This window comes from Nocardiopsis tropica (assembly GCF_042660575.1).
Taxonomy (GTDB): Bacteria; Actinomycetota; Actinomycetes; order Streptosporangiales; family Streptosporangiaceae; genus Nocardiopsis; species Nocardiopsis tropica.
Map to the genome: position 1 here is coordinate 1 of NZ_JBHSUF010000023.1, position 57,671 is coordinate 57,671.

Annotated in this window: 44 protein-coding genes and 2 tRNA genes (1 of these 46 running past the window's edge); 12 read left to right on the forward strand and 34 right to left on the reverse strand. The window is 73.2% G+C overall.

Annotated elements, in window-relative coordinates; all coding sequences use genetic code 11:
• From ACFQBR_RS28265 to ACFQBR_RS28285, 5 genes are all read right to left on the reverse strand, one after another.
• Positions 1-266: ClpX C4-type zinc finger protein (locus ACFQBR_RS28265; protein ID WP_378554894.1), on the reverse strand; the 266-nt coding region annotated here is incomplete at its 3' end.
• Positions 267-545: 279 nt separating this feature from the next.
• On the reverse strand, positions 546-1,202 hold the full coding sequence (locus ACFQBR_RS28270) for an ATP-dependent Clp protease proteolytic subunit (protein WP_267948591.1): 657 nt from the start codon (positions 1,200-1,202) through the stop codon (positions 546-548).
• A gap of 64 nt (positions 1,203-1,266) precedes the next feature.
• Positions 1,267-1,791, reverse strand: coding sequence for a ClpP family protease (locus tag ACFQBR_RS28275; protein ID WP_267948590.1), 525 nt, complete (start codon positions 1,789-1,791; stop codon positions 1,267-1,269).
• A gap of 298 nt (positions 1,792-2,089) precedes the next feature.
• Positions 2,090-3,535 carry a trigger factor gene (tig, locus tag ACFQBR_RS28280; RefSeq protein ID WP_344184639.1) on the reverse strand — a complete coding sequence of 482 codons (1,446 nt, stop codon included), beginning with the start codon at positions 3,533-3,535 and terminating at the stop codon, positions 2,090-2,092.
• Positions 3,536-3,762: 227 nt separating this feature from the next.
• Positions 3,763-3,837 (reverse strand) — tRNA-Pro (locus ACFQBR_RS28285).
• 117 nt (positions 3,838-3,954) lie between these two features.
• On the opposite strand from ACFQBR_RS28285, the gene ACFQBR_RS28290 reads away from it, so the two are divergent.
• The 3 genes from ACFQBR_RS28290 (at position 3,955) to ACFQBR_RS28300 (ending at position 6,798) form a co-directional block, all read left to right on the forward strand.
• Positions 3,955-4,028, forward strand: a tRNA-Gly gene (locus ACFQBR_RS28290).
• A 242-nt stretch (positions 4,029-4,270) separates the two neighbouring features.
• Positions 4,271-4,774 (forward strand): adenylyltransferase/cytidyltransferase family protein, encoded by a 504-nt coding sequence (locus ACFQBR_RS28295; protein ID WP_267948588.1) that lies wholly within the window; start codon positions 4,271-4,273, stop codon positions 4,772-4,774.
• 158 nt (positions 4,775-4,932) lie between these two features.
• Entirely contained in the window at positions 4,933-6,798 is a 1,866-nt protein-coding gene (locus ACFQBR_RS28300; protein ID WP_267950276.1) for an ABC transporter ATP-binding protein, read from the forward strand.
• A gap of 89 nt (positions 6,799-6,887) precedes the next feature.
• Here ACFQBR_RS28300 and ACFQBR_RS28305 read toward each other — a convergent pair whose 3' ends face one another.
• The 10 genes from ACFQBR_RS28305 to ACFQBR_RS28350 form a co-directional block, all read right to left on the reverse strand.
• Positions 6,888-7,439 (reverse strand): (2Fe-2S) ferredoxin domain-containing protein, encoded by a 552-nt coding sequence (locus tag ACFQBR_RS28305; protein WP_465264170.1) that lies wholly within the window; start codon positions 7,437-7,439, stop codon positions 6,888-6,890.
• A gap of 92 nt (positions 7,440-7,531) precedes the next feature.
• The gene (locus ACFQBR_RS28310) at positions 7,532-8,671 is read right to left on the reverse strand and encodes a M23 family metallopeptidase (protein ID WP_344184637.1); all 1,140 of its coding nucleotides are present in this window, start codon (positions 8,669-8,671) and stop codon (positions 7,532-7,534) included.
• Positions 8,672-8,722: 51 nt separating this feature from the next.
• Positions 8,723-8,920: an antitoxin gene (locus ACFQBR_RS28315; protein WP_267948585.1), complete on the reverse strand. Its 198-nt coding sequence runs from the start codon at positions 8,918-8,920 to the stop codon at positions 8,723-8,725.
• A 95-nt stretch (positions 8,921-9,015) separates the two neighbouring features.
• Positions 9,016-10,359, reverse strand: a complete 1,344-nt coding sequence (mgtE, locus tag ACFQBR_RS28320) for a magnesium transporter (protein WP_267948584.1) — start codon at positions 10,357-10,359, stop codon at positions 9,016-9,018.
• A gap of 289 nt (positions 10,360-10,648) precedes the next feature.
• The gene (locus ACFQBR_RS28325; protein ID WP_267948583.1) at positions 10,649-11,752 is read right to left on the reverse strand and encodes a PP2C family protein-serine/threonine phosphatase; all 1,104 of its coding nucleotides are present in this window, start codon (positions 11,750-11,752) and stop codon (positions 10,649-10,651) included.
• A gap of 590 nt (positions 11,753-12,342) precedes the next feature.
• Positions 12,343-12,810: a ribose-5-phosphate isomerase gene (locus ACFQBR_RS28330; RefSeq protein WP_267948582.1), complete on the reverse strand. Its 468-nt coding sequence runs from the start codon at positions 12,808-12,810 to the stop codon at positions 12,343-12,345.
• Positions 12,811-12,902: 92 nt separating this feature from the next.
• Positions 12,903-13,052, reverse strand: a complete 150-nt coding sequence (locus ACFQBR_RS28335) for a hypothetical protein (RefSeq protein WP_267948581.1) — start codon at positions 13,050-13,052, stop codon at positions 12,903-12,905.
• Between the two features lie 147 nt (positions 13,053-13,199).
• The gene (locus ACFQBR_RS28340) at positions 13,200-14,621 is read right to left on the reverse strand and encodes an aldehyde dehydrogenase family protein (RefSeq protein ID WP_344184636.1); all 1,422 of its coding nucleotides are present in this window, start codon (positions 14,619-14,621) and stop codon (positions 13,200-13,202) included.
• A 94-nt stretch (positions 14,622-14,715) separates the two neighbouring features.
• Positions 14,716-14,874 carry a hypothetical protein gene (locus ACFQBR_RS28345; RefSeq protein ID WP_267948579.1) on the reverse strand — a complete coding sequence of 53 codons (159 nt, stop codon included), beginning with the start codon at positions 14,872-14,874 and terminating at the stop codon, positions 14,716-14,718.
• A 192-nt stretch (positions 14,875-15,066) separates the two neighbouring features.
• Positions 15,067-15,702, reverse strand: coding sequence for a mycothiol-dependent nitroreductase Rv2466c family protein (locus ACFQBR_RS28350; RefSeq protein ID WP_344184635.1), 636 nt, complete (start codon positions 15,700-15,702; stop codon positions 15,067-15,069).
• 210 nt (positions 15,703-15,912) lie between these two features.
• On the opposite strand from ACFQBR_RS28350, the gene pepN reads away from it, so the two are divergent.
• Positions 15,913-18,459, forward strand: coding sequence for an aminopeptidase N (gene pepN, locus ACFQBR_RS28355; RefSeq protein ID WP_378554880.1), 2,547 nt, complete (start codon positions 15,913-15,915; stop codon positions 18,457-18,459).
• Positions 18,460-18,518: 59 nt separating this feature from the next.
• Here the strand turns inward: pepN and malQ are convergent, their stop codons facing one another.
• The gene (malQ, locus tag ACFQBR_RS28360; protein ID WP_344184337.1) at positions 18,519-20,555 is read right to left on the reverse strand and encodes a 4-alpha-glucanotransferase; all 2,037 of its coding nucleotides are present in this window, start codon (positions 20,553-20,555) and stop codon (positions 18,519-18,521) included.
• Positions 20,556-20,741: 186 nt separating this feature from the next.
• Between malQ and ACFQBR_RS28365 the strand changes: the two genes are divergently transcribed.
• Positions 20,742-22,064 carry an MFS transporter gene (locus ACFQBR_RS28365; RefSeq protein ID WP_344184338.1) on the forward strand — a complete coding sequence of 441 codons (1,323 nt, stop codon included), beginning with the start codon at positions 20,742-20,744 and terminating at the stop codon, positions 22,062-22,064.
• A 15-nt stretch (positions 22,065-22,079) separates the two neighbouring features.
• On the opposite strand, the gene ACFQBR_RS28370 is transcribed toward ACFQBR_RS28365, so the two are convergent.
• Entirely contained in the window at positions 22,080-23,513 is a 1,434-nt protein-coding gene (locus tag ACFQBR_RS28370) for an amidase (RefSeq protein WP_344184339.1), read from the reverse strand.
• Positions 23,514-23,705: 192 nt separating this feature from the next.
• On the opposite strand from ACFQBR_RS28370, the gene ACFQBR_RS28375 reads away from it, so the two are divergent.
• Together ACFQBR_RS28375 and ilvD are read left to right on the forward strand one after the other, a co-directional pair.
• Entirely contained in the window at positions 23,706-24,509 is an 804-nt protein-coding gene (locus ACFQBR_RS28375) for a nuclease-related domain-containing protein (RefSeq protein WP_355014119.1), read from the forward strand.
• A gap of 276 nt (positions 24,510-24,785) precedes the next feature.
• Positions 24,786-26,648, forward strand: coding sequence for a dihydroxy-acid dehydratase (ilvD, locus tag ACFQBR_RS28380; protein WP_267948572.1), 1,863 nt, complete (start codon positions 24,786-24,788; stop codon positions 26,646-26,648).
• Positions 26,649-26,788: 140 nt separating this feature from the next.
• Here ilvD and ACFQBR_RS28385 read toward each other — a convergent pair whose 3' ends face one another.
• Both ACFQBR_RS28385 and ACFQBR_RS28390 read right to left on the reverse strand, forming a co-directional pair.
• Positions 26,789-26,995 (reverse strand): FmdB family zinc ribbon protein, encoded by a 207-nt coding sequence (locus ACFQBR_RS28385; protein ID WP_267948571.1) that lies wholly within the window; start codon positions 26,993-26,995, stop codon positions 26,789-26,791.
• A 270-nt stretch (positions 26,996-27,265) separates the two neighbouring features.
• Positions 27,266-27,766 carry an HNH endonuclease gene (locus ACFQBR_RS28390; RefSeq protein WP_267950275.1) on the reverse strand — a complete coding sequence of 167 codons (501 nt, stop codon included), beginning with the start codon at positions 27,764-27,766 and terminating at the stop codon, positions 27,266-27,268.
• Positions 27,767-28,141: 375 nt separating this feature from the next.
• Between ACFQBR_RS28390 and ACFQBR_RS28395 the strand changes: the two genes are divergently transcribed.
• Complete coding sequence (locus ACFQBR_RS28395; protein WP_344184341.1) at positions 28,142-30,235, forward strand: prolyl oligopeptidase family serine peptidase; 2,094 nt, start codon at positions 28,142-28,144, stop codon at positions 30,233-30,235.
• A gap of 136 nt (positions 30,236-30,371) precedes the next feature.
• Positions 30,372-30,812 (forward strand): acyl-CoA thioesterase, encoded by a 441-nt coding sequence (locus tag ACFQBR_RS28400; RefSeq protein ID WP_267948569.1) that lies wholly within the window; start codon positions 30,372-30,374, stop codon positions 30,810-30,812.
• A gap of 182 nt (positions 30,813-30,994) precedes the next feature.
• Here the strand turns inward: ACFQBR_RS28400 and ACFQBR_RS28405 are convergent, their stop codons facing one another.
• From ACFQBR_RS28405 to cobT, 10 genes are all read right to left on the reverse strand, one after another.
• The gene (locus ACFQBR_RS28405) at positions 30,995-31,567 is read right to left on the reverse strand and encodes a GNAT family N-acetyltransferase (protein ID WP_267948568.1); all 573 of its coding nucleotides are present in this window, start codon (positions 31,565-31,567) and stop codon (positions 30,995-30,997) included.
• Positions 31,568-31,706: 139 nt separating this feature from the next.
• Positions 31,707-32,225, reverse strand: a complete 519-nt coding sequence (locus tag ACFQBR_RS28410) for a globin (RefSeq protein ID WP_267948567.1) — start codon at positions 32,223-32,225, stop codon at positions 31,707-31,709.
• A gap of 141 nt (positions 32,226-32,366) precedes the next feature.
• Positions 32,367-34,031: an energy-dependent translational throttle protein EttA gene (gene ettA, locus ACFQBR_RS28415; RefSeq protein WP_344184342.1), complete on the reverse strand. Its 1,665-nt coding sequence runs from the start codon at positions 34,029-34,031 to the stop codon at positions 32,367-32,369.
• 169 nt (positions 34,032-34,200) lie between these two features.
• Positions 34,201-35,442: a DUF4192 domain-containing protein gene (locus tag ACFQBR_RS28420; protein WP_344184343.1), complete on the reverse strand. Its 1,242-nt coding sequence runs from the start codon at positions 35,440-35,442 to the stop codon at positions 34,201-34,203.
• A gap of 85 nt (positions 35,443-35,527) precedes the next feature.
• The gene (locus tag ACFQBR_RS28425) at positions 35,528-36,910 is read right to left on the reverse strand and encodes a GGDEF domain-containing protein (RefSeq protein WP_267948564.1); all 1,383 of its coding nucleotides are present in this window, start codon (positions 36,908-36,910) and stop codon (positions 35,528-35,530) included.
• Between the two features lie 566 nt (positions 36,911-37,476).
• Positions 37,477-40,014: a GTPase gene (locus tag ACFQBR_RS28430; protein ID WP_378554886.1), complete on the reverse strand. Its 2,538-nt coding sequence runs from the start codon at positions 40,012-40,014 to the stop codon at positions 37,477-37,479.
• Positions 40,011-41,909 carry a dynamin family protein gene (locus tag ACFQBR_RS28435; protein ID WP_344181143.1) on the reverse strand — a complete coding sequence of 633 codons (1,899 nt, stop codon included), beginning with the start codon at positions 41,907-41,909 and terminating at the stop codon, positions 40,011-40,013. The genes ACFQBR_RS28430 and ACFQBR_RS28435 overlap by 4 nt, the downstream gene beginning before the upstream one ends.
• Before the next feature lie 72 nt (positions 41,910-41,981).
• The gene (gene cobA, locus ACFQBR_RS28440) at positions 41,982-43,262 is read right to left on the reverse strand and encodes a uroporphyrinogen-III C-methyltransferase (RefSeq protein WP_267948561.1); all 1,281 of its coding nucleotides are present in this window, start codon (positions 43,260-43,262) and stop codon (positions 41,982-41,984) included.
• Between the two features lie 200 nt (positions 43,263-43,462).
• Positions 43,463-44,236 carry an enoyl-ACP reductase FabI gene (fabI, locus tag ACFQBR_RS28445; RefSeq protein WP_267948560.1) on the reverse strand — a complete coding sequence of 258 codons (774 nt, stop codon included), beginning with the start codon at positions 44,234-44,236 and terminating at the stop codon, positions 43,463-43,465.
• Positions 44,237-44,507: 271 nt separating this feature from the next.
• Positions 44,508-46,964 (reverse strand): nicotinate-nucleotide--dimethylbenzimidazole phosphoribosyltransferase, encoded by a 2,457-nt coding sequence (gene cobT / locus ACFQBR_RS28450; RefSeq protein WP_344181139.1) that lies wholly within the window; start codon positions 46,962-46,964, stop codon positions 44,508-44,510.
• A gap of 583 nt (positions 46,965-47,547) precedes the next feature.
• On the opposite strand from cobT, the gene ACFQBR_RS28455 reads away from it, so the two are divergent.
• Positions 47,548-48,639: a peptidoglycan recognition protein family protein gene (locus ACFQBR_RS28455; RefSeq protein WP_344181137.1), complete on the forward strand. Its 1,092-nt coding sequence runs from the start codon at positions 47,548-47,550 to the stop codon at positions 48,637-48,639.
• An 80-nt stretch (positions 48,640-48,719) separates the two neighbouring features.
• On the opposite strand, the gene ACFQBR_RS28460 is transcribed toward ACFQBR_RS28455, so the two are convergent.
• Positions 48,720-49,328 (reverse strand): DinB family protein, encoded by a 609-nt coding sequence (locus tag ACFQBR_RS28460; protein ID WP_344181135.1) that lies wholly within the window; start codon positions 49,326-49,328, stop codon positions 48,720-48,722.
• Positions 49,329-49,519: 191 nt separating this feature from the next.
• Here ACFQBR_RS28460 and ACFQBR_RS28465 point away from each other — a divergent pair, with 191 nt between their 5' ends.
• Positions 49,520-50,110: a GNAT family N-acetyltransferase gene (locus ACFQBR_RS28465; protein WP_344181133.1), complete on the forward strand. Its 591-nt coding sequence runs from the start codon at positions 49,520-49,522 to the stop codon at positions 50,108-50,110.
• Positions 50,111-50,274: 164 nt separating this feature from the next.
• On the opposite strand, the gene ACFQBR_RS28470 is transcribed toward ACFQBR_RS28465, so the two are convergent.
• The gene (locus ACFQBR_RS28470) at positions 50,275-50,565 is read right to left on the reverse strand and encodes a DUF6504 family protein (protein ID WP_378554889.1); all 291 of its coding nucleotides are present in this window, start codon (positions 50,563-50,565) and stop codon (positions 50,275-50,277) included.
• A gap of 384 nt (positions 50,566-50,949) precedes the next feature.
• Here ACFQBR_RS28470 and ACFQBR_RS28475 point away from each other — a divergent pair, with 384 nt between their 5' ends.
• On the forward strand, positions 50,950-53,184 hold the full coding sequence (locus tag ACFQBR_RS28475) for a serine/threonine-protein kinase (protein ID WP_378554890.1): 2,235 nt from the start codon (positions 50,950-50,952) through the stop codon (positions 53,182-53,184).
• A gap of 57 nt (positions 53,185-53,241) precedes the next feature.
• Here the strand turns inward: ACFQBR_RS28475 and ACFQBR_RS28480 are convergent, their stop codons facing one another.
• From ACFQBR_RS28480 to ACFQBR_RS28490, 3 genes are all read right to left on the reverse strand, one after another.
• Positions 53,242-54,324, reverse strand: a complete 1,083-nt coding sequence (locus ACFQBR_RS28480; protein ID WP_267950274.1) for an SPFH domain-containing protein — start codon at positions 54,322-54,324, stop codon at positions 53,242-53,244.
• Between the two features lie 36 nt (positions 54,325-54,360).
• The gene (locus ACFQBR_RS28485; RefSeq protein ID WP_267948553.1) at positions 54,361-54,825 is read right to left on the reverse strand and encodes an NfeD family protein; all 465 of its coding nucleotides are present in this window, start codon (positions 54,823-54,825) and stop codon (positions 54,361-54,363) included.
• A 173-nt stretch (positions 54,826-54,998) separates the two neighbouring features.
• Positions 54,999-57,671, reverse strand: the 3' portion of a protein-coding gene (locus tag ACFQBR_RS28490) for a penicillin acylase family protein (protein ID WP_344181128.1). The gene runs 258 nt beyond the window's last position; only the last 2,673 of its 2,931 coding nucleotides appear in the window; the start codon falls outside the window, past its right edge; its stop codon occupies positions 54,999-55,001.

Consider the following 57,671-nt stretch of genomic DNA (forward strand, 5'->3'; position numbering starts at 1 on the left):
ACCGCCACCGACAAGGCCTTCTTCGCCTGGTCCTGACCGATCACATACGAGTCCAGGAACTCGTAGATCTCCCGCGGCTTCGGCAACGAGTCCCACGACAGCTCGGTGGCGTCGGCGAGTTCCTCTTCGATGATCTCGTTGCACAGATCGATGCACTCATCGCAGATGTACACGCCGGGGCCGGCGATGAGCTTCTTCACCTGCTTCTGGCTCTTACCGCAGAATGAGCACTTCAGCAGGTCCCCGCCGTCGCCGATGCGTGCCACCCAGCCACTCCTCAAAACTAAGGCCGCCCCGCCGGTGCCGCTCTGACGCGAAACCGCACGGAAGTCGAATCTCCCGTACCCGTCCACGAAGGTCACGGACGGGGCGATCTGTGTGTCGCTCTCCGCCAGACTAAGCGAAAAACCGGACCGGCTTCACCACCGGGCTCCCCCAGGCGGGTCAAGGGCCGGTCCGGCCCACGCTTCACCACTGCCGAGAATCCCCGGCGGAACACCCCGTTCCCAGGGGGCCGCGGAAGGACTTTCGGCTCCGTCACACCCCTACTTGAGGGAGGCCTTGCGGTACGGCAGCACGAAGTCGATGATGCCGTACTCCTTGGCCTCCTCCGCCGTGAGGATCTTGTCCCGCTCGATGTCCTTGGAGACCTGCTCCGGCGTACGACCGGTGTGGCGGGCCAGGGTGGTCTCCAGCTGCGTACGGATACGGGTGATCTCGTTCGCCTGGATCTCGATGTCGCTGGCCTGGCCGTGCATGCCCTCGGTCGCGGGCTGGTGGATCAGGATCCGGGCGTTGGGGAGCGCGCCGCGCTTCCCGGCCGTGCCTCCCGCGAGCAGGATCGCGGCTGCCGACGCGGCCTGGCCGATGCACACCGTCTGGATGTCGGGGCGCACGAACTGCATCGTGTCGTAGATCGCCATGAGGGACGTGAAAGACCCTCCGGGCGAGTTGATGTACATCTGGATGTCCCGCTCGGAGTCGAGCTGCTCAAGGGTGATGAGCTGGGCCATCAGGTCGTTGGCCGACGTGTCGTCGATCTGCACGCCGACGAAGATGATCCGCTCCTCGAAGAGCTTGTTGTACGGATTCATCTCCTTGACGCCGTACGACGTCCGCTCCACGTAGGACGGCAGGACGTAGCGGCTCTGGGGAGCCATCGAGGCCGCGCCGCCGATGAGACTGGGGTTGTACTCGGTCATTTCACGCCTTCCACGCACTGCGCCGTTCCTGGGACCAGGTCCGACGGGTCAACTCTGGGTACGGTCACCTGGTCACGTCGAGGGTGCCCTCGAGCACCTCGTCGATGAAGCCGTACTCCTTGGCCGCCTGAGCGGTGAACCAGCGGTCGCGGTCGGCGTCCTTCTCGATCTGCTCGACCGTCTGCCCCGTGTGCTCGGAGATCTTCTCGATGAACATCTTCTTCACGTACAGCAGCTGGTCTGCCAGGATCCGGATGTCGGAGGCGGTGCCCCCGATGCCACCGGACGGCTGGTGCATCATGACGCGGGTGTGCGGCAGCGCGTAGCGCTTGCCGGGGGCGCCGGCGCACAGGAGCATCTGGCCCATGGACGCGGCCATGCCGATGCCGACGGTACGGACATCGTTGGGGATGTACTGCATGACGTCGTAGATCGCCATGCCCGCGGTCACGGACCCACCCGGCGAGTTGATGTACAGGGTGATGTCCCGCTGGCGGTCCTCGGCGGACAGCAGCAGGAGCTCACCAACCAGGCGGTTGGCGATCTCGTCGTCGACCTGCTGGCCGAGGAAAACGATTCGCTGGCGCAACAGGCGCTGAGGCGTCTGCTCAATAAAAGGGGAAATCTGCGACTCGGACGTACGAGCGTCGAATCGCGGGGACTCATCAAAGGTCGGCGGCACTCTCGTCACCTGCTCCGGAATCGAAACGGTTGCGATACAGCGACACTAACGCCGACGGAAGCCGGGCTCGTCCGGATACCGTCCCTGTTCGCTTTGAGCGCAGGGTGGCGCAGGGCCCGTACAGCACTTTCTTCCACCAGCGAACACATCGGGCCCCGACCGGCCCGAGGGGTCGGTCGGGGCCCGTGCACGCCGGGCGCGAAGCCTACTTGGCTTCCTCGGACTTGTCGTCGCCGGCCTCGTCGGCCGCGGCCGCGGGGGCCCCGGTCTCCTCGGCGTCGTCCTCGATGACCTCGAGGGACTCCTCGGCGGCGACCGCGGCGGCCTTGGCCGCGGTCTCCTCGGCGTTCTCCTGCTCGATGACGTTGCCGTCCTCGTCGGTGACCCGGGCGCCGGCCAGGACCAGGTCCATGGCCTTGCCGCGGACGACCTCGGTGAAGGCGACGCGGATCTGGTTGGACTCGACCAGGTGCTGGGCCAGCTGGTCCGGGCTCACGCCCATGCGCTGGGCCTGCTCGAACACGTACTGGCTGAGCTCGCCCTGGTCGGCGCTCAGGTCTTCCTGGATCGCCAGCTGGTCGAGGATGAACCCGGCCTTGACGGCCGAGCGGGCGCCCGTGGTGAGCTCTTCGTCGAACTCCTCCTCGGTCTTCTCCTGCGACTCCAGGTAGGCCTCCTTGGTGAGACCGCCCTGGGCGAGCTGCTGCTCCAGGCTCTGGCGACGGCGGGTGATCTCCTCGTCGACGACCGCGTCGGGCAGCGGCACGTCGACGGACTCGATCAGCTGCTCCAGGGCCTTGTCACGGGCCGCGGAGAGCTGCTGGAGGCGGCGGACCTCCGACATGCGCTTGCGCACGTCGTCACGCAGCTCCTCGATCGTGTCGAACTCGGAGGCCAGCTGGGCGAACTCGTCGTCCAGCTCGGGCAGCTCCTTGACCTTCACACTGTGCACGGTGACGGTGACGTCCGCCTCCTTGCCCTCGTGCTCACCACCGACGAGGGTGGTCTTGAAGGTGGCCTCGCCGCCGGCCTCCATGCCCACGAGGGTCTCGTCGAGGCCCTCCAGCATGGCGTTGGTGCCGACCTCGTAGGAGTAGCCGCTGACCGCCACGTCGTCGAGCTTCTCGCCGTCGATCGCGGCGGAGAGGTCGATGGACAGGTGGTCACCGGTCTCGACGGGGCGGTCGGCCCCCACGAGGGTGGAGAAGCGCTCGCGCAGCGTGCCGATCTGCTCGTCGACCTGCTCGTCGGTGACCTCGGCGCTGTCGACGGTCACCTCGATGCCCTTGTAGTTCTCGACCTCGAACTTGGGGCGGACGTCGACCTCGGCGGTGAACGCGAGCTCCTCGTTGTCCTCCAGCTTGGTGACCTCCACGTCGGGCTGGCCGAGCGCGAAGAGCTCCTCCTTCTGGATGGCTTCGTTGTAGAGCTCCGGGACGGCGTGGTTGACCGCTTCGCTGATCACCGCGCCGCGGCCGACGTAGCGGTCGATCAGCCGCGCCGGCGCCTTGCCCGGGCGGAAGCCCTTGATCCGGACCTGCTTGGCGAGCGACTTGTACGTCACGTCGAAAGCGTGATCGAGCTCCTCGAAGGGCACCTCGATGGTCAGCTTGACCCGGGTGGGGCTCAGCTCCTCGACATCGGTCTTCACGGGGCGGTACTCCTAGGTTTGCCGGCTGGTGTCCGCGTCGGCCCGCAGGCGCACCACACACAACGGCGAAATGCACGAGCGCACCCCGGGGCCATGACGACCACGTTCACACGGGGTGCCCTGCGACGGGCTGGGACTTACAGTTTCCTGCTGATCGCACCAAGTCTAGGGCAGATACACAGGGGGCCACGGCGTACGGCCGGAGGCCGATGCCACGGATGGTTTCGTCGGGGTGGCGGGATTCGAACCCGCGGCCTCATGCTCCCAAAGCATGCGCGCTAACCAAGCTGCGCTACACCCCGTACACCGCACCAAGGATCGCACTCCCGGGATGGGGGTGCGACCACGGCTCGGGAGACTGTACTCTTGTCTCCGTCGGCTCCACGAGTCTAGAGGAAACTCGAAGGCTCCGGCGCCACGCGGGCGTAGTTCAATGGTAGAACCCCAGCCTTCCAAGCTGGTCATGCGAGTTCGATTCTCGTCGCCCGCTCCACCGCTCCACCCCGGGCCCCGGCCCCTCCTGCCGGGCCCTCGCGCGGGGGCGCCCCGTCTCCACGGCACGGCACACCCCCGCGCGAACGCCCCGGCCGTCCCACGGACCCGGCGGACCGGGGAGCCCGGCCCTGCTCCCCGGAGGCGGAATACCCGCCCCGAACGGGTACGTTGACCTTTCGGGCGAACCCGTCGGCTCGGATCGGACACGGGGGCCCTCGCTTCGTTGGGACGGGTGGCTGAATGACGGACACGGACGCGACGCACGGCGCCGACACTCCCCTCGGCGCCCACTGGTTCGAGCGGCCCGAGCTCCTGGAGCGGCCCGCCGTCGTCACCGGAGCCTTCGACGTCCTGCACGTCGGACACGTCCGCTTCCTCCGGTCCATCGCCGAACGCGGCCTGCCCCTCGTCGTCGGCATCGAGTCCGACCGCAGGGTGGGCGCCTGGAAGGGGCCCGGACGCCCCGTGAACCCCGCCGAGGAGCGCGCCGAGACGGTGGCCGCGCTCGCCTGCGTCAGCGGCGCCTTCGTCATCGAGGGCCCGCCCGGGGTCGCCGACTGGTCCGCCTACGCCGAACTCCTGCGCCCGCTCGACCCTGCCGCCCTGGCGTACACCGCCGGGGACCGGTACACGCAGGCCAAGATCCGCGGAGCCGACGCCCTCGGCGCCCAGGCGTGGGAGCTGCCGTTCACCCCCGGCCGCTCCACCACGGCCGCGCTGGGCCGGCTCGCCCACTCCCTCTGACCCCCCGAGCCGCCGGAGAGCCCCCTGGCACGGCGGCTTCGGGCGGCCCCGCACCGGCCGCCGGCCGGGCGGCGCGCTCTCCCCGGGAAGCCGTGCACGGGCGCGGGCGTTGACGCATGCGTGGCGAAGCAGCGAGAAGAACGGGGCCGCCCATGTCCATGATGTCGGGAAGACCTTCCTACAGGTCCCTGGTCAACGACGGGAGCGCGAAGGGCAAGCAACTGCCCCCCGGCCTCACCCGCCGGATCGTCTCCTACGCCCGCCCCCACTGGCGGGCGATCCTGTGGTTCCTCCTGGTGACATCGGTCGGCTCCGCCATCGTGGTCGCCAACCCCCTCCTGCTCAGGGCCATCATCGACGAGGGCATCCTCCCGGGGGACACCTCCCTCGTGGTGTGGCTGGCCGTCGCCGCGGCGGGGCTGGCCGTCCTGGAGGGCGGGCTGACGCTGCTCGGCCGGTGGCTGTCCGCGCGGATCGGCGAGGGCGTCATCTACCTGCTGCGCACCCAGGTCTTCACCCACGTGCAGCGGATGCCGCTGTCGTTCTTCACGCGCACCCAGACGGGTTCGCTGATCAGCAGGCTCAACACGGACGTGGTGGGCGCGCAGCGCGCGATCACCTCCGTGCTCCAGTCGGTGCTGTCCAACCTGATCAGCGTGGTGGCGGTGCTCGTCACGATGCTCGCCCTGTCGTGGCAGGTGACACTGCTCGCCCTCGTCCTGGTCCCGCTGTTCGTGGTCCCCGCGAAGCTCATCGGGCGCAGGCTCGCCCACATCTCCCGCGACGCGATGGACAACAACGCGGACATGAGCTCCCTCATGACCGAGCGGTTCAACGTCGGCGGCGCGATGCTGGTCAAGCTGTACGGCCGCCCGGACGAGGAGTCGGCCGGGTTCGCGGACCGGGCGGGCCGGGTCCGCGACCTGGGCGTCCGCCAGGCCGTCCTCGGCTCCCTGCTCTTCAGCATGCTGGGCCTGATCACGGCCCTGGCGATGGCGATGGTGTACGGGGTCGGCGGGGTGCTGGCGATCGGCGGGGCGTTCGAGGTGGGCACCCTGGTCGCGCTCACCACCCTGCTCACACGGCTCTACGGGCCGGTGACGACGCTGTCCAACGTGCACGTGGAGATCATGACCGCGCTGGTCTCCTTCGACCGGGTCTTCGAGGTGCTGGACCTGGAACCGGGCCTCAAGGAGGACCCGGACGCGCGGGACCTCCCCCCGGGGCCCCTGGGCGTCGAGTTCGACCAGGTGTCCTTCCGCTACCCGGGGGCCCGCGAGTCCTCGGTCGCGTCGCTGGAGCTGGCCCCGCACGCCGAGGTCGACGACGACACCCAGGTGCTGAGCGGGGTGTCGTTCCGGGCCGCGCCGGGCACGATGGTGGCCCTCGTGGGGCCGTCCGGCGCCGGCAAGACGACGCTGACCCACCTGGTCTCCCGCCTGTACGACCCCACCGAGGGCGCGGTGCGCGTCGGCGGGCTGGACCTGCGCGGGGTGACCGGGGACTCGCTGCGCGAGGCGGTGGGCGTGGTCACACAGGACGCCCAGCTGTTCCACGACACGGTGGGCGCGAACCTCCGCTACGCGCGCCCCGGGGCGACCGACGCCGAACTGGAGGAGGCGCTGCGCATGGCCCGCCTCGGGACGCTCCTGGACCAGCTGCCGAACGGCCTGGACACGATGGTGGGCGACCGGGGTTACCGGCTCTCCGGCGGTGAGAAGCAGAGGCTGGCGATCGCCCGCCTGTTGTTGAAGGCTCCGTCGGTGGTGGTGCTGGACGAGGCCACCGCGCACCTGGACTCGGAGTCCGAGGCCGCCGTGCAGGAGGCCCTGGCGGTCGCGCTGGAGGGGCGGACGTCCCTGGTGATCGCGCACCGGCTGGCCACCGTCCGCGAGGCCGACCAGATCCTGGTGCTGGAGGACGGGCGCATCCTGGAGCGCGGCACGCACGACGAGCTGCTGGGGCGCGAGGGGCTCTACACGGCCCTCTACCGGACCCAGTTCGCGCCGCAGTCGAGGGCCTGAGGCCGGGGGCGGGGGCGGGGCCGCGTCCCCGGATCCCCTGCGGGTCCCGGCAGGAGCGCGGGTCCGCGCGACGGCCCGCGGGACACGCCCTAACCGCGTCCGGCCCTCTCCGCCTCCTTCCGGGCCTTCCTCGCCTTCTTCTCGGCCTTCTCGGCCTTGTCCGCCTTCTTCTTGGCCTTCTTGGCCTTCTTCTTCGCCTTGTCGGACTTCTCGGACCCCGTCCGGCCCTCGTCCGACCCCTTCTCCGGCCGGGACGCCCCCTCGGGCCCCTTCCCCCCGGAACCCTTCCCGGCCTTCCTGCGCTCCTTCTTGGCGGCCTTGGAGTGCTTGGGCTTCTTGCCCTTCTTCGGCTTCTTGGCGTCCTTGGAGGTGACGTGGTCGGCCAGGACCGCGGGCAGGGGCGCGAGGCCGGGACCGCCGTCGAAGATCCAGTCGTCGATGGCCTCGAGCAGCTCGTCCTCGGTGACCCGCCCCAGCCAGACGGGCCGGCCCCCGGCGGCGCGCCCCTCCCGGGACGGCTGCACGACCACCACGTCGGCCTCGAAGCAGATGCCCAGGCACTTGCTGGTGCGGACGGGGACGGTACGGCCGGAGTGGTCCTCGATGGCGCCGAGGCGGGCCAGCTGGGCCCTGTGGTCCACGCCGGGGACCTTCTTCCGGGTCCCGCAGCAGCACCCCCGGCAGACCGTCAACTGACAGGGCCGCCCCTCCGCAGCGCTCACACCCACCCCTCTCACAGGTTGCGTGAGGTTCGCCTTACCTCACCAGCGTAATCGTCTCCCCCGGCCTCCTGACCAGCGGGTACCTCCTCGGTCCCGGGGCCCTCGACCACGACGGGCCGCCAGGTCTCCGGCAGCCCCGCCCCGTCGTCCCGGCCGTTCCAGCCCGGGGCCCACACGATCGGCAGGCCCGCCGCGAACAGGGGTCGCCTGTGGTCCATGAGCTGCACCCGCACCTGCGGTTCGGTGCACGCCCCCGAGTTGCCGCACCTGGCCACCACCTGCCCCGCCCGCACCCTGTCCCCGCGGCCGACCGTCAGGGAGCCCCGCGCCAGGTGGCCGAGGAGCAGGTGGTCGCCGCCCCCGACGTCGATCACGAGGTGGTTGCCGAGTATCCCCGAGGGGCCGCGCAGCTCCCGCAGGGCGTTCTCCACCACCGCTCCGAAGAGCCACGGCCAGGAGTTGCGACTGCGGTGGTCGCGCCGCCCGTCGTGCGCGGTGACCACCGTGCCGTCGGCTGGGGCGTACACGGCCCTGCCGAACGCCGGGAAGTCCTCCGGCGGGCGGCTGAGCGGACGCCAGGCGATGTCGGGCCGGGCCCCTCCCCCCGGCTCGGCGACCAGGCCGAGCGCGTAGGTCTGCCCGTAGGCGTGGCTGCCCTGGCTCGGGGTCCCGTCAACGGGGCTCGTGAGCGCCATCCACCTGCCGCGCACCGGCGGCAGCACCGCCCTGGGCTCGCGCCGCACCGTGCCGAGCCGCAGGTACACGGCCAGGGCCGCGACGAGCAGCCCGGTGCCCGCCCACCACGGCACGCCGGCGTAGGCCGCGAGCAGGAGGAGGGTGGCGGCCCACATCAGCGGCATGCGGACCCTGGCGGCCAGGACCGGCAGGCGTCCGCCTCCCCGTCCCGCCCCGGATCCGACCGGGCGCCGGGGGCCGCCGGAAGCCCTCGGGCCCCCTCCGCGCACCGGTGTGTTCGAGGCGTCCGAAACCACGGTGGGCACACGGCTGTCGGCGGGGTCCTGTTCGGTCTCCCGGTCCGTCGCGCCGGGTTCGGCGGAGAGGGCCGCCGGGGGCAGCGGCACGGTCGGCGCCCCCTGCGGGGCGGCCGGCCCGTCCGGGCCGGGGAAGGGGAACGGGGCGGGTGAGGGCATCCTCCATTGTGGACGCACCCCGCCCGCCCCGCTCACGCACGGCGGCCGGCGCTACTTCCTGTCCTCCCGTGCACGCTTGCGCAGGTACTCCGTCGCGGCTCCGGCCCCCTTGTCGATCCTGTCGTCGTGGGCACCTCCCGTAGCCCTCTTCGCGGCGTCGGCTGCCTTGCCGACCAGCCCCTGGGCCTTCTCGGCGTTGTCGTCGACGGCCTTCTTCAGCCGCTTGAACGCATCTCCGGTACCGGACATGGAATCCCCCCTAGATCCGTCCTGCTCCTGACGCGATACCCGGTTCACACCCTCTTCATGCGGATTGTGCAGACCGGGCGGTCGGTCCCGGCGGATCAGATGCCCAGGACGAGACGGGCGATGGAGAAGTAGATGATCAGGCCGGTGGCGTCCACGAGGGTCGCCACCATCGGTGAGGACACCACGGCGGGGTCCACGCCGACCTTGCGCGCGAGCAGCGGCATGGCCGATCCGATGACCGCCGCCCACGTGCACACCGCGACCACCGAGCACGCCACCACCGCGGCGACGGCGAACCCGACGAGCAGGGAGCCGATGGCCAGGGCGAGGCCCGCGAGCATGACGCCCAGGAGCAGCCCGACCCGCGCCTCCTTCCAGATGACCCGGGGGAGGTCGCGCACCCGCACCTCGCCCACGGCCAGGGCGCGCACGATGGCGGTGGCCGACTGGGCGCCGACGTTCCCGCCGGTGCCGATGAGCATCGGCACGAACATCGCCAGGGCCGTGACCTCCTCCAGGGTGGCCTCGAACGCCTGCATGACGTTGACCGTCAGCGTGGCCGCGACGATGAGCAGCATCAGCCAGACCGACCTCGCGCCCACGAGCCGCAGCACGCTGACGGAGACGTAGTGGTCGCCGACGGGGCTGGCGCCGGACTGCCGGGCCATGTCCTCGGAGTCGGCGGCCTCGATGACCTCCAGGGCGTCGTCGAAGGTCAGAAGGCCCACGAACCGGTCCTCGGAGTCCACCACGGCCAGGGAGACCAGGTTGGCCTCCTGCATCAGGCGTGCGGCGTCCTCCGCGGACTCCGAGGCGCCGACGCGGGGGGCGAACACGTCGACGATGTCCTTGAGCAGCCGGTCGTCTTCGCTGACGACCAGGTCCCCCAGGGTCACCGTGCCGACCAGGCGGCGGCCGTCGCTCACCACCGGCAGGGTGTAGATGGTCTCGGCGTCGGCCCCCCGGGCGCGCACGACCTCCAGGGCGCGGTGCACCGTCAGGTCGCGGTGCAGGATGACGGTCTCCGGGGTCATGAACCGGCCGACGGCGTCCTCGGGATACCCCAGGAGGGCGGCGGTCATCTTGCGCTCGGCGGGACTGAGGCCGGCCAGGGCCCGGGTGGCGATCTTCGCCGGCGCCTCCCCGATGAGGCGGGCCCGGTCGTCCGGGTCCATCTCCTCCAGGATCTCGTGGAAGGCGCTGTCGCGGAGGCCGAGCAGGATGGCCTGCTGCTGGCTGGGGTCGAGTTCCTCGAAGACCTCCAGCTCGCGGTCCTTGTCCAGGAGCCGGAACGGGATGATCGCCTCGCCTCCGGCCATGCGTGAGAGTTCGTCGGCGATCTCGTAGGGCCTGTGCTCGGCCAACCAGAGCCGGATGCCGGTCAGGTCGTTGTTCTCGACCAGATCGGTCAGTTCTTCAGCGCGCTCGCCTTCTGACATGCGAAGCACCCCCTCGCGTCTCCTACGCCCTGCGGGAGGACCCGCGGGCGGCACCAGTCTTCGGATAGCGGTGGGCCTGTGGAGGGGCCCCGCTCCGGTCCCGTCGTCACTGGTGTGGTGGGCCGTGGGAGTTGGCGCCCGGGGGCTGCGGGGGCGGGCACGGCGATCCGGGGACGTGTACGGACTGACCGCCGTACGCGGGGACGGGGAGCATTCCGACCCTACCCTCAGGCCGGCTCGGACGCCGCACCGCACACCCCTGCGGCGCGGCACGCGGGGCCCGGGCGGCTCAGTCGCGCCAGAGGACGACGAGGGCGCAGTCGTCGTTCTTGTCCTTGGACAGGGTGTCGACGAGCTCCCCGGCCCCGGTGGCGAACCCGTGGGGGACGAGTCGCTCGGCCTCGCCGAGGAGCCGGTCGATCCCCGCGTCGAGGTCTTCACCAGGGGTTTCGATGAGGCCGTCGGTGCAGAGCATGATGGCGTCACCGGGGCGGAGCTTGCCCTGGACGGATGTGTAGGTCATCTCGGGGATGACCCCGAGGACCACGCCCTTGGCCTCGGTGGTGCTCCAGAGCCCGCCGCCGCTGTCGTAGTGCAGCGCGGGCGGGTGACCCGCGGAGGCGATCTGGTACTCGCCTGTGTCGAGGTCCACACTGAGGTGCACGGCGGTCACGAAGCCCTCGCCGCCGCTGTTGCGCATCAGGTAGTCGTTGCAGTGGGAGAGGAAGTCTCCCGTGGGCACCGCGCCGATGAGTCCGCTGAAGGCCCCGGAGAGCATGAGCGCCCGGGTCCCCGCGTCCACGCCCTTGCCGGAGACGTCCACCACGGCCACGTCCAGCCGGTCCTCCCTGCGGATGGAGACGACGAAGTCCCCTCCGAAGGAGGAGCCGCCGGCCTGGCGGAGGACGGCGGTCCGCCCCCACCCCTCGGGGAGCCGGGGCATGCGGCCCTGGTGCCGGATCCGGTCGCGCAGGTCCAGCAGCATCATCTCGCCGCTGAGGCCCTGCACCCCCAGGCGTTCGCGCACGCCCGACAGCAGGTAGGAGAGGACCGCGGTGACGCCGATCGTGACCAGCAGGCCGGGGCCGACCTGGCCGAAGTCGAGCATGTAGGCGACGAAGACCAGGACGGCGGCGACCACGCCGAGCAGGAAGGCCAGGCTCTTGCGCTTGAGGAGGAGACCGCCCGCGAGGACGGTGAGGATCGTGGAACTGGGCGGGAACCACCCGGAGGGGCCCCACACGGCGCCGACGCCGATCCCCACGGCCAGGGTGACGAGGGTGATGAGGACGAGCCTGTAGCGGAACAGCACCTTGCGCCGGAGCACCGCGACGAGCCTCTGCGCGGAGGAGCGCAGGAGCCGGGTGGTCTTGGCGGTCGGTGTGGGCTTCATGGATCCTCATCATCGGCGCACCCGCTTCACCAGCGGGGTCGCCCTCTCGGGCGGCGCGGTCGGACGGCACGGTCGGACGGCCGCGGGGGCCGCGTCGCCACCGGGCACCTGTTCGGCGGGCCGGGGCGGTGTGGGGCACTCCCCGGTCGTGGTGGCTGGAGACGCCGATCGACGGGCACCACCGTGCCGCGGACAACGAGGGCCCGCCACTGTGCACGAACTGTAGCGCGCGGAATGTCGCCCTGGCACGTGCAACCAGCGGTGTTCTCCCCCAAACCGAGGGTTTGGGTTCAGCCGATAACCGAGCGTACGGAGTCGGGCACTTCCCCGGTCCCGGGGAACGGCTCTGTTTTCCGGGGATGTACACCCTTCTCGGACACTGTGCGGTGACCGGACCCGCCCGCGTCCGGGTGGCGGGGCGCGGCGCGCGTCCCGGGGGCGCGGCCGGACCCCAGGGTCTCACAGCGCTCGGCGCCCCACCAGGGCCGTGCGGCCCGCGGGCGGGCGGCCGGGGCCGGTGCGGACGCGGCCCGGACGGCGGAACGCCCCCGCGCGGGACCGTGGCGGCCGGGCGGGGGCGTGGGACGGGGTTACGGGAGGGGCGGCAGTTCGCCGGTCTGCTCGTAGCCGGTCAGCATCGCGATGCGGCGGGTGTGCCGCTCCTCGTCGCTGTACGGGGTGGCGAGGAAGACCTCCACGAAGCGGGTCGCCTCCTCCGGGGAGTGCATCCGTCCGCCGATGCCGAGCACGTTGGCGTCGTTGTGCTCGCGCGCCAGGCGGGCGGTCTGCTCGCTCCAGGCCAGGGCGGCGCGGACGCCCCTGACCTTGTTGGCGGCGATCTGCTCGCCGTTCCCGGAACCGCCGATGACGACGCCCAGCGAGCCGGGGTCCGCGGCGACGCCCTCGGCGGCGCGCAGGACGAAGGGCGGGTAGTCGTCGACCGCGTCGTAGACGCGGGGTCCCGCGTCGACCACGTCGTGGCCCCGCTCCTTCAGCCAGGAGACGAGGTGTTCTTTGAGCTCGAAGCCCGCATGATCTGATCCAAGGTAAACACGCACGTGTCCAGTCTGGCAGGTCACGGGGGTGACGGGCACGGCGCCCCGCCCCGCGTCCGGGGACGCGGGCGGGGCGCCGTCGTGCACGGGTCCGCTCAGACCGCGCCGGAGGCGGCGGCGGCCACGCTCAGGCCCAGGACGGCGAAGAGCGCCATCGAGATGACGGCGACGGCGTTGTAGACGATCATCGACTTGATGTCCTTGCCGATGGGGCCTGCCTTGGAGACCGCGGGCTTGCTGCTCAACTCACACCTCATTGGGTTCGACCAGGGATGACCAGACGGAATTTTTCCACACCCCACAACGCGGCCGTCACCGGGGCCGATTCCTCGGAAGGGCGGCCGGGGGCCGTGAGACCGCGCACACCGGACGCGGCCCCGGCACCCCGGGGGTCACATCTGGACGGCCTTGACCTCGCAGAACTCCTCCAGGCCCGCCAGCCCCCACTCACGGCCGTTCCCCGAGCGCTTGTAGCCGCCGAAGGGCGCCCGGGGGTTGAGCGCGCCGCCGTTGAGCTCGACCTGCCCCGCCCTCAGTCTGCGGGCGACGGCCAGCCCGCTCTCGCGGTCGGCGGACCACACGGCGGCGTTGAGCCCGTACACGGTGTCGTTGGCGACGGCGACGGCCTCCTCCACCGTGTCGTAGGGGATCATGACCAGCACCGGGCCGAAGATCTCCTCCTGGGCGATGCGCATGTCGTTGCGCACGTCCGCGAAGACCGTGGGCTTGGCGTAGTAGCCCCGGTCCCGGCCCTCGACGGGCTCGGGACCCCCCGTGACCAGGCGGGCGCCCTCCTCCACGCCGAGCCGGACGTAGCCGCGGACCTTCTCCAGCTGGGCGGCGGAGACGAGCGGGCCCAGGCGGGTGGCCTCGTCCTCCGGGTCGCCGGGCACGTACTTGGCGGCGGACTCGGCCGCGAGGGAGACCGCCTCCTCGTAGCTGTCGCGGTGGACCAGCATGCGGGTGAGCGCGTTGCAGCTCTGGCCCGTGTTGCGCATGACGTCGGCGACGCCGCGCTTGACCGCCTTGGCGAGGTCGGCGCCGGGCAGGATGACGTTGGGCGACTTGCCGCCCAGTTCGAGCGCGACCCTCTTGACGGTCTCGGCGGCCACCTGGCTGACCCGGGTCCCCGCGCGGGTCGAGCCGGTGAAGGACACCATGTCCACGCGCGGGTGGGCTGCGATGGCCTCCCCCACGACCGGTCCGGTGCCGGACACGAGGTTGAACACCCCGGCGGGCAGCCCGGCGTCGTGGAACACCTCGGCGAGGGCGTAGGCGCCGAGCGGGGCGATCTCGCTGGGCTTGAGGACGACGGTGTTGCCCGCCAGGAGGGCGGGGACGACCTTGAGGACGATCTGGTGGAGCGGGTAGTTCCACGGCGTGATGGCGCCGACGACGCCGACCGGCTCGCGCACGACCAGGGAGTTGCCGACGGTCTCACCGCCGAAGTAGCGCTCCCCGGCCTCCTCGACCAGGTCGATGTAGGTCCGGAACATGAGCTCGGGCAGGCCCGCCTGCACCCTGCGTGAGAACACCGCGGGCGCGCCCATGTCCCGGGTGAGCCCGGCGGCGATGTCGTCGATGCGGGCGCCGAACAGCTCGTGGGCCTTGGCCAGGTGGGTGACGCGCTGCCCCGGGGTCAGCGCGGACCAGGCCGGGAAGGCGGCGGCCGCGGCCTCGACCGCGGCCCCGACGTCCTCGGCCGTTCCGGCCGGAACGGTGTCGATGACCTGCTCTGTCGCCGGGTTCACCACGTCCAGGGCCTCGTCGGAGGCGGAGTCGCGCCAGGCGCCGTCGATGTAGAGGGATCGCATGGCCCCACTGTGGCAGAACGTGATTCGGGTTGGCCAGGGCGGGACGGGGGCGGGGCCGCGCACCCGTGGTTCCACGGACGGCTCCGGCCCCGGGTCAGCCCCAGTGCGGGGGGCGGTCGGCGATGAGCCGCGCGGTGGAGTCCTCCTCGGAGTCCTCGCCCCAGCCCACTCCGCGTTCGTCGCTGGTGGTGTCGGGCAGGATGTCGAGGTCGTCGAGGAACTCGACCCTGCGGTCGTCGTCGGGTCCGGGCATGTGCGGTCCTTCGCTCTGCGGTGGGTCCGGGCCCCGGCGTCCGGGGACCGGCGGCGCGGACGGGCGTCCGGAGCCGGGCCGGCCCCCGCCGGGCCCGCTTCCAGTGTGCCGTGTCGCCCCGGCCCCCGGGACCGCTCCCCGCCGCTCCGGGCGGCGGCCCGGAGCGCCCCCGGCTCACCGGGGCCGGGGCGCTCAGTCGAAGACGGGGTTGCGGGTGCGGGTGCGCTTGAGCTCGAAGAACCCGTCGGTCCCGGCGACCAGGCGGACGCCGTCCCACAGTTTCCCGGCCTCCTCGCCGCGGGGCACGGGCGTGACGACCGGGCCGAAGAAGGCCACGTCCTCCACCCGGACGACGGGGGTGCCGACGTCCTCGCCGACCAGCTTCATGGCCTCCGCGTGCGAGGCGCGCAGGGCCTCGTCGTACCCGGTGCCCTCCGCGGCCTCCACCAGGTCCTCGGGCAGGCCCGCGTCCGCGAGCGCGGCGCGGATCGTGTCGGCGGTCCGCGGTTCGGCGCCGTTGTGGAACCGGGTGCCCAGTGCGGTGTACAGGCCTCCGAGAACCTCCGGGCCGAAGCGCTGCTCGGCCGCGACGCACACGCGCACGGCGGCCCACGCCCCGTCCAAGGACGCCCTGTAGTCCTCCGGCAGGTCCCTGCCCTCGTTGAGGACGCTGAGGCTCATCACGTGCCAGCGGACCCTCACCGGACGGACGCGCTCCACCTCGAGCAGCCAGCGCGACGTGATCCACGCCCACGGGCACGCGGGGTCGAACCACATGTCGGCGTACACGGTCTCGGGCCCGCTGCTCGGGTCGGCGGTCTGCGTCATCGCTGCTCCTCGGATCGGTCGGGGGGACGGAACTTCACGTCGTAGGTAGGCAACCCCGGCCATCGGTTGCGCATTCCGCCCGTGCGCGTGGCAGGATCGATGCCGAGTGAAGACGACCCCCGGCCCGACGACGCTCCACCCACGCGGCGGACTCGCCGTGGTCGGCAACGATCCGGCCGGCGGGGACGGCGGCCGTGGAGGGAGCGTGGCGTGGCAGGGAACCTGACACGGGACGAGGCTCAGGAGCGGGCGCGGATTCTCAGCGTCGACTCCTACGCCGTGGAGCTCGACCTGACCACCGGTGACGAGACCTTCCGGTCCACCACCGTGGTCCGCTTCTCCAGCTCGGAGCCGGGTGCTCGGACGTTCGTCGAGCTGGCCGCCCCGAAGGTGATCACGGCGACGCTGAACGGCGCCGAGCTCGACCCGGCCGAACTGTTCGACGGCGAGCGCCTCGTGCTTCCCGAGGTGGCGGCCGAGAACGAGCTGACCGTCGTCGCCGACGCGGCGTACATGCGCACGGGCGAGGGCCTGCACCGCTTCGTCGACCCCGTGGACGACTCGGTGTACCTGTACACCCAGTTCGAGACGGCGGACGCGCACCGCATGTTCACGTGCTTCGACCAGCCCGACCTGAAGGCCACCTTCGAGCTGACGGTGTTCGCGCCCCCGTCGTGGGAGGTCGTGTCGAACAGCGCCCCCGACGTGGTGCGCGAGGCCGCCGGCGGGGAGCGGGTGCGCTGGCACTTCCCCGCCACGCCGGTGGTGTCCACCTACATCACCGCGCTCATCGCGGGCCCGTACCACGTGGTGCGCGACGAGCACGACGGCATCCCGCTGGGGCTGTACTGCCGCGCCTCGCTCGCCGAGCACCTGGACTCCGAGGCCCTGTTCGAGGTCACCAAGCAGGGGTTCGACTTCTTCCACGGCCTGTTCGACCTGCGGTACCCGTTCGGCAAGTACGACCAGCTGTTCGTCCCGGAGTTCAACGCGGGCGCCATGGAGAACGCGGGCGCGGTCACCTTCCTGGAGGACTACGTCTTCCGGTCCCGGGTCACCGACGCGCGCTACGAGCGCCGCGCGGAGACGATCCTGCACGAGATGGCGCACATGTGGTTCGGCGACCTGGTCACCATGCGCTGGTGGGACGACCTGTGGCTGAACGAGTCGTTCGCGACCTACGCCAGCGTGTACTGCCAGGCCAACGCCACCAAGTGGACCGACGCCTGGACGACGTTCGCGAACGTGGAGAAGTCCTGGGCGCTGCGCCAGGACCAGCTTCCCTCCACGCACCCGATCGCCGCCGACATGGTCGACATCCAGGCGGTCGAGGTCAACTTCGACGGCATCACGTACGCCAAGGGCGCCTCGGTGCTCAAGCAGCTCGCCGCGTACGTGGGCGTGGACGCGTTCTTCGCCGGAGTGCGCGCCTACTTCAAGGAGAACGCGTTCGGCAACACCGAGCTGAAGGACCTCCTCAAGCACCTGGAGGCCGCCTCCGGGCGGGACCTGTCCGGCTGGTCGCGCGAGTGGCTGGAGACCACGGGCGTCAACACGATGCGCCCGGAGTTCGAGGTGGACGCCGACGGGGCCTTCACGTCGTTCGCCGTGCTCCAGGAGGCCGACCCCGGGCACCCGACGCTGCGCTCGCACCGCCTCGCGATCGGGCTGTACGACCGCACCCCCGAGGGCATCGTGCGGCGCGAACGCGTGGAGCTGGACGTCAGCGGCGCGCGCACCGAGGTCCCCGAGCTGATCGGCACGGCCCAGCCGGACCTGGTGCTGATCAACGACGACGACCTCACCTTCACCAAGCTGCGCCTCGACGAGCGCTCCCTGCGCACGGTGGTGGAGGGCGCCGGCGAGATCCGCGAGTCGCTTCCGCGGGCCCTGGCCTTCGGCGCCGCCTGGGACATGACCCGTGACGGCGAGATGGCCGCCCGCGACTACGTGGCCCTGGTGATCTCCGGGATCAGCGGCGTCGACGACGTGATGGTGGCCCAGACCCTGCTGCGCCAGGCGTCCTCCGCCCTGCACATGTACGCCGACCCCGCGTGGCGCCCGTTCGGCTTCGAGCAGCTCTCCGACCGGCTGCGCGAGCTGCTGACCTCGGCCGAGCCCGGAGGGGACCTCCAGCTCGCCTACGCCAACGCGCTGGCGGGCACGGCCGCGAGCAACGCCCACCTGTCCCTGGTCCGGGGCCTGCTGGACGGCGCGATCACCGTGGACGGGCTGGCCGTGGACACGGACCTGCGGTGGACGCTGCTGCGCCGCCTGGTCGCCGCCGGGGAGGCCGGCGAGGCGGAGATCGCCGCCGAGCTGGAGTCCGACCCGACCGCGGCGGGCCAGCGGCACGCAGCCGGGGCCCGCGCCGCGATCCCCACGGCCGCGGCCAAGGCCGACGCGTGGGAGCGGATCGTGGGCGAGGAGCTGGCCAACGCCGAGTTCCGCGCGGTCCTGATGGGCTTCACCGAGCCCGGCCAGGCCGAGCTGTACCGGCCCTACACGGAGAAGTACTTCGCGCAGCTGGCCCCGGCGTGGGAGAAGTGGACGGGCGAGTTCGCCCAGACCTTCGCCGAGGTGATGTACCCGAGCGGGCTGGTGGAGGAGGCGACCCTGGAGCGCACGGACGCCTACATCGCGGAGGCCTCCCCCGCCCCGGCGCTCCGCCGGCTGCTGATCGAGGGCCGCGCGGGCGTGGAGCGCGCGCTGCGCGCCCGCGCCGTCGACATCGCCGCGGGCCGGGCCCGCGCCTAGAAGCGGACACAACGGCGGCCCCGGGGGTTCCCCCGGGGCCGCCGCCGCGTCCGGTCCGCCTACAGCGCGCGGCCGTGCCCTCCCCCGACCGGTCCGAGGGTGCGGCGTATGCGCGCCACCATGCGGGGGTCGGCCAGCAGCTCGTCCACGAGCACCGGCTCCCCCTCGGCACTGGTGAGCGGGATGCGCCAGTTCGGGTACTCGGTGGTGGTGCCGGGCTGGTTCTGCATCCGCCGCTCCCCCACCACGTCGGTCAGCGCCACCCCGATCATGCGGGCCGGGGTCGCCACCAGGTAGGCGTGCATGGCCGCCACCACCGCGGCCGGGTCGGCCACGGGGTCCACGTCCTCGTCGAGCAGGCCCAGGTCCACCAGCAGCCGCCGCCAGCGCTCGACCCGGGCCTCCGCCCCGGCCCGCTCCTCCTCCACCGGCCGTCCGAGGAGGCCGAGCCGGTCGCGCAGCTCCACGTGCTCGGCGGAGAGGAACGACGCCACCGGGGGCAGGTCGTGCGTGGCCACCGTGGCGAGGCAGTCGGCGCGCCAGTCCCCGGGCCGGCGCGGCTCCCCGTCGCCGTCCTGCTCGGACCACAGGACGGACGTGCCCAGCACGCCGCGGTCGGCGAGGTGGTCCCGCACCCACGGTTCGACGGTGCCCAGGTCCTCCCCGACGACGACGGCGTCCGCCAGGTGCGCGGCCAGGACGAGCGTTCCCACCATGCCCTCGTGGTCGAACCTGAGGTAGGTGCCCTGGTCGGCGGAGGCGCCCTCGGGCACGCACCACAGCCGGAACATGCCCATGACGTGGTCCATCCGGACCCCGCCCGCGTGGCGCAGGGCCTGGTCGAGGATCTGCCGGAACGGCCCGTAGCCGCGTTCGGCGAGCCGCACCGGGTTCCAGGGCGGCCCGCCCCGGTCCTGGCCCAGCCGGTTGAACTCGTCCGGCGGCGCACCGACGCGCAGCCCGGGGACCAGGGCGTCGCCGTACATCCACGCGTCCGCTCCACCCGCCTGCACGCCGATGGCCAGGTCGTGCACGATGCCGACGCCCATCCCGCCGGCCCTGGCCGTGGCCTGGGCCTGGGCGAGCTGCTCGTCGAGGACCCACTGGAGCCAGCGGTGGAACTCCACGGCGGGCCAGCGGCGCAGGGCCTCCGCGCCCACGGCGCGGGAGCCCGCGTCGCGCAGGTCCCCGGGCCAGGCCCGGTAGTCGCTCCCGTACTCCTCCGCCAGCGCCGACCAGGTCGCGAACTCGACGAGGGGGCGCCCCTCGCGTTCGAGGTAGGCGCGTAGGGCCGCCTCCCGTCCGGGGGCGCGGGGGACCTCGAAGAGCACCTCCAGTGCGGTGCGCTTGGCCTTCCAGACCTCGTCGCGGTCGAGCAGGTCCGCGGTCCGGCCCCGCTCGCGCAGGGGGCGGGCCAGGCGCTGGACCCCCTCCCTCCGGGCTGGGTCGAGCCGGGCGTACTCGGGGACGTCCTCCACCCGGATGTAGAGGGGGCTGGCGTAGCGGCGGCTGACCGGCAGGTAGGGCGAGGGCTCGACCGGCGGCAGCGGCTCGGTGGCGTGCACCGGGTTGACCAGGGTGAAGTCGGCGCCCAGGTCGCGGGCGCTCCAGTCGGCGAGCTCGGCCAGGTCGCGCAGGTCCCCGGTCCCCCAGGAAGCGCGGGACCTGACGCTGTAGATCTGTGCCATGACCCCCCACAGCCGGGGGTGGTCCCTCAGCGCGCCGGGGTCGAGCCGGTCGGGGACGACGAGCAGGGGCGCGTCGTGCTCGACGCCGCCGTCCGTGACGCGGAGCACGTGGGAGCCGAGCGGCAGGCCGGGGTCGAAGGGCAGCAGGGAGCCGTCGGCGGTCTCGACGACGCCGCGCGCGCTGCCCGGGAGCACCAGGTCGGGCGCCTTCCCCTCGCGGACGACGACCGCCGGGGGCAGCAGCCCGCGAGGCGCGGCGGCGTCGGGCGCCTCCGGGTCCACCCCCAGGGCCCGCAGTACATGGCGGATGGTGTCGGGGCCGACCGGGACCCGCCGTCCCCGCCAGTCCTCGTAGCTCGTCGCGACCCCGTACTGCTCGGCCACGCGGGCCAGCTGAACGTCCCTCACAGAACCCGATCATGCCCTACCCGGCGCTTCGTACACCGGAGGCCGTCCCGGCGTGGGGCCAGAACGTGTCCGCGGCCCGGGTCGGCGGACACGGCGCGACGAGACTCCGCGCAACGTGACGGCACCGGCCCTGAGCAGGACGCTTATCGAATGGCCCAAAGGGCGATACGTCTGCATAATCGTGGTGTGCTCGCTAACTACCGGCGGCTCTTCGCCGTGCCCCACGTCCTGTCCCTCCTCTCCTGGTCCCTGGCCGCCCGCTTCTACACCCCGGGCCTGATGATCGCGGTCACGTTCCTGGTCGAGGGCTGGACGGGCTCCTACACCCTCGCGGGGCTGGTGGCGGGCGCCTTCACGCTCGGCATGGCCCTCGTGGGGCCGCTGCGCGGGCGCATGGCGGACCGGGGAGGGACCGACCGGCTGGTGCTGGTGTGCGGCCTGGTGTTCAGCGTGGGACTCGTGGCGCTGGCCCTGCTCCCGGGGTCGCTGTGGTGGCTGTCGCTCCCGCTGTCCCTGGTGACGGGGTTGTTCGGCACGCCCGCCAACCAGATCGTGCGGGCCCTGTGGCCGCGCCTGACGCGCGGGCCCGAGAGGCAGGCCGTCTACGCGGCCGAGGCGACCACCCAGGAGCTGCTCTTCATCTTCTCCCCCGTGCTCATCGCCGGCGTGGTGGCGGCGGCCGGTCCGCGCTGGGCGCTGTTCCTCCTCGCCGCGCTGGGCTTCCTCGGCTCCGTGGGCTTCGCGTGGTCGCTGCGCAGGGCCGGGGTGACCGGCCCCGCCCCCGCCGAAACGGACGGGGGCGGGGCGGCGGAGGACACGGGCTCCCGCAGGAGCCTGCTGTTCCACCCCGCCCTGTGCGCGGTCTTCGCGATGTGCCTGCTCATGGTCTCCGGCGTCATCGGCATGGACCTGGTCATCGTGGCCTGGGCCAACGAGCTCGACGCCCCCCAGTACGTGATGGTGATGGCCTCGGTCTGGGCTGCGGGGTCGCTCGTGGGCGGCGTGGTCGCGGGGGCCCTGCGCGGGCGTCCCCGACTGGCGCTGCGCAGCTTCGCGGCGGCCTTCGGACTGGCGATCCTGATCCCCTTCGTGCCGCCGGTCACGCACCTGCCCAGCCCGCTGTTCATCACGCCGCTGCTCTTCGTGTCCGGGCTGGCCCTCGCGCCGACCCTGGCGGCGGTGATGGGGCGCGTCGGGGACATGGCGCCGTCCCACCGCAGGGCGGAGGCCTTCGGCTGGACGGCCACGGCGATGGGGACCGGCGGCGCCATCGCCGGCCCGCTCAGCGGTGCGCTGATCGACGGCAACGGCATCGTCGGCGGCGTGATCGGCGCGGCGGGCCTGGTCATGGTCGCCGCGGTGCTCAGCCTGTTCCTGCCCCGGCCCGCCCCCGGGTCGGACGACGGCCCGTCGGCGGCCGAGGTCGCCCCCGTGCTGGACGCGCCCCCGGTCCACGGGGCGGCCCCGGGCGCCGGGGCCGCGGCCGCCCCGCACGACGGGCGCCGCTGACACCGCGTCGCGCGCTCAGCCGTTCCAGCCCGGCGGGACCCGGTGGGCCCAGGGCCTGGCCCGCTCGAGCTGGGCCGACAGCGCCAGCAGAACGCCCTCGCCGCCCATCCGGCCGGTGAGCATGGAACCGATCGGCAGGCCGTCCGCCGTCCGGTGCAGGGGGACATTCACCGAGGGCTGGCCCGAGACGTTGTACACCGATGTGAACGGGGTGAAGGCGGTCATCCTCCCGAACTCCTCCTCCGGCCCGTCCGCGGAGAAGTGGCCCAGCGGGACCGGGGGCAGTGCCAGGGTGGGCGTGAGCACCGCGTCGTAGGGAGCGGTCGCCGCGGCCAGGGAGCGGACCCCGCGCTGGAGCCGGGCGCAGGCCGCGATGTAGACGGGGACCGGCGTGGACCGGGCCCGCTCGCGCAGCCAGCGGTTGAGGGGGCCGAGTTCCCCCTCCCGTTCGGGGGGTACCGGGGACGCCGAGGCCATGGCGGCCCACACCACCTGGAAGTCGTCGGCGAAGGCGCCCCCGAAGTGGGCGTCGCCGGGCTCGGGAACCTCCTCGACGTCGTGGCCGAGGTCCTCCAGCAGGCGGACCGCCTCCCCGTGGGCGGCCAGGACCTCCGGGTGGACGGGGATGCCCGAGGACCCCGTGGAAGAGTAGGCGCCGATGCGCAGGCGGCCCGGATCGCGGTCCACGTGGTCGGTGAACGGCCCGTCCGCCGGCGGAGCGGGGTAGAGGTCCCCCGGCCGGGAGAACGCCATGGCGTCCAGGAGGAGCGCGGCGTCCCGGACGCCGCGGGTGAGGGGGCCCGCGGTGGACAGGCCCAGGAGGTCGGGTTTGAACGGCGCCCCCGAGATCCGGCCCCTGGTGGGCTTGAGCCCGAAGAGCCCGCAGGCCGAGGCCGGGATGCGGATCGAGCCGCCGCCGTCGCTGCCCTGCGCGGCCGGGGCCAGACCCGCGGCGACGGCCGCGGCTGCGCCGCCGCTGGAGCCTCCGGGCGAGAGGTCGGTGTTCCACGGGTTGCGGGCGGGCGGCGCGACGTCGTTCTCCGTGTAGCAGCTGGAGCCGAACTCGGGGGTGTTGGTCTTCCCCACCATGACGGTGCCGGCCGCGCGGAGCCTCGCGACCAGGTCCGAGTCGGCGGGCGCCACGGTGTCGCGGTGGACGGCGGAACCCTGCGTGAAGCGGACCCCGGCGACGGGGTCGAGGTCCTTGACGGGGAGGGGGACGCCGAGGAGCGGCGGGAGGGTGTCCGGCGTGTCGCCCATCTGACGCTTCTCCGCGTACCGGGCTTGTTCTAGCGCCATTTCTGACGCGACCGTAATGTACGCGCCATAGTGCGGTTCGTACCGTTCGATCCGGTGCAGATAGTGCTCAGTTATCTCAGGAGGGGACAGTTCGCGACTGCGGACCATCGCCGCGAGCCGGTGCGCCGGAAGGTCGTGGATCTGGGTCATGCCGACCCAGATTAGTGGGCACTACACCGGGCACCACGAAGGAGGACGACAGTTCTCCAGAGAGATCGACGAACCCCTGACCATTCCCTGGTCCGGTGCATTCGACACCTGTCGACACCGAACCGTAAGGGAACAAAAGTGTGAGAAGTAATGCACTAGGACTCGGATATGGATCCAACTAACCTGTCCGACGTGGAATCGGCAACCAGAGCGAACGACCAGGGCCAAGCCCCCCGGGAAGCGGCGAAGGAGGGGCCCGAAGCCCTCTTCTTCCCCAATCAGCGCAAGAACAAGGAAGCCTCCGGCACCAGAGCCGTGTACGGCGCCCTCAAGGAGAACCAGTCCGCGCGCAAGTGGATCGTCCGCGGGGGCTCCGCGACCGCGGTCACCGTGGTCTTCGGGCTCCTCACCTCCGACTGGCGCCTCGGCGCCACGCTCGGACTCCTGACCCTGGTCGGCACGATGGTGTACTACTCCCGGCGCGAGTCGGAGATTCCCCATTGGCGCAAGCCCTCGGCCGCGCAGCGGCGCACCGAGGTCCAGCTCAAGGTCATGAAGCAGCTCGGCTACCGGGTGCTCCACGCCCGCGCCGTACCGGGCGGCAACGGCCAGATCGACCACTTCATCGTGGGCCGGCGCGGAGCCTTCGCGATCGACTCCGAGTCGTGGGACAAGCGCCTCCCGCTGCGCAACAAGCTGGAGAAGCTCTACCACGGCAGGTTCAGCAAGAACGAGCGCATCGACGAGGCGCTGGAGGAGGCCAAACGGGCGGAGGAGCTGATCAGCACCGAGCTCGGGCGCGAGATCAAGGTGCGTGCCTCGCTGGCCATCTACGGCCCCGGCATGCCCTGGGACAGCCACCGGCTGCGGGGCGTGGACATCATCACCGGAACGAAGGTCCGCAAGTGGCTGCGCAGCGGCCGGGACCGACTGACGGAGACCGAGATCGAGGAGATCTACAGGGCCGCGGAGAAGGCCCTGCCCCCCCGGTACTGAGCGGGGGCGCCTCCCCTCGGCGCCCCGGCACCCCTGACGCCGTACGGGCCCGGGACCGACCACGACGCCGTGGCGCCCGGGCCTCCCGTGTGCCCGGACCCGCGCCCGCGGAGCCGCTCCCCCTGCTCCGGACCCGACCGCTCCGGCCTCCCTCCCGCCCGCGGGACCAGGATCGTCTCACGATCCGGAATACGAGTCTTCCACTCCGAGACCGAAGCCGCTCTCACGAGGGACTACCATCGAGGGGAAACACCCGTAACGATGGGAGCCCACCCCATGCCAGTCCTACGCTCACGCACGGTCACTCACGGCAGGAACATGGCAGGCGCGCGTGCACTCATGCGCGCGACCGGCGTGGAGCGCGAGGACTTCGGCAAGCCCATCGTGGCCGTGGCCAACAGCTTCACCGAGTTCGTGCCCGGCCACGTCCACCTGCGCGAGGTCGCGGACGTGGTCGCCAAGGCGATCCGCGAGGCGGGCGGCGTGCCCCGCGAGTTCAACTCCATCGCCGTGGACGACGGCATCGCCATGGGCCACGGCGGCATGCTGTACTCGCTGCCCAGCCGCGAGCTGATCGCCGACTCCCTCGAGTACATGGTCAACGCCCACTGCGCCGACGCCCTGGTGTGCGTGTCCAACTGCGACAAGATCACCCCCGGCATGCTGCTGGCCGCGCTGCGCCTCAACATCCCGACGGTGTTCGTCTCCGGCGGTCCCATGGAGGCCGGCAAGGTCACGGTCGTCAACGGCACCGCCACGACCGTCCGCAAGCTCGACCTGATCAACCCCATGATCGCCGCCGCCGACGAGAGCGTCTCCCAGGCGGAGCTGGACGAGCTGGAGGAGGCCGCCTGCCCCACCTGCGGCTCCTGCTCCGGCATGTTCACCGCCAACTCGATGAACTGCCTCACCGAGGCGATGGGCCTGGCCCTGCCCGGCAACGGCACCGTGCTCGCCACCCACACCGCGCGCCGCGCCCTGTACGAGGACGCCGGACGCCTGGTCGTGGAGGCCGCCAAGCGCTACTACGAGGACGACGACGAGTCCGTCCTGCCCCTGTCCATCGCCACCCCCGCGGCCTTCGGCAACGCGATGGCCCTGGACGTGGCCATGGGCGGCTCCACCAACACGATCCTGCACCTGCTGGCCGCGGCCACCGAGGCCCGCGTCGGATTCGGCCTGGACGAGATCGACGCCGTCTCACGGCGGGTCCCGTGCCTGTGCAAGGTCGCGCCCAACACCGAGAAGTACCACATCGAGGACGTCCACCGGGCGGGCGGCATCCCCTCCATCCTGGGCGAACTCGCCCGCGGCGGGCTGCTCGACACCTCCCTGCCCACGGTGCACGGCAAGACCGTCGGCGAGTTCATCGCCGAGTGGGACATCACCTCCGACACCGTCCTGCCGGAGGCGGTGGAGCTGTTCCACGCCGCCCCCGGGGGCCGGCGCACCACCAAGGCGTACTCCCAGGACACCCGGTGGGACACCCTGGACACCGACCGGGAGAACGGCTGCATCCGCTCCGTCGAGCACGCCTACACCAAGGACGGCGGCCTGGCCGTGCTGTTCGGCAACCTCGCCCCGGACGGCGCCATCGTCAAGACGGCGGGTGTGGAGGAGGAGCTGTGGACCTTCTCCGGCCCCGCCAAGGTGTTCGAGTCCCAGGAGGACGCCGTCGACGGCATCCTCAACAAGCGGATCGTGCCCGGTGACGTGGTGGTCATCCGCTACGAGGGCCCCAAGGGCGGCCCCGGCATGCAGGAGATGCTGTACCCGACGAGCTTCCTCAAGGGACGCGGCCTGGGCAAGGCCTGCGCCCTGATCACGGACGGCCGCTTCTCCGGCGGCACGTCGGGCCTGTCCATCGGCCACGCCTCCCCCGAGGCGGCCGCGGGCGGGGACATCGCCCTGGTCGAGGACGGCGACACCGTGACGATCGACATCCCCAACCGGGGCATCACCCTGGAGGTCTCCGACGAGGAGCTCGCCACCCGGCGCGAGCGCCTGCTCAAGGAGCTGGGCCGGTTCCGGCCGCGTGACCGTCAGCGGCCGGTGACGGCCGCGCTGCGCGCCTACGCGGCGATGGCCACCTCGGCCTCGACCGGCGCGGCGCGCGACGTGTCCCAGATCGAGGGGTAGGGGCCGGACCCGGTCCGGGAGCAGTGCGCAGGGGCGGTCCCGTCGGGGCCGCCCCTGCTCGCGCGGCCCTGTCCGCGTCGTCGCTGCGGGCGGACCCGGTCGCCGTCGGCCCCGCGGGCGCGGGGCCGGCGCGTGCGGGCTCAGGAGCAGCAACCGCCCCCGCAGCAGCCCCCGCCCCCGGACGGCGCGGGGGCGGAGGCGCGCCCGCCCACCGCCACGGTGGACAGCAGCCGCACGGTGTCGCCGTGCCCCACGGGGCAGGGGGCCGGGTCGCCCGCCTCTGCCATCGGACGGGAGAGCTCGAAGGTGTCACCGCACTCGCGGCAGCGGAAGTCGTATCTCGGCATGCCGCCAGAATACGGCCGCCGCGCCCTCACGTCACCGCCCGCCCCTTCGCCGGGCGGGCGCCTTCGGGCACCGCTGCGGGACGGGCCCCCACCGCGCGGGACCGGCGGGGGCGCGCCCGGAGGCGCCCCGGGGACGCACGGCCGCCCCCCGGGCGCCCGTGGGGGCCGCGCCGGAGGGCGGAAGGGCGGCGGGGGCCGGGTGGGACGCCCGGTTCCGGCCCCGCCGGACCGCTGGAGCCCGTTGGCCGGCCCGTGCGTCCGGCCGGGCGCCTACGCCGCGAGGTGGGCCATGTACGGCTCCCACTGGGGGTCGCCGTGCAGGTCACCGTTGATCAGCCGCCAGTGGGGTCCCTTGGGCACCTTGGGGGTGATGTGCAGCTCCCAGCCGAGCTCGTCCAGGAACTTGTCCGCCTTGCGGTGGTTGCACGGCTTGCAGGCCGCGACCACGTTCTCCCACACGTGCGCGCCGCCGCGGCTGCGCGGGATGACGTGGTCGATGGTCTCGGCCTTCTTCCCGCAGTAGCCGCACACGTGCCGGTCCCGTCTCATCAGCGCCACCCGGGTGAGGGGCACCCTGCGACTGTACGGAACGCTGATGTAGCGCCTGAGCCGGATGACCGACGGCACGTCGTAGGAGCGCGTCGCCGAGTGCAGCACCGTCCCCGTGTCGTCCTGGTGGACGACTTCGGCCTTCTCCCGCAGGACGAGGAGAATCGCCCTGCGCAGGGGCAGTGTCGTCAGTGGTTCGAAGCTGGCGTTGAGCAGCAGCACGTGGCGGCGGGCGGTCCCTGTGCCACCCTCCCGGCTGCTTGGGGCGCTCATCGCGTCGCCCCGGTCGCGGTGAACGACCGTGTCTCTTCCCCGGCCAGCCGTTCGGCCAGCCAGGAGACCTCCCTGTGCACCGATCCGAGGATCGGTGTTTCCGTACGCCTTGCCACACGGACCTCCCGGTGGTCCCGCCGAGTTGCGTCCCGCATTCAGTTTGCGTGTTCGGACCGCCCCGGCGCCACCCCAATTTACGCCGGGCCGCACAGAAACCGCGTGTTGACGCTTTTCGTGGTCCTATTGTGCGCCCGACAAACCACGTTTCATCCTGACGCCGCGCCGAACACCCAGTGGTTGATAGCGGTGGATAGAGTGCGAAGTATGCGTGAACTCCGCTACCCCCCGGCCGAACGGCTCGACGTCACAGAGAACCTGCACGGCCACGAGGTCGGCGACCCCTACAGGTGGTTGGAGGACTGCGGATCCACCGCCACGAAGGCGTGGGCGGCGGCCCAGGACGCCCTGTACACCGAGGCCTCCGAGCGCTACACCGCTCGCGAGCGGTTCGCCGACCGGATCCGGTCCCTCCTCGGCGCGGGAGCCGTCGGGGCCCCCGTCTGGCGCGGCGACCGCAGCTTCTTCGTCCGCCGGACCGCCGAGCAGGAGCACGCGGTGCTCTACGTCCGCGACGGCGACGGCCCCGAGCGCGTCCTGGTCGACCCCGGCGCGCTCGACCCCGGGGGCCTGACCACCCTGGACGCGTGGAAGCCCGGCCCCGACGGGCGCCTGCTCGCCTACCAGCTCTCCGAGGGCGGGGACGAGGAGTCCGTCCTGCGGGTCGTGGACGTCGACAGCGGCGACCTGGTGGACGGCCCTGTGGACCGGGCCCGCTACAGCCCGATCGCGTGGCTGCCGGACTCCTCCGCCTTCTACTACGTGCGGCGGCTGCCCCCGGAGGAGGTCCCCGACGGCGAGGAGGCCTACCACCGGCGCGTCTACCTGCACCGGCTGGGGCGCCCGGCCGAGGAGGACGTCCTCGTCTTCGGCTCCGGCAGGGACAAGACGGAGTACTTCAGCCCCTCCGTGAGCCGGGACGGCCGCTGGCTGATCCTCCAGGCGGTCCGGGGGACCTCCTCGGCCACCGACATGTGGATCGCCGACCTGTCCGACGGGGACCTGGAGCGGCCCCGCCTGGTGCCCGTCCAGGAGGGTGTCGACGCCGACCTGGAGGGGCACGTGGGCCGGGACGGGCGCCTGTACCTGCGGACGGACCGGGACGCCCCGCGCGGGCGCGTGTGCGTGACCGATCCGGCCGACCCCCGCTACGAGAACTGGACCACCCTGGTCCCCGAGGAGCCCGAGGCGGTGCTGGAGGACTACGCCGTCCTGGACGGCCCCGCCCTCGAACGCCCCGAACTCCTGGTCTCCCACAGCCGCCACGCGATCAGCGAGGTCACCCAGCGCGACCTGCTCACCGGGGAGCTCCTCGGCGTCGTGGACATGCCCGGGCTGGGCACGGTCGGCGGCCTCTCGGAACGCCCCGAGGGAGGCCAGGAGGCCTGGTTCGGCTACACCGACAACACCCACCCGTCCTCGGTGTACCGCTACGACGCGCTCGCCGGGCGGGTGTCCGTGTGGGCCGACGCCCCGGGGGACATCGACCTTCCGGACGTGAACGTCGAACAGGTCACCTACACGTCCGGCGACGGCACGCCCGTGCGCATGCTCGTCGTGTCGCCCTCGGCTCCCGCCGAGGGCCCGCGGCCCACCATCCTCTATGGGTACGGGGGCTTCCGGATCTCCCTCACGCCCGCCTACTCCGCGGTGGCCCTGGCCTGGGCCCGCGCGGGCGGCGTGTACGCCGTCGCCAACCTGCGCGGCGGCCTGGAGGAGGGCGAGGAGTGGCACCGCTCGGGGATGCTGGCCCGCAAGCAGAACGTCTTCGACGACTGCGCGGCCGCGGCCGAGCACCTGATCGCCACCGGGGTCACCGCCCCGGACCGGCTGGCCGTGATGGGCGGCAGCAACGGCGGGCTGCTGGTCGGCGCCATGGTCACCCAGCGGCCGGACCTGTTCGCGGCCGCGGTCTGCTCCGCGCCCCTCCTGGACATGGTCCGCTACGAGAGGTTCGGCCTCGGCCAGCTGTGGAACGTCGAGTACGGCACCGCGGACGACCCCGAGCAGCTCGGATGGCTCCTGGGCTACTCGCCCTACCACAACGTCCGCGAAGGCACCCGCTACCCGGCCACCCTGTTCACCGTGTTCGACAACGACACGCGCGTGGACCCCCTTCACGCCCGCAAACTGTGCGCGGCGCTGCAGGACGCCACGTCCGCCCCTGCGGAGGAACGGCCCGTCCTGCTGCGCAGGGAGGCCGAGGTCGGCCACAGCTCGCGGTCGGTGAGCCGCAGTGTGTCACTGAACTCCGAGCAGCTGGCCTTCCTCGCCCACCACCTGGGCCTCTCCGCGGACTGACGTCCTCCTCCCGCGGGTCCGGGAGAGCAACGACACAGGAATCGGACACCCGGGGAGGGGTCCCGCCCCGGGGGGCGTTGAGACAATCGGAGGAGTCGTACGCCCCCCGGGGAGAGCAGCACGAGAGGACCCAGACGTGACACAGATCGACGCCGGAGCCGTCGGCACCGGGTCGGCCCCCGCGCGGCACGTGCACCTCGCACAGGTCCGCTACGCCGACCTCGACCCGCAGCACCACGTGAACAACGTCCGGATGCTCACCTACCTGGAGGACGCCCGGGTCTCGTTCCTGCGCTACGGCGGCGCGGTCGAGGGCGACGAGGTGTTCGGTGCCATGGTCGTGGCCCGCCAGGAGGCGGACTACGTGGCCCCCCTGCTCCCCCGGACCGACCCGGTGCGCGTGGAGCTGTGGGTGACCGAGGTGCGCAACGCCAGTTTCACCCTCGCCTACGAGATCCTGGACGACGACCGCGTGTACCTGCGCGCGAAGACCGTGCTGGTGGGCTTCGACGTGGCCACGCAGAGCGCCCGCCGGCTCGACGCCACCGAGCGCGCCTTCCTCGCCGCCTACGCCTAGGACGTGTTCCGCGGGTCGTTCCGGGCCCGCATCCGCGGGGCCGCCTCCCACCGTGCCGACCGCGCTCGGACAGCCGACCCCGGGCCGACCCTCGCCACTCGTCCTGCGAGAGACGGCCCGGCGACCGCTCGCGGCGATCGGCGCGAGCGCCGAGCCCGCCGAAGGCACCCGCGGACCACGCCCTAGTCCCGGTCCGCGGCGCCGTCCGCGATGCGGTACAGCACGTTCGGGCGCAGGGGCCCCTCGGGCGCCCGCGGATCGTCGAAGTCGCCCTCCGGGTCCCGGGTCATGCCGATCCTGCGCATCACCGCCTGTGAGCGGATGTTCGTGACCGTGGCCACGGCGAGGATCTCGGGGAGGGCGAGGGTGTCGAAGCCGTAGGCCAGTACCGCCAGCGCGGCCTCGGTGGCATAGCCGCGCCCCCAGGCCGGCCGGGCGAGCCTCCAGCCGATCTCCGTCCCGCCGAAGGGCAGGCCGTCCTCCACCCGGTCCAGGCCCGCGGACCCGACGAAGTCGCCCGTGTCCCGCTCCTCGACCGCCCACCAGCCGTAGCCCCGCAGGTCGAACCCGTCCCGGAAGCGGGCGACGGAGGCATCGCTCTGATCGCGGGTCAGCGGCTCACCCAGGTGCTCCCGGACCTCGGGGTCGGCGTTCACGGCCGCCCAGGGTTCGAGGTCGCGCTCCTGCCAGCGCCGGAGGATCAGGCGGTCGGTACGCAGTTCGGTCCGGCTGACCCACGCGGTCCCTGGCCTCAAGGCAGCACCCTCTTCTCCGGTCCGACTCCGCCGAGCGGGGAGTCCTCACGGCCCGAGCACGGGCCGGACGCGCCGGCGCCGGGCCCGTGCGTCCGGGGCTCCGTCCGACGGGCTCCCGGCCGGTGCGTCCGGGCTCCCCCTACTTCAGGGAGATGGTAACGGCATCGCCGTCGTCGCCCTCGTCATCCGAGGCCACCGACACGCGTGTCGGACGGGGGACCTCCGGGGGGACGGCGTCCTCCTGGACGTTGACCATGCTGTGCGCGGCCATGACCATGTACTCCCACAGCTGGCGCTCCAACGCCTCGTGCAGGTCGAGGGAGTCCACGGCGGCGCGCATGTGCTTGAGCCACAGGTCGCGCTCGGCGGCGCCGATGCGGAACGGAACGTGCCGCATCCGCAGGCGGGGGTGGCCGCGCTGCTCGTTGTAGGTGCGCGGGCCGCCCCAGTACTGGATGAGGAACAGGCGCAGGCGCTCCTCGGCCGGGCCGAGGTCCTCCTCCGGATACATGGGGCGGAGCACAGGGTCGTCGGCCACGCCCTCGTAGAAGCGGCGAACCAGGCGGGTGAAGGTCTCCTCACCGCCCACGGCCTCGTAGAACGTCATTCGCACGGGCTGCTCGCCCACGCTCTGCTGGTCATCACGCGCGGAAGTCATCGGGTCCAGGGTACGCGACGTTGCACGGACCCCCCATGGGTCCCGGCGCCGGGGAATATCCGCGCGTGCGCCGCTGCGGGAACGCCCGCGGGGGCACCGGTCGTCCGGTGCCCCCGCGGGCGCGTGCCAGGTCCCGCGAGGCTAGTCGCGGGTGAGCTTGCGGTGGGTCACCGCGTGCGGACGCGCGGCGTCCGGGCCCAGGCGCTCGATCTTGTTCTTCTCGTAGGACTCGAAGTTGCCCTCGAACCAGAACCAGTTGGCGTCGCCCTCCCACGCGAGGATGTGCGTGGCGACGCGGTCGAGGAACCAGCGGTCGTGGGACGTGATCACGGCGCAGCCGGGGAAGTCCAGCAGCGCGTTCTCCAGGGAGCCGAGGGTCTCCACGTCCAGGTCGTTCGTGGGCTCGTCCAGGAGCAGCAGGTTGCCGCCCTGCTTGAGGGTGAGCGCCAGGTTGACCCGGTTGCGCTCGCCGCCCGAGAGCACCCCGGACTGCTTCTGCTGGTCGGAGCCCTTGAAGCCGAAGGCGGCGACGTAGGCGCGGCTCGGGATCTCGACCTTGCCGACCGTGATGAACGTTTCGCCGTCGGAGATGGTCTCCCACACGTTCTTGCTGTCGTCGATGCGGCCCCGGTACTGGTCGACGTAGGAGATCTCCACAGTGTCGCCGACGGTGATCTTGCCCTGGTCGGGGGTCTCCTCGCCGACGATCATCTTGAACAGGGTCGTCTTGCCGACACCGTTGGGGCCGATGACGCCGACGATGCCGTTGGGCGGCAGGGAGAAGCTGAGGTTCTCGATGAGGACGCGGTCGTCGAAGCCCTTGGTGAGGTTCTTGACCTCGACCACGGTGTTGCCCAGGCGCGGACCCGGCGGGATCTGGATCTCCTCGAAGTCCAGCTTGCGGGTCTTGTCGGCCTCCGCCGCCATCTCCTCGTAGCGGGCCAGACGGGACTTGCTCTTGGTCTGGCGGGCCTTGGCGTTGGAGCGGACCCACTCCAGCTCGTCCTTGAGGCGCTTGGCCTTCTTGGCGTCCTTCTGCCCCTCGACCTTCAGGCGGGCCTGCTTGGTCTCCAGGTAGGTGGAGTAGTTGCCTTCGTAGGGGTAGAACTGGCCGCGGTCCAGCTCCAGGATCCACGTGGCGACGTGGTCGAGGAAGTACCTGTCGTGTGTGATCGCGATGATGGTGCCGGGGTACTTGGCCAGGTGCTGCTCCAACCAGTTCACGCTCTCGGCGTCGAGGTGGTTGGTGGGCTCGTCGAGCAGGAGGAGGTCGGGCTGTTCGAGGAGGAGCTTGCACAGGGCGACCCGGCGCTTCTCACCACCCGAGAGCTGGGTGACGGAGGCGTCCCCGGGCGGGCAGCGCAGGGCGTCCATCGCCTGCTCCAGCTGGCTGTCCAGGTCCCAGGCGTTGCGGTGGTCGAGCTGCTCCTGGAGCTTGCCCATCTCCTCGAGCAGGTCGTCGGAGTAGTCCGTCGCCATCTGCTCGGCGATCTCGTTGAAGCGGGTCAGCATCGCCTTGGTCTCGGCGACACCGTCCTCGACGTTCTCCAGGACCGTCTTGTCCGCGTCGAGCCGGGGCTCCTGCGCGAGCAGCCCGACGCTGAACCCGGGCATGAGACGCGCCTCGCCGTTGGACGGCTGTTCGATGCCGGCCATGATCTTCAGAAGCGTCGACTTACCCGAACCGTTGGGGCCCACGACGCCGATCTTGGCTCCGGGCAGGAACGACCCCGAAACGTTGTCAAGGACGACCTTGTCGCCGTGCGCTTTGCGCACGTTGTTCATGGTGAAAATGTACTCCGGCATGCCTCCAAGCCTAGGGCGTCGCAGCCCATGCCCCCGCCATCGGAGCGCACCCGGGGGCCCGGCGGGGACGGAGTCCGGCGCCGGCCCGGGCCCGTCCCCACCGGACCCGCGCGGCGGCCGTGGCGCTGCGCCCCGGGTCACCCCCTCCGGTCGCCGCCGGCCCCTGCGGTCAGTCCTGTGCCGGGTCCCTCCCCCGGCTCAACCAGCGGGGCGTGAACTCCCGCCAGCGCTCCACCGGCAGCCCCCAGGCCAGGGCCCGGCTCATGAGCACCGCCATGGAGTAGCCGGGATCGGTGGTGAGGGCGACGTCCAGCGCCGCCGCCGCGAGCGCCTCGTCACCGCGCTGCCACGCGGCGACGGCGAGCAGGGAGGCGGGGGCGGCCCTGAGCTCCGAGGGCAGGCAGCGGGTGGCCCGGCTCCACAGCGCCTGGTGGACGGGGGCCGCCTCGGCGGTGATCCTCGCCCACACCTCGTCCCGCACGCCGGTCCCGGTCAGGTGCACGCCCAGCCGGGCCAGTCCGTCCGGGTCGGTGACCGCCCGCCCCGCGTGCTCGGCCCGGACCGCAGCCAGGACCTCGGTGAGGCCGCGGTCGGAGGGACCGCCGCCCTCCGCCCGCGCGGCGCGGGTCCGCGCACGGTCCGCGGCGGCCTCCATCGCGGCCCGCTCCTCCCCGCGGACGGGGGCGAGGAGCGCGCGTATCCGGGCGATGTCGGCCATGGTCGCGTGGAACGGCGGCGCGGGGACGATCCCGTGCAGGACCGCGCTCGCCGGGACAGTGGACCCGTCGACGTTGACGACCGTGCCCTCGGCCGGGCAGCACCCGGCCGATCCGCAGGTGTAGGACCAGTACCGGCCGCCGGTGACCCGGATGGCGTCGACGACCGCGAGGCCGTGTGTCCGGGCGGCGGCGAGGAGGGCGTCGACGTAGGGGGTCACCCGCCCGGGCGGCCCGTACGCCACGACGGCCAGGGCCGTGCAGCCCTCGGAGGCCGCCGCGGCGGCGGGGGCCGCGGCCCGCCCCGCCGGGTCGGGGGCGCCGTCCATCCTGTCCAGGTCGCCGCAGTACACGGAGTGCACGCCGCGGTCCCTGATGGCGAGGACCACGATCCCGGGGTCGGGCGGCTCCCCCACCAGGTACGGGAGGGTGGCGATGATGTCGGTCGGGTTGGTCAGCGTGAGGGCGCCGGGGGAGGCGCCCGGTGTGGGGGGTCCGCCGGGCGGTCGCGGCCGGGGCGCCGGGTCCGTCGGGCCCGGCCCCCCGCGGGGGGAGCCGGGTGCGGCCGGGGAGCCGGGGTGCCCCAGCCGGTCCGGCCGCTCCGTCCGGTCCGGCCGCTCCGTCCGGTCGGGCGAACGGGCGGGGTCCTGGGGGTCCTGGGGGTCGCGCGGGTAGTGCGGCTGGTCGGGGTGCATATCTTCACGGTGCGTGATCATCCTGTTCCGGACAAGGGGCTTCCGGAGCCTGTGGACGACCGCGCGTTCTCCGTGGGGCCGCGGTTCAGGAGACCTCTCTGGGATCGGTGGGTTCCGCGGGCCCGCCGCGGTCGGTCAGCTCCGCCTCGCGCGGGCCGGGGATCGTGCCGCCGGCGCCGGGGCGCCCCGCCGGCAGGCACACGCGGTTGCGGCCGGTCTCCTTGGCCCGGTAGAGCGCGAGATCGGCCGCGGTGAGCAGTTCGACCAGGTCGTTGCCGTGGTCGCCGATGACCGCCACCCCGATCGAGATGGTGATGCGCACCGGGACGCCGTCGACCGCGATCTCCATGCCCCCGACCTGCGTGCGCAGGCGTTCGGCCGCGCGCCAGGCCTCGGTGGTGTCGGACCCGGGCAGCAGCACCACGAACTCCTCGCCGCCGAACCTCCCGAGCAGGTCGGACTGGCGCAGCTGCTGGGCGATGGTGGTGGCCACCCCCAGGAGGACCTGGTCCCCGAACAGGTGGCCGTGGCTGTCGTTGACCCGCTTGAAGTGGTCGATGTCGACGATGAGCACGGCGGCGCGCCCCCGGGAGGAGCGGGCCCTGGCGATCTCGATCGACGCCTCCTGCTCCCAGGTGGGCGCGTTGAGGAGCCCCGTCTTGGGGTCGGTCCGCGCGGCCATCTGCAACTGCTGGTAGAGGAGGCTGCGCTGGAGGAGGAGGACCGGCGGGACCGCGATGACCAGGAGGAAGAGGGACAGCTGGGCGAGGATGGCGACCGTGACGCCGACACATAATTCGACGGCGTCCACGATGAGCGCCTCGCGGTCCCACATGGGGCGCAGGCTGTTGCCCGGGCCGCTGCTGATCCTCGCGGCCAGGGCGACGAGGAGGGTGTTGAGGACGGTGAACCCCGCGCAGCACAGTACCGCCACGAGCACGCCGGGCCCCGTGGTGAGGGGCTCGCCGGACTCGACGACGCCGCCCAGGCCGCCGACGAGGTCGTCCCCCCACACGCCGTGCCAGACCACCGACACCAGGAACCCCGAGAGCCCCACCGAGGTCGCGTTGAACACCCGGCGGTGCACCAGGGTGCGCCTCGTGCGCTGCTGGACCATCAGGTACACGGGGATGGGGATGAGCAGGGAGTACACCGGCGGGAGGAGGAGCACGACCGGGAACCACCAGGCTCCCAGCAGGTCGCGGTTGAACCCGGCGGGCGTGGGCGTGCCCAGCCGGCGGCTCCCCTCGACCGAGATCGCCGCGCCGGCGACCAGCGCGGTGAAGGTGACCAGGTCCTTCAGTGAGAACACGGTCAGGGCGAACGCCACCCCGAACAGGAACAGCGCGGCGACCAGGAGCAGGCACATGTAGACGATCAGGCCCTGGGGCTCCTGGAGGACCGGCCACGAGGACCGGCCCCCGGGGGCACGGCCGACCGGCGCCGCCGGTTTCTCCGAGATGCTCACGGCTCCCGCCTCCCTTCTGTGTCACGCTCTGCCATTCATCCCCCACACCCGACTCTGATGGGTCCGCCGCCTCCTGCGGTTCTCCGTTCGACGGGATGGATTCGCCCCGCGTTCCCCTACCATGCCACTCGGTGACGACGGCCGGGTAGCCGAACGCCCGAAGTCCGCTCGCCGGACGGGCCCACTCGACACCCCAACACTTTACATCACTTTGGGTAATAACTTAATCGCTTATTGTATCGAGAGTCGCGAGGCCCCCCGTTCCGGGGTGTGCGGAGACCCAGGGGGGTTGGTCGTGCACCGGTTCTGGGGCATTCTTCTGTGGGGCGCGGCGTCAGCCGCTCCGGCACGGACCGCCGACCTCCCGGGGGCCCGGCCGATTCCGCCTCGGCAGCACTCGACACGAAGGAGCACTCACCATGGCGATCGACGGCGCGAGCTGGGTCTGATACCCACGCCTACGCAACACACCCGGGGGCGGGCGGCATGATGCCGCCCGCCCCCGGGCCCCTGGTCCGGCGGACGGACGCGGTCGCGCGCCGACCGCGCCGTCGCCGGCCGTCCGCTCAGGTCCCGGTCGCCGCCACGGCCACCTCGTAGGCGGAGCGGAACGCCCTGTACCGCGCCAGCTCGGCCTCCATCGGCTCCACCACCCGCAGCGCGGTGATCTCCCGGACCCGGCCCAGGGCCTTGCGCTCCACGTCCTCGCGGCGCTGGACCGCCGCCACCTCGACGAGGTTGCCGCAGCCCACCCCGGTCAGCCAGCCGACCAGCAGCGCCGCGACCGCCAGCGCGCCCGAGTAGGCGGCGAAGACCGGGTCGTCGAACATCGCCAGGCCGGTGATGCCGCCGCCGAGCCGGCTGAGCACGGAGACGACCGTCCAGGCCAGACCGATGCCGACCGCCGTGAGCAGGGCGAACTGCGCGGTGCGGGCGAGCTTCCACCACCCGGGGCTCAGCTCCGGGTCGCCGACGGCCGCCGAGACGGCCTCCCCCAGCTCGGCCGGGAGTTCGGGCACCGCGCTGCGCGCGGCGGTGCGCATACGGCGCCGCCAGGGCGCCGGCATGCCCTCGGAGACGGTGTCGGCCGCCTCCCCGAGGACGGTCTCCAACTCGGCCACGTGCGCGTCGACGGGGCCCCGGACGCCGTTCTCGCTGTCGCGGCGCAGGAAGTCGAGCTGCACGGCGGCCAGGGGGTCCTTGCGGAGCCTGGCCGCGCGGCGCGCCACGGGCCAACCGACCTTGCGCTTGCCGCGCCTGACGTCGTTGGTCTCGGTGACGTCGGCGACGGCGGTCACCCCCGCGGCGCCGGCCAGCCCCTCCTGGATCCGGGTCCGCACGTCGGCGGGGACCGTCTCGGGGACGTCCCCCTCGCCGTGGAAGTCGGCGAAGGGCTCGACGACCTGGTCGAGGTCGGCGACCAGGCGGTCCACCAGCGCGCGGCGCTCGCGCACCGTCTCCGCGAGGAACTCGCGCACGTCGCGGATGCCCTGGCCGGTGAGCGTGGACGTGGTGATGACGCGCGGGTGCACGCCGGACTCCGACTCCAGCAGGCGGCGCAGGTCGGTGAGCAGCTCCTCCAGCTCGTCGGGCTCCACCTTGTCCACCTGGTTGAGGACGGCGACGGTGACCGCCCCGTGGCCGGCCATCCTGGCCAGGTAGCGGTGGTGGACGGCGGCGTCGGCGTACTTCTGCGGGTCCAGGACCCACACCAGCAGGTCGACCGAGCCGATCAGCCGGTCGGCCTCGGCGGTGTGCATGCTGCGCACGGAGTCGTGGTCGGGCAGGTCGAGCAGGACCAGCCCGGTCAGCTCGGAGTTGCCGGCGTCCAGGACGCTGGAGCGCGAGTGCCGGTAGCGGTTGGGGACGCCCAGCCAGCTCAGGAGGGCGTCGGCCCCCTCGTGCCCCCACACGCAGGCGTGCGCCTTGGAGGTGGTGGGCCGGGTGACCCCGGTCTGCGAGAGTTCGAGTCCGCACAGGGCGTTGAACAAGGAGGACTTGCCGCTGCCGGTGCCGCCGGCGAGCGCGACGACGGTGTGCTCGGCGGAAAGCCTCAGCCGGGCTCCGGCGTGGTCGAGCAGCTGGGCGGCCCGGGCGGTGATCTCCTGGGGCAGGTCGCCCTGACCCAGCTCGGTCAGCGTGGACAGGGCGTCCAGGCGCTCGATGAGCTCGGCCCTGCTCGTCGACGGGGTGGTCTCCCACTCGTCGTGGGTGGTGGGGCGGTACTCCTCCTCGTCCTCCTCCCCGGCGCCGCCGTCCGCCGGCTCGGACGCGGTGTCGGGGCCGATCGCGCGGAAGGCGCCGGAGACCGCCGAGGGCCCGGGGACGCGGCGCGGCAGCGGTTCGGGCTCCTCCGGCTCCGGTGCGCCGGACACGTCCGCGGAGGGCGTGCCGCCGTCCGCCGCGGCGCCGTCCTCCCGGTCGGCGGGCGTCCCGGCGCCGGGGGGCTCCTGCGGCTCCGCGCCGCGGCGGGCGCGGGCGGGTTCGCCGGTCCCGCCGCCGGAGCCCGCGCGCTGTCCCACGATCGGGAAGGCGCCGGTGGTGCGCCCGGCGATACGGGTGTCGTCGGCGGCCTCGGCGAGGCTCCCCACCCACCCGGCGAGCCCGTCGGGGTCCTCCGGGGTGATGTCGTCCGGGTCGGCGGCGGGCGCCTCCCCCGCCGGCCGGGCGCTCCTGCCGGACCGGGGGGGACCGTCCCCCCCGGGCGCGGCGGAGTGCCTGGCGTGCCGCCCCGAGCGCCGCGGAGGCGCCTCCTGGGGGCCGGGCCCGGCCTGGGCCCCGCCTCCCTCGTCCGGCGCGCTCCCGGCGCGCTCGGGGGCCTCCCTCGGCGCGGCGGCGCCGGACGGGTCCGGGTAGCCGGTGATGCCGTCGTAGGAGGGTTCCTCCGTGCCGTCCTCCGAGGGGTCGGCGTGCTCGGGGTGCTCGGGAACGGGCATGGTGTACCCGCGCCACGGCCCGCCTCCGGACCGCACCGGTTCGTCCTGCGGGGCGTGCCCGCGGGCGCCGGGGCCGGGGTGCCCGCTCTCGCGGTCCTCGGCCTCGGCGCGGCCGTCGGCCGCGCCGTAGTCCCCTTGCGCCTGCGCGGGGTTCCACTGAGTCGTCATCGTGCTATCTCAAGGTTGTACGTGGCCTGATAGAGCTGGACGGCGCTGTCCTCGGACGGGATCCCGGCCGACGCGAGCGCGCTGTCGAAGGGCACTCGCTCGCGATCGAGCAGCCCGAGGACGCGCCTGCGCAGGTTGTCCCGTGCGGTTTCGCCAATGCTTCGCAGTGACTGGGCGCCGAACAGCCCCTTGAGCAGGCGCTGCGGAGAGGGGCCGGAGGTGTCGGCCGCGTGTGCGCCGCCTCCGGATCGGGACCGCTCGTAGCCGAGCAGGTCGATGATCAGGACCAGGGCGACGATGTCGCGGTCGAAGGTGACGAACCGGGCCACGGAGCGCTTGGTGGCACCGCTGACCGTGGTCATCTCGGCCACGTCGTCCTGCCACTCGGCGATCTCCTGGCGGATCTGCTGTGACAGCAGGCCGGTGCCGGGCTGGTCCAGGGCCTTGCCCGCGAGGTCCCCGCCGCCGGGCACCTCGCGCCACTTCTGTTCGATCTCGTCGGAGGCGTGCTCGCAGGCGGAGACCACCGCGGCCTCCAGCGCGTCGCGGAGCGCGCGCTCCAGGGCGCTCACCCGCTGGCCGCGCTCGGCCTGCTCGGCGCGGCCGCTCCGGCGGGTGCGCCTGCCGCGCATGCGCAGGCTCTTGGCCAGCTCGCCGCTCGCGGCGACCTCCTGCCAGCGGGCGAGCAGCGACCCGCGCAGGAGGGACCCGTCGACCAGGCTCGTGTCCACGCGGCGGTGGGCGCCCGCGTAGGCGTCGTCCACCACCGTGGAGAGCGTGCGCCCGGTCTCGATCTGGGCCTCCACCTGGCGCGCGAGTTCGGGCACGCGCGTGCGGAAGCTGTCGATGACGCCGATGAACGTGCGCCGGGAGACCCGGTCCCGCTGCTCGGCCTCCCCCGCCACCTCCGCGAGGTAGTCGCGGATGTGGTCGGCGACGTTGGCGGTGAAGCGCTCCCCCTTGACCTGGTCGGTCTCGGGGATCGCGAACCTGGCGGCGTTGCCCAGCCCGTTGGCCTCCAGCATCGCCCCGAAGTGGTCGAGGAGCCGGCGGCGGCCTCGGCGCGGCACCCGGGAGAGCACGACGGCCAGCGAGGTGTCGCGGTCGCGTGCCACCTGGAGGAACTCCCACACACGGGCGTCCGCGTAGCGGGTGCTCGTGGTGACGAACACCCACAGGTCCGCGGCGTCCAGGAACTTGGCGGCGAACTCGTGGTGGGCGGCGACGGCGGAGTCGACGTCGGGGGTGTCCAGCAGGGCCACCCCCGGGGGCATGGCCTCGGTGGCGGCGAGCACCAGCATGCCGTCCTTGCCCGGCATCGCCAGGCCCTGCTGGCGCACACGCGGCAGGGACGGGATGAACGAGGCCTCGCTGAACCAGTCGACGTCGGCGGGGTTGCAGGCCAGGACCGGGCTGTTGGTGGTCGGGCGGCGCACGCCGGTGGTGGTGACCTGTTCGCCGACGAGGCTGTTGACCAGGGTCGACTTGCCCGCACCGGTGGATCCCGCGACCGCGATCAGCAGGGGGATGTCGGGGCGGCGGACCCGGGGCAGGACGTAGTCGGACAGCTGGGCGAGGACGTCGGCCTGGAGGGTGCGGCCCTCCTCGGCGTTGGGCAGCCCCTCGGCGAACTCCAGGTCGCGGATCTGCTTGCGCAGCTCTTCCAGGACCTGGTCGAAACGGTTGTCGTCGGGTGCGGGGGCCCGGTGCTTGGCCGGGCCCGCGGCAACGGGGACCGTGGGGCCTCTGCGTGCCTCGGCGATGCCCTGGGGGTCCGCCCCGGGCACGGCCGCGGAACCCTCGGCGGTCTGGTCTGAGGTGGCGGCCGGTCCGGTTCCGAACCGGTCCGAGGCACCGTCACCCGTGGTGTCCGGTGCGGCCGACGGCCGGGTCATGATCGGTATGCCCTCCTCATCGGTAGTGGCGGTCCCCCACCGGGCGGGCGACGAACGCCGTCGGCGAGGGCCTCACTGGGGATCGCGCCCGGTCGCCAGCCGATGGGACTCGAGCTGGGTTCCCGTGTGCAGTATGTCAAGATCCCGCGCTGTTTTGACCACTTCTCCGATGATCACCACCGCGGGCGGCCGCACTTCGGCCGAACGGGCCGCGGCGGCGATGGTGGCCAGCGTACCCGTCACCGTTCGCTGCCCCGGCAGCGTGGCCTCCTGTACGACGGCGACGGGCGTGTCGGCGGGGCGGCCGTGGGCGACGAGGGCCTCGGCGATCGCCCGGATGCGCTCGACCCCCATGAGGACGATGACGGTGCCGCCCGCCGCGGCCAGGCCCTTCCAGTCGACCGTCGACCGGCTGTCGCCCGGGGCGACGTGCGCGGAGACGATGTGCACGTCCTGCGCGACACCGCGGTGGGTGGCGGGGATCCCGGCGCTCGCGGGGGCGGCCAGGGCGCTGGTGACCCCGGGGACGGCGATGACGGGGATCCCGGCCGCCGCGCAGGCGGCGGCCTCCTCGCCTCCCCGTCCGAACAGGAAGGAGTCGCCGCCCTTGAGCCGGACCACGAACTTCCCCTGCGCGGCACGGGTGACCAGGACCTCGTTGATCTCCTCCTGGGTCATGGACCGGCCGTAGGGGATCTTGGCGGCGTCGACGATCTCCACGTCGGCCGGCAGCCGGTCCAGGAGGGAGGTCGGGGCGAGCCGGTCGACGACCACGACGTCGGCCTGGGAGAGCAGCTGCCGGCCCCGGACCGTGATCAGGCCGGGGTCGCCGGGCCCCCCTCCGACCAGCGCGACGCCGCGCAGGGGCTCGCGTCCGCGCCGGGCGTCGAGGGTGCCGTCGGCGAGGCCCTCCGTGATCGCGTCGCGCAGCCCGGCCGACCTGCGGGGGTCCCCCGAGGCGACGACGCCGACGGTGATGCCGTTCACGGTGCCGCTGGCGGGGGTCCAGGCCGAGGACTCGTGGCGGTCGTCGGCGCGCACGCACCACACCCGGGCGTCCTCCGCCTCCTCCGCGACGGCGGCGTTGACCGCCGGGTCGTCCGTGGCGGCGTGGACGAGCCAGTACGCGGGCGCGTCCGGGCCGGCGACGTCGCCCGGGGCGTAGGCCCTGCGGAGCCAGGTGAGGCGCCCGGCGGCGGCCAGGTCCTCCAGCGCCGCGGACACCTCGGGCGCCACCATGGTCACCCGGGCGCCCGCCTCGACCAGCACGGGGATCCGGCGCTGGGCGACCCTGCCGCCGCCGACGACGAGCACGTCACGGCCTCGTATGCGCAAACCAAGGAGATAGGTCACGGATCGCGCCCCTTCGGTCGTCCTTACCGGCCCCCGGCGACGACGGCGGGGTGCTGGCGGGAAGCTGCGCCAGCCGCCGGCGATGTGCGGCGATTGCTCCGGCTCACCTTGTCAAAGCGGTATTACGCATTGGTAAACCCTCGCGCTCCGGGGGTGTGAGCCGCCACGCACCGCGCGGTGCGCCCCGCGCCGTCCGGTGCTCAGGCGAGGGGCGCGCCCATGGCGTGGTAGCCGCCGTCGACGTGCATGACCGTCCCCGTGATGGCCCGCGCGGCCGGGGACATGAGGAACAGGGCGGGACCGGCGACCACGGAGGCGTCCTTGGTGTCCCAGCCCAGCGGGGCGTTGTCGCCCCAGGAGTCGGCGATCTGGGAGAACCCGGGGATGGAGCCCCCGGCCAGGGACTTGATCGGACCCGCCGAGATGGCGTTGACCCGGATGCCGTCGCCGCCGAGGTCGCGGGCCAGGTACTTCGTGCTGTTCTCCAGGACGGCCTTGGCGGAGCCCATCCAGTCGTAGACGGGCCAGGCGACGCTCGCGTCGAAGGTCAGGGAGACCACCCCGGAGCCGTCGGGGGCGGCCGCCATCAGCTCGCGGAACCCGACGGCGAGGGCCTTGAGCGAGAACCCGGAGACGTGGACCGCGGTGGCGACGTCCTCCCAGGCGGTGTTGAGGAAGTTGCCGCCCAGCGCGGACTCGGGGGCGTAGGCGATGGCGTGCAGGACGCCGTCCACGTGGTCCCAGTGCTCGGCCACGGCCTTCGCGGTGGCGCTGATCTGCTCGGGGTCGGTGACGTCCATGGGAAGGATGTCGACGGGCTCGGCGGGCAGCCGCTTGGCGACCCGTTCCAGGATCGACAGGGGCCGCCCCGGCGGGTTGGTGAGGATCACCGAGTGCCCCTGGCGCATGGCCTCCTCCGTGATCGCGTACGCGATGGAGGACTGGGTGGTGATTCCGGTGATGAGCAAGTTCACGACGTCTCCCTGGCTGGATGTACTCGCTGCCAGTGGAAACGTATCGGCGGCGGGGCCCCGCGTCGCCTGTGGACCGGCACAAGAAATCCGCGGAGACTTTGAAGCCGTGCGCCGCCTCGGCCTCCTCCGGGCCGCTCCGGCCTCCCCGGGAGGCACCGCCGGGCGTCGCGGAGCGGCGGCGCGCGCTCCGGGGACGCCCGCGCGGGCGTCCCCGGAGCAGCGGCCGGTCCGCCGAGGGGCGGGCCCCTCGGCGGACCGGCCGCTCGACACCCTAGGCGTGGGCGGTGGAGACGCCCGCGTCGTCGAAGGTGGCGACGTCGCGCAGGACCCGCGCGGCGCCCTGGAGCAGGGGGAGTGCCAGCAGTGCGCCGGAGCCCTCGCCCAGGCGCAGCTCCAGGTCGACCAGGGGGCGCAGCCCCAGGTGGTCCAGGGCCAGCGAGTGGCCGGGCTCGCTCGAGCGGTGCCCGGCGAAGCACGCGCCGAGGGCCTCGGGCGAGATGGCCGCGGCGGCGAGGGCGGCCGACCCGGCGATGACCCCGTCCAACAGGACCGGAACGCGCAGCGCGGCGCCGCCCAGCACGAACCCGGCCAGGGCCGCGTGCTCCAGCCCGCCCAGCGCGGCGAGGGTGCCGATGGGGTCGGCGGGGTCGACCGGGTTGGCGGCCAGGGCCCGGCGCACCACGTCGACCTTGTGCTCGAACGTGGCGTCGTCCACGCCGGTGCCCCGGCCGGTGGCCCGCGCCGGGTCGGCCCCGGTGAAGGCGCAGACCAGGGCCGCCGCCGGGGTCGTGTTGGCGATCCCCATGTCACCGGTGACGAGGCACCTGTTGCCTGCCGACACCAGGTCGCGGGCGACCTCGATGCCGCCCTCCAGGGCCTGGAGGGCCTGCTCGCGTGTCATCGCGGGCCCCCGGGTGAAGTCCGCGGTGCCGCGCGCGACCTTGCGGGGCAGCAGCCCGGCGGCTCCGGGCAGGTCGCCGACGACGCCGACGTCCACCACCGTGACCCCTGCCCCCACCTGCCTGGCGAGGGCGTTGACGACCGCTCCCCCCTCCAGGAAGTTGTGCACCATCTGGGCGGTGACCTCCTGGGGCCAGGGGGTCACCCCCTGGGCGTGCACCCCGTGGTCGCCCGCGAAGACGGCGACCGCGGCGGGCTCGGGGATCGGCGGGGGGCACTCCCCGGCCAGCCCGGCGAGCTGCACCGAGATGTCCTCCAGGACCCCGAGGGAGCCCGGCGGCTTGGTCATCCGGTCCTGCCGGTCCCGGGCCTCCTCCAGCACCCGGGTGTCCAGCGCTCCGATGGCGGTGATGGTCTCCTCCAGCAGGCTCGTCGGCTCCTGGCCGGGCAGACCTCGGCGGCCGTAGCGGTCGTGGTGCACCGCCCAGGACAGGGGGCGTTCGTCCGCCCAGCCGGCGGGGGCGGGCTCGGACTCGGCGGGGGGCTCCTCGACGAGCCCGACGCAGAGGTAGGCGACCACGCCGAGGTACGAGGGGAGTTCGAGGGCGCGGGCGATGTCGGGTGCGTCGACGTGGCCCACCCAGGCGACGCCGAGGCCCTCCGCCCGGGCGGCGATCCGGAGGTTCTCCACCGCGAGCGCCGCGGCGTGGGACGCGCTCTCGGGCCTGGCGTGGCGGCCTCGGACGTGGCGGGCGCCGCGGGCGGGGTCGACGGTGACGGCGATGTTGACCGGCGCCTCGAGGACGGCCTCGACCTCGGCCCCGTCGAGGGCGCGGGTTCCGTGCGGTGCGTCCGCCAGGGCCTCGCGCCCGGCGAGGGCGAGGTCGCGCACGCGTGAGCGCAGGGCGGGGTCCTGGACGACGACGAAGTCCCAGGGCTGCGAGTGGCCCACGCTCGGCGCCTGGTGGGCCGCTTCGAGGACCCGGGTGAGCACGCCGTGGGGGACGGGGTCGGGTCGGAAGCGCGTCCGGGCGTCGTGCCGCCCGCGGAGGGCGCGGTAGACCGCGGCGCGCTCGGCGTCGTCGAAGGCGGGGGCAGGCCGGGGGTCGGCCCCCGCCCCCTCGGGTTCCGGGTGCGCCCGCGGGTCCCGGGGCTCCCCGGTCCCGGCGGACGCCGGTGCGGGGGCCGATCGGGCCCGGGCCGGGTCGGAGGCGGGCCGTGACGGCCCGGTGTGCTGCGGCCCGGGAGGGGGCGCGGCTGCTTCGTGTGCGTACATGCCCTGTTCCGGCTCGGTGGTCGCGGGGTGCTGGTCCGCGTGTCCGTGGTTCGTGGTCGGCCCGTCGGGGTCGTGCGGCCCGGTGGCGGCCGGCTCCGCGGCCCGCTCGCCCCGGAGGGGGATCACGTTGGGCCGGAGCGGGGGTCCCGAGGGCGGGGGCATGTCCGGGGAGGGCTCGCTCGCGGCGGGAGCATCCCGGGGCGCGGTGGTGTGCCGGTCCGCCGCGTCCTCGGTTGGGGCTCCCGGCTGCGGCTCCGCCGGGTCCTCGGCCCCGGGCTCCTCCGGTGGCGGGCCCTGCGGCACCGGCTCCCCCGCCTCCGGTCGCGGCGGGGGCTGCGGGGGCGCGGGCTCCCGGAGCCGGAACGGGTTGGCCGGCCCTCCCGCCGCGTGCGGCGCACGCGCCTGGGTGCCGCGTCCGCTCTCCGGGAGCCCGTCCAGCAGGCCGCCGATGCGGGAACCGAGCCCTGGAGCGGGTTTTCCGCTCCTCCAGCGGGGCGGCTCGTGTTCGCCGTCCCCGCCGCTCCGGGCGTCCCCGCGGTCATCGTTGGTCATGATCGCTCCCCGAGAGAGGTGTGTCGACTGCCCGTTCCGCTTGCTCCGGCGCAGACCGGTAAGCGTAGTCCGCGGTGTTCGTCCCCCGCGAACGGGTTCCCCGGACCCGGACGGTCGGCCCCGGCTCCGTCGCCGGGGTCCCCAAGTCACCACCAACTGTGCCAGAGACCGCGCGGGCACGCGGGGGGTACGGGGTCCCTCTCCCCTTCCGTCCCGGGCCGGGGCGTGTGCGCCCTGGCCGGTCCGGTGGAGCGCCGCCGCGGGCGTCCACGGCGAAGTCGGGGGCCCGTCGCCGACCTCGGCGTCACCGTGGGTGGCGCAGCTCCGCGCGGGGCGGGGCGCCGCCGGTGGTCCGGCGCCCCGGGGCCGCCCGCCCTCTTCACGGCCGCCGCGTTCCGCCACGTCCGAGAACCACGCACATGACGACATGTCAGACATCTTGCCCGCCGAAGACGTCCTCAGCCCCGCCTTCCGTCCTGTCACGCGTGCCGCGGGAAGCCGTCTGTGCCAGGGTGTGCGCACCTCCCCCTGCCCCCGGCGGGCGCGATCCGGAACCGACCGATCCGAACGGAATGGACACACGATGCACAGGCGCACCTTCCTCACCGGGGCCACCGCCGCCGCCGGCCTGGCCGCGCTGGGGACCGCTCTGCCCTCACCCCGCCCCGCCCTCGCCGGGACCGCGTCCGACGGCACGGCCCCGCGGGTCCTGGCCGAGCGCTCCTCCTCCACCGGGCTGGTCAGGCCGGAGAGGCGCTTCGACATGGTGGCGGTCACCGGCGCCCCCGGCGGCAGGGACACGGCGATCCGCTTCGAGACCGCCGACGGCCTCGGGCCGTGGCGCCCCGTCCACCTGCACACCGGGGGGCGTGACGACCGCGAGCCGTCCGCCGTCGCGCTGGTGCGCGCGCCGGAGGGCGCCACCGGCTACGAGGCCGGGCCCCACGGGCGCACCGCCGCCGTGAACCTCACCGACGGCGAGGAGCTGCGCCTCGGCGGGCCCGGGCGGGTGACGCTGTCCCCCGGCTCCTCCGCCGCCCGCACCGGTGTCCCCTTCCGCACCCGGGCCGGCTGGGGCGCCGACGAGTCGTGGCGCTTCGGCGAGGAGGGTGAGGACCTGTGGGCCCCCGAGTTCCACCCGGTGCAGGCGCTGACCGTGCACCACACCGCCATGCCCACGGGCGACGACCCCGCGGCGGACGTGCGGGCGGTCCACTACCTGCACGCGGTCGAGCAGGCGTGGGGCGACATCGGCTACCACGTGCTCATCGACCCGGAGGGGACGGTCTACGAGGGGCGCCACTCGGGCGGGGACGGCGTGCCCGTCTTCTCCGGGGTCCCGTCCCCGGGCCGGGCGCGCGCGGTGACCGCAGGGCACGCGTTCGGCTTCAACCACGGCAACGTGGGGGTGTGCCTGCTCGGCGACTTCACCGAGGAGCTGCCCACGGACGCGGCCCAGGACTCCCTCGTGGCCGTGCTGCGCCTGCTGTGCGCCGTGACCGGCGTCGACCCGTCGGAGAGGATCGGATACGTGAACCCCGTCACGGGCGCCGTCACGCCGGGCGACGCGATCTCGCGGCACCGGGACTGGCTGGACACCGAGTGCCCGGGCAACGCGTTCGCCGAGGCCTTCGACACCGCGATCCGCGACCGCGTCGTCGGCGGCCCCTCCTAGGCCGGGGTCCGCGGCGGCGGGGAACGCCAGCCGGGCGGTGCGGCCCCTCCGGCGCGTTCCGGTGGACCGCGCCGCCCGCCTCACCCCAGGGGCGGGCCGTCCGCGGCGCCGGCCTCGCGCGCCGCGCGTTCCAGGCGGTCCCGGTACCCCTCCCACCAGGCGCGGTCCACGGCGGGCAGGTTGTCCCCTCCGGCGGCCAGCCCGGCGGCGCCGTCGATGAGCTCCCGGAGGATGTCGGCGTGCCCCGCGTGCCGGTCGGTCTCCGCGATCAGGTGGACCAGGACCAGCCGCACCGTCACCTCGGCCCGGTCCTGCGGCCACCAGGGGACGCGGCCGACCGCGTCCGCCCCCAGCTCGGCGACCGTGGCGTCCCCATGGGCCCACACCCGCCTGTACAGGCCCACGATGTACTCGCGCGACTCGTCGGGGGTGGCCCACATGTCCGTGTTGGGCTCCGCGTCGGGGTCGGCCCAGGGCACCGGCTCCCCGAAGGGGCGGCCGAACACCGTCCCCAGGTAGTCCGACTCGACGGCGACCAGGTGCTTGACCAGGCCCAACAGGTTGGTCCCGGTCGGTGTCACCGGTCGGCGGACGTCGTACTCCGAGAGCCCGTCCAGCTTCCACAGGACGGCTTCCCTGGCTCCCCGGAGGTAGCGCAGGAGCTCGGGGCGGGGGTCTGTCGCGGTCATTCGGCAACGCCTTTCATGAGGGGCGCCCCGCCCGGTCGGGCGGGGCCGAGGACTGTTCTGCGCACCACCGGCCCGCGCGGGGGAGCCCGCATCCGGCGCGCGGGCGTGACCGGCACGGACCGGTCCCGGGTGCTCCTCGCGGGCGCGTATCGTGAGCGCACTCCGCACCGATGTCGAGGGGGAACAGCGGCATGTCCACCGTCCAGCAGCACCCGATCCTGCCGTCCGTGATCCTGGAGACCGAACGCCTGCGCCTGCGCGCGTTCGTCGAGGCCGACATCGACGACGTGCACACGAGCTGCACCGACCCCGAGCTCCAGCGGTGGATCCCGATCCCCGGCCCCGGGCGGCCCTACACCCGCGAGGACGCCGAGCAGTGGTGCCGCGAGGTCGCCCCGGGGATGCGCACCGGCGGCGAGGGCCAGCAGTGGGCCGTCGTGGAGAAGGGGTCGGGCCGCCTGGTGGGCGCCATCGGCCTGGTCCGCACCCTGTGGCCCGCCATGAACACCGAGGTCGGATACTGGGTGTCCCCCTGGGGCCGCGGCCGGGGGTACGCGACCGAGGCGGCCGTGGCCGTCTCCCGCTGGGCGGTCGACCAGGGCTTCCTCCGCGTGGAGATCAAGGCGGGCACCGGGAACACCGGCTCCCGCCGGGTCGCGGAGCAGGCCGGATTCACCTTCGAGGGCGTCGAGCGGAGCGCGATGCCGCTGCACGAGGGCCGGACGGACCTGGCCGTGTACAGCCTCCTGCCCTCCGACCTGGTCCGCGCCGACGGCCTGTAGCCCCGGGCACGCGGGCGTCGGGCCGCCTCCCGCCGCGCGGACCGCGCCCGGGCGAACGCCCACGGGCCTGCCTGCACCGGCCGCCCCCGGGCGGACGGCCGCGGGGCCGCCCGTCCGGTTCTGCGCGGGCGCCGGGCCGGCCGGGAGCGTCCGCGCGAGAGGCCCTAGCCCCACACGCGGGAGAGCAGCCAGGTCCCGCTGGCCGTGTCGTGGCGCAGTTCGTACACGCCCTGGGACCGGGACGTTCCCGCCTCCACCCTCCAGTGCCTGCGCTCGGGCACCTGGGACCCGCTCACCGGTGTCCAGTCCATACGCAGCGTGACCCAGTGGTCGAGGATCCTGCGCACGCCGTACACCCTGCCGTTCCACGTGAACCGGGCCGGGCGCCCGTCATCCTCGACGACGGTGACCTCCGCCCCGTAGTAGCGTCCCACGACACTTCCCCTCAGCATCATCCGCCTCCTGAGCCCCAACGCATGTCGCCGGGACACCCACCCGTGGGGAAGTCGCGGACGAGTGTCGAACATGTGTTCTAATCCTAGCGAAATCAGCGGCCCCGTGGAACTGTTTCGGGAAGTTCCGCATCCCCCCATGTGACGACCGGTCCGGCCCCGGGCGGAACCCCGGCGCGAGCACCGGGCCGTCGGCGCACTGTTCGAGGGCCGCCACCCGCACGGGACACACCCCGGTCGACCTCCGGCCCTCCCCACCACCGCGTTCGGCGTCCGGCCCCGCCCCGGATCGGCCGAGCGCCGAACCAGTTCAGAACGCGTCGGCGTGTCGGCATCGGTACGCTGTCAGGCGCGCAACACACGAGCCACTACGAGGGACCCCCTACTGTGACGTCGAACGGACACGAGAGCGGCAAACCCCTGCGTGCGGGGGACCCGCGCGAACTGGACGGCCACCGCATCGTGAGCCGCCTGGGGCGCGGCGGCATGGGCACCGTGTACCTCGCCGAGGACCCCTCCGGCCGGTCCGTGGCCGTCAAGCTCATCCATCCCGACCTGGCCGACGACGAGTCCTTCCGCCTCCGCTTCGCACGCGAGGTCGAGTCCGCCCGCCGCGTCGCCCGCTTCTCCACCGCCGGGGTCCTCGGCGCCCGGCTGGAGGGCGAACCCCTCTACATCGTCACCGAGTACGTGCCGGGGCCGAACCTGGACGAGGCGATCCGCTCGGGCGGGCCCATGGGCGGCGGCACCCTCGAGGGGCTCGCCCTGGGCGTGGCCGCCGCCCTCACCGCCATCCACGGGTCGGGGGTGGTCCACCGCGACCTCAAACCCGCCAACGTCCTGCTCTCCCCCGTGGGCCCCAAGGTCATCGACTTCGGCATCGCCCGCGCCCTGGACGAGGCGGGCGGCGGGGTCACCCGCTCCAGCCAGCTCATGGGCACCCCGTCCTACATGGCCCCCGAACTCCTCCTGGGGGAGCAGGCCACCGCGGCCGCCGACATCTTCGCCTGGGGCTGCCTCGTCGCCTTCTCCGGCACGGGCAGGGCCCCCTTCGACGCGGCCACCGTGCCCGCCGTCCTCCACAACATCTCCTCCGCGCCGCCCCGCCTCGACGGCCTCGACCCGGCCCTGCTGGACCTGGTCCGGGCGACCCTGGACAAGAACCCCGCCAACCGGCCGTCCTCCCAGCAGATCCTGGCGCGCCTGACCGGTCAGGCGGAACCGGAGGAGGCGGAGGTCCGCCGCACCATCACGGACTCCTGGGCCCCGCCCAGCGGTGTACCCGTGGTCGGAGCGCCGCCGCAGGAGACCGGCGCCGGGCTCGCGCACAACGGACCGGCCGGAGGCGGGGCCGTCCCCCGGGGCCCCGCCACACCCCCCGGCGGACAGCCCTCCGAGGCCGGGGATCCCCTGCGGCCGGGGACCGCCGGCGCCCACCCCTTCCAGGACCCCCACGCGCAGCAGCCGCCGGTTCGACCGGTGCCACCCACCCAGCAGGTCCCCCCGGACCGGACCCCGCCGACCCGGCAGATGCCCGACGGGCGCGGGCACCCGCCGTCCGGCCCCCAGCCGGCCCAGGGGCACCGGGCCGTGTACCCGAACCAGCCCCCGGGCCGGGGGCAGAACCTCCCCGGCCACTACCCGCCGCCGGGCCCGGGAGGCCCTTCCCTCCCTCCGCACGACCGGCGCCCCGGCACGCAGCAGGCGAACTTCAGCGGCCCCGGCGGCCCGGGAGGCCCCGTGGGCCCGGTGGCGGCCGGCGCACGCCCGAACCCGGGCAGGCGCCGCAGGACGGTCGCGATCGGCGCCGCTGCGGCCGCGGTCGTCCTCGTCGCCGCCGTCGGCGGGGCCGTCCTGCTGAACGGCTCCGAGGAGGTGCCGCCCACCGTCTCCCTCTACGAGATCGACTTCACCACCGACCCGGACTGGGGCTCGGTCTACGACCCCGGCACGGAGGACGGCTACTGGCAGGAGGAGCGCGGCTACCTCCTCCAGCACGACCCCGGGACCAGCACCTACGTCAGCCGCGGCACGAAAGCGGCGATCACCACCGAGAGCGTGCTCCCCGACAGGGTCGTGGTCAGCTCCACCGCCTACGTCGTCGAGGGCCCCGAGCAGGCCGTGTTCGGGGTGCGGTGCTGGGACAACGACGGCGAGGAGTACCGCACCCACTACGAGGCCCTGCTCCGCTACGACGGCAGGCGCGCGGAGATCCGCCGGATGAACGAGGAGGACGGCGACCGCACCCTCGCCGAGACCACCGAGGTCTCCGGGTTCGAGCCCTACCCCCTCTTCGACGAGGAGGCGCGGGACGGTGACTACGACCCGGACCGCCCCTACGTCTTCGAGGCCGACACGGTGCCGACCAACACGGTGACGCTCTCCTGCCAGTACTACGGCGAGGACGCGGAGGACGGGGAGGGGGAGCGCATGGAGCTGTCGATGTGGGTCAACGACGAACACGTGCTGACCACCGTCGACGACACCCCGCTGCCCGACGACGGGGAGGAGGCGGGGGACCGCCGCCAGGTCGGCGTCGTCACCCGCCCCGGGCCCGGCAACGAGCCCCTCGGCGTGCTCTTCACCGACTTCTACCTCGGCGAGGTCACCGAGGAGGGGTAGGGGCGCGCCGCCGGGCGGCGCGCCCCCGCACCGGGGCCCTCGGCCGGGGACCCGGGTTCAGTCCTCCCCGCGCGGCTCCGGCGGCGATCCCGCCAGGCCCGCGCCGGCCCGGCGCACGTCGTCGCGGGCGTCCGCCACGGCCCGTTCGGCGGCCTCCGCCGCGTCCATGGCGGCCTGGGCGGACGAGGACCGGGCCGGGTCGGGAGCCCCGATCCGGGCGGGCCCGCCCTCCTCGCCGCCGTGGCCCTTCTCCGTGGACGGCTTGCGGTCGGCCGCGTCGCCGGCGAAGGCGTGGCTGACGTTCTTGACCGCCTCGGTGAACTCACCGGGGATGACCCAGAACGTGTTCCCCTCGCCCTGCGCCAGGCTCGGCAGGGTCTCCAGGTACTTGTAGGCGAGCAGCTTGGCGTCGGCGTCGTTGGCGTGCACCGCCTGGAACACGCGCTCGATCGCCTTGGCCTCGCCGTCGGCCCGCAGTATGGCGGCCTGCTGTTCGCCCTGCGCCTCCAGGATGGCCTGCTGCCGCGCCCCCTCCGCCTTGAGGATGCGGGACTGCCGCTCGCCCTCGGCGTGCAGGATGGCCGCCCGCTTGTCGCGGTCGGCGCGCATCTGCTTCTCCATCGCCTCCTTGATGGTGGGAGGCGGGTCGATCGCCTTGATCTCGACCCTGTTGACGCGGATGCCCCACTTGCCGGTGGTGTCGTCCAGGACCCCGCGCAGGCGGGTGTTGATCTCCTCGCGGGAGGTGAGCGTCTGCTCGAGGTCCATGGAGCCGATGACGTTGCGCAGGGTGGTGACCGTGAGCTGGTCGATGGCCTGGATGTAGTTGGCGACCTCGTACGCCGCCGCCTTGGGAGCGGTGATCTGGTAGTAGAGGACGGTGTCGATGTTGACCACCAGGTTGTCCTGCGTGATCACCGGTTGGGGGCGCGAGCTGAACACGTGCTCGCGCAGGTCGAACTTGGAGTTGACGCGGTCGACTCCCGGGATGATGAAGTTCAGGCCGGGGCCGAGAGTACGGATGTAGCGGCCGAAGCGTTCGATGTTGTACGCCCTCGCCTGAGGGACGATGCGGATCGCGGTCAGGGCGATCGCGACGAACAGGACCGCGAGAATGATGAGGGGGATGGCCGGATCGATCATGTCAGCACCTGACCTCGGGGTCGTGGCTGCGGTTCAGGACGTGTGCTCGGGTGCGCCCCCTGGCAGGGCCTCGCGCGGATAGACCACAGCTGTGGCTCCGTCGATCTCCACGACGTCGACGCGTGCGCCGACCGGGATCACCAGGTCCTCGTCGATGCACCGTGCCGACCACTCCTCTCCGGAGAGCTTGATCCTGCCGCTGTCGCCGTCGACCTCCTGGAGGACGACGGCGGAGCGCCCGACGAGGGCCTCCGCGCCCGACCGGGCGTCGGGCCCCCTGTTCAGCTGGCGCCGCATGAGCGGGCGCACGAGGTAGATGCCCGCCGCCGCGGTCGCGGTGAACCCGATGATCTGCGCGGCCACCGGGAGTCCGATGGCGCCGAGCAGGGCCGCGACCAGCGCCGCGACCGCCAGGAGCCCCAGGACGAAGGTCAGTGTGAGGATCTCGACGATTCCCAGGCCGACGGCGAGGACGAGCCAGATCAACCAGGCATCCATTCCTGAGACCCTCCCCCTTCGTTCCGGGTATTCCTTACGCTACCCATACAAGCCCGGCGAAGCACGCGATCCGGCCCGGGTATCCGTGGCGGCGGTCCCGTCACGGACACGCGAACGCGGCCCCCGGTGACACCCGCTCAGGGTCACCGCGGACCGCGTCCGCCCCGCCCGTCCTACCGTCCGCCGGAGAACTGGTAGACGAGCTGGTACGTCGGCCGGTTCTGCCAGGCGATCGGCCACATGCCGATACCGCCCACCGCCTGGTGGATCACCGTGTCGGCGCAGAGCTGGTCGCCCGCCGGGCAGTGGTCGTCGCCCGGGTAGACCTCTCCCGCCGGGGTGGCCGCCGCCTCGGCGAGGGTGTCCAGCAGGACCGTCCGGCAGGCGTCCAGGTCGCCGCCGCCGCAGTAGGCGCCGCCCAGCGACCCCTCGACCTCCTGTCCGAGGACGGACCGCAGGTCCTTGTCGACGTACGACCACCAGCCGTACTGGAACGAGGAGCCCTTGTGCGGCTGCCCCTGGTTGACGCTTCCCGGGGTTCCTCCGCCGGTGGCGCCCGAGGGGGACTCGTCGGTCTGGGCGGCCCTGGTCAGCTGCGTGTACAGGTCCTCGCCCAGCTCCGGCTCGAACTGCGCCCGGACCAGCAGGGGCCACCACGCGTCGAGCGTGCGGATGGAGTCGGCGTACGAGTAGTACCCCGCGTCGCGATGGGGCTCGCGGCGCAGAGAGCCCGCCTCGTTCCACAGCCGCAGCTCCTCCACCGCGGCGGCCAGCTCCGGGTCCTCCACCGGGGCCGAGTCGATGACCTCCAGCATCAGCGGGAGGACCTCCTGCGCGCGCAGGTCGGCCACCCCGGCCTCCATCATGACGCCGGTGAGGGAGGCGGTGGTGAACTCGTGCCCGCTGCCGACCAGCGCCGCCACCCGGCTGTCGAGCAGGTCGCCGCGGTGGACCGATCCGGTCGACCAGCCGGAGGTGTAGCCCTGCGCGGGCTTGTTGTTCCAGTTGACGATGTAGTCCGGGTCGACGGCCTGCGGGTGGTCCTCCTGGGGGTGGTAGTCGGCGCTGTTCGTGGCCGGGTCCCAGCCCGACCAGCCCGCGGCCGAGTAGGCGTCGATGGGCAGGTTGGGGTTGGTGCCCTCGACGCGCACCGGGTTCGCGCCCGAGTTGATGAACGCGATGTCCTCGTCGTCGACGTAGTGCCAGTTGAAGGCGTAGCCGATGTCGCCGGCGGCCTCCGTGAAGGTCTCGGCCGAGGTGACCTCGCCCGGGTCGTTGAACCGCTGGAACCCGATGATGGAGTCGACCTCGCGCATGTACGTGGAGCGCAGGGACGTGAACGCCACCGGGGCCCCGTCCACGGTGGCGAACGACTGCACGAGCCCGTACTCGGAGCGCAGCGACGTCATCGTGTACCCGCCCGCCGGGGTGCCGTCGGCGACGGTGGGCGACCACTCGTTGGTGACGCTCAGCTCCTCGAACGCGGTGCAGTCCCCCGAGGTGTCCACGTAGGCGCGCGAGGCGGTGCTCGGGGCGGAGCCGTCCGTCTCGCAGAGCTCGACCGCGAACGTGTCGGTGATGTCCTGGCCCGCCGAGGTGGCGCTCCAGGCGTAGTCGACGCCGCGGCCCATCTGGACGTAGAAGCTCACGCCCGCGAACGACGCGCCGCGCGCGCTGATGCCCGGCCCCTGGAGCTCCTGGAGCATGAGCAGCTGCGGTGAGAAGTAGCCGGTCTGGGGGCCCATCACGGCCACCGGGTTGCCGCTCTCGGTGTGCTCGCCCGAGACGAGCAGCGCGTTGGACATGCCGCGCGGGTCCATGAAGCCCTCGGGGAGCACCCCCTCGTTGAACACGCCCTCCGCGGCCGACAGGTCGCCGTCCTCGACCATCTGCTCCAGCTCGTCCCGCTGTTCCCGGGGCAGGTCCTCGACGGTGGGGGCGTCGGCCCCGTCCTCGGGCCCTCCGACCGCGTCCGCGAGCGGCGCGGGCGCCTCCGCGGTCTCACCGCTCGCCGCCGATCCGTGCTCGTCGTGGACGATGTCGTAGGGCTCGACGGAGCCCGGGTCCGGCGCGACCTCGCCGACCGGGGACTCGGGGGTGCCGGTGTACGGGAACTCCCCCTCCACGCTGACCACGGCCTCGGGGTCGTTCTCCATCCGCCAGGCCCGCCAGAGCTCGGCGCCCTCCTCCGCCCCGTAGCGGTCCTGGAAGTTGGCGAGGACGACGGCCGCCTGGACCTCGCCGCCGCCACCGCCGCCGAAGATCCCGCCGACCATGGCGGCGATGCCGACCACGTCGGTGGGGGTGAAGGGCTCGATCTCCCCGCGGTTGGTGATCGCGTCCTTGTGCCCGGTCAGGACGTACTCGCCGGGGAAGTAGCGGCCGTTGTCGGCCTCCTCGATGTAGGAGTTCACCCCTTCGAGATAGGCGTCGACGTCGGCGAGCGCCTGCTCTCCCCGCTCTCCCCCGGCGGCGACCCGGTCGATCTGGGCCTGCTTGTCCTCCTCGGTGTAGGGGGCGGTGCGCCACAGGTCCTGCTCGAGTCCGCGGTTGCCCTCCGCCCCGCCAGCGAAGGAGGTCAGCTCCCCCCGGCCGACCCTGCGCAGCACGTCCATGAGGAAGAGCCGGTCCTCCGCCGCGGCGTACCCGGCGCCGTACATGGTGCCCTCGCGGGTGGTGCCCTCGATGTGGGGGATGCCGTGGCTCTTGTCCCGGGTGATGGTGACGTCCTCGCGCGGCTGGTACCGCCGGTCCACGTCGCCGGGGTCGACCCCGAAGGAGGCGTCGACGAAGAAGTCGTCCAGTCCCTCCTCCGTGAGTCCGTCGTAGTGGTGGACGAGGTTGTC

Bases quoted from the DNA above. Each gene is read 5' to 3' on its own strand.
- ACFQBR_RS28410 (WP_267948567.1), bottom strand. From the start codon at position 32,225: ATGACTTCCGCGCGTGATGACCAGCAGAGCGTGGGCGAGCAGCCCGTG.
- ettA (WP_344184342.1), bottom strand. From the start codon at position 34,031: ATGCCGGAGTACATTTTCACCATGAACAACGTGCGCAAAGCGCACGGC.
- ACFQBR_RS28350 (WP_344184635.1), bottom strand. From the start codon at position 15,702: ATGACGCAGACCGCCGACCCGAGCAGCGGGCCCGAGACCGTGTACGCC.
- ACFQBR_RS28460 (WP_344181135.1), bottom strand. From the start codon at position 49,328: ATGACCGCGACAGACCCCCGCCCCGAGCTCCTGCGCTACCTCCGGGGA.
- ACFQBR_RS28485 (WP_267948553.1), bottom strand. From the start codon at position 54,825: ATGGATGCCTGGTTGATCTGGCTCGTCCTCGCCGTCGGCCTGGGAATC.
- ACFQBR_RS28310 (WP_344184637.1), bottom strand. From the start codon at position 8,671: ATGCCCTCACCCGCCCCGTTCCCCTTCCCCGGCCCGGACGGGCCGGCC.
- ACFQBR_RS28435 (WP_344181143.1), bottom strand. From the start codon at position 41,909: ATGACCCGGCCGTCGGCCGCACCGGACACCACGGGTGACGGTGCCTCG.
- mgtE (WP_267948584.1), bottom strand. From the start codon at position 10,359: ATGTCAGAAGGCGAGCGCGCTGAAGAACTGACCGATCTGGTCGAGAAC.
- ACFQBR_RS28345 (WP_267948579.1), bottom strand. From the start codon at position 14,874: ATGCCCGGACCCGACGACGACCGCAGGGTCGAGTTCCTCGACGACCTC.
- ACFQBR_RS28465 (WP_344181133.1), top strand. From the start codon at position 49,520: ATGTCCACCGTCCAGCAGCACCCGATCCTGCCGTCCGTGATCCTGGAG.
- ACFQBR_RS28420 (WP_344184343.1), bottom strand. From the start codon at position 35,442: ATGCACCCCGACCAGCCGCACTACCCGCGCGACCCCCAGGACCCCCAG.
- cobT (WP_344181139.1), bottom strand. From the start codon at position 46,964: ATGACCAACGATGACCGCGGGGACGCCCGGAGCGGCGGGGACGGCGAA.
- ACFQBR_RS28470 (WP_378554889.1), bottom strand. From the start codon at position 50,565: ATGATGCTGAGGGGAAGTGTCGTGGGACGCTACTACGGGGCGGAGGTC.
- ACFQBR_RS28395 (WP_344184341.1), top strand. From the start codon at position 28,142: ATGCGTGAACTCCGCTACCCCCCGGCCGAACGGCTCGACGTCACAGAG.
- ilvD (WP_267948572.1), top strand. From the start codon at position 24,786: ATGCCAGTCCTACGCTCACGCACGGTCACTCACGGCAGGAACATGGCA.
- ACFQBR_RS28340 (WP_344184636.1), bottom strand. From the start codon at position 14,621: ATGCGATCCCTCTACATCGACGGCGCCTGGCGCGACTCCGCCTCCGAC.
- ACFQBR_RS28325 (WP_267948583.1), bottom strand. From the start codon at position 11,752: ATGAAGCCCACACCGACCGCCAAGACCACCCGGCTCCTGCGCTCCTCC.
- ACFQBR_RS28370 (WP_344184339.1), bottom strand. From the start codon at position 23,513: ATGACCCAGATCCACGACCTTCCGGCGCACCGGCTCGCGGCGATGGTC.
- ACFQBR_RS28295 (WP_267948588.1), top strand. From the start codon at position 4,271: ATGACGGACACGGACGCGACGCACGGCGCCGACACTCCCCTCGGCGCC.
- ACFQBR_RS28315 (WP_267948585.1), bottom strand. From the start codon at position 8,920: ATGTCCGGTACCGGAGATGCGTTCAAGCGGCTGAAGAAGGCCGTCGAC.
- ACFQBR_RS28270 (WP_267948591.1), bottom strand. From the start codon at position 1,202: ATGACCGAGTACAACCCCAGTCTCATCGGCGGCGCGGCCTCGATGGCT.
- ACFQBR_RS28385 (WP_267948571.1), bottom strand. From the start codon at position 26,995: ATGCCGAGATACGACTTCCGCTGCCGCGAGTGCGGTGACACCTTCGAG.
- ACFQBR_RS28300 (WP_267950276.1), top strand. From the start codon at position 4,933: ATGATGTCGGGAAGACCTTCCTACAGGTCCCTGGTCAACGACGGGAGC.
- ACFQBR_RS28430 (WP_378554886.1), bottom strand. From the start codon at position 40,014: ATGACGACTCAGTGGAACCCCGCGCAGGCGCAAGGGGACTACGGCGCG.
- ACFQBR_RS28455 (WP_344181137.1), top strand. From the start codon at position 47,548: ATGCACAGGCGCACCTTCCTCACCGGGGCCACCGCCGCCGCCGGCCTG.